This window comes from Shewanella waksmanii (assembly GCF_043643685.1).
Classification (GTDB): Bacteria; Pseudomonadota; Gammaproteobacteria; order Enterobacterales; family Shewanellaceae; genus Shewanella; species Shewanella waksmanii_A.
This window is the reverse complement of record NZ_JBHZSN010000006.1, coordinates 1-57,671: the sequence shown is the minus strand read 5'-3', so window position 1 is coordinate 57,671 and position 57,671 is coordinate 1. Positions and strand designations below refer to the sequence as shown.

Here is a 57,671-nt window from a genome sequence, read left to right as displayed (position 1 = left end):
ACCGTCGATATACTGCAAAAAAATATGATCCCAGCAAACGTGTTTCGGCTGAAGATATGGCGGTATTGCAGGAGGCGATGCGTTTATCGGCATCTTCAATCAATTCACAGCCATGGAAGTTCGTGGTGCTAGAAAGTGATGCAGCGAAACAACGTTTCCATAACACTTTTGCCAATATGCACCAGTTTAATCAGCCTCACGCAAAAGAAGCATCACACATTATTTTGTTTGCCCATAATCCTTATTTCACTAAAGAGGATTATCGTAAGCGAGTTGATGTTGAGGTGAGCTCAGGCCATCTTCCAGCAGATATGTATGACAATATGCTTAATGGCGGTTTTACCTTTGCAGAGTCTAATACTGATGAATCGGGCTTTAATGGCAATTGGACCAAAGCGCAAACCTATATCGCCTTAGGTAATACTTTGCATGTACTTGCCAGACTAGGTATAGATTCAACACCGATGGAAGGTGTTGACCCAGCGCTAATTGGTGAGCAATTTAAAGACGAGCTCAATGGTTACCAGTGTGAGTTTGCCTTAGCGATAGGCTATCATTTGGCAGGCGATGACTATAACCATGGACTACCCAAAGCGAGATTAGCCGCTGAGGACGTGTTTGCCGTTTTATAAGTAATCAATCTTGCCGTCTGCGTCAGACTAGCGCTTAGCGTCTGACGCAGCAGGGTTATTAGGTATTAATCGGCAAAACGGCTGTTACGGGCAAACTCTATGGCTTGTTCACAAATCTGGCTGCGCTGCTCTTTACTTGAACCTTTAAAGTTATCCATATATGCGGCAAGTTTATCGCTAACTTCTTCACTGACGATCATCTCATCAATACCCGCTTTCATATGTGCTGTGGCTGCACTTCCAACAATCGTGCCTTCGACTTGCATATTGTTTTCACTGTAGAAAGTGCTGCATACCATTAAGCTTGCCATGCCCACAGCGGTATCGGCGTCGAGATATTCGGTCGCTGCGACTGAGCCTGTTAGTAAGCAGGCGCTTAATCCTAAGTAGAATGCTTTTTTCATTGAGGTGACCTTTGTTCTTTAAAACCTATCTATTTTGATATGGCCCATAAAGTGTACCTAGGCACACCTTGGACGCTTGTTATCACCATATCACAGGCTAAATTTTAGAAGCTGTTAACCGCAGCACACTAAAATAGTGGTCGATGATAACTGTGGTTTTAATCACCTTTTAGCCTGATATATCAGGGGTTTTTGATAGTTTTTTATATCTAAAAGTATAAAAATAAGGCACTGAGGTGGGTAAATAAATCTGCTAACAAAGCTGTGAAGGCTAGCGTTGAATAGCTAGCCTTATTTTTGGTAACGAACTTATTGGCTTGTTAACAGATAAAGTTAGCAATCATCGGTGTATAGCTCGGTTTTCGCAGGGTAAGTATTGCCTCGAAAGTCAGACCATTGATGACTGTATTGCACAAAGCAATTACCTGCACCTGCGCCTATCGTGCTGTGTCCTGCTGGGTGAATGCGCATGTTGATAGTACCGTTGGGTTCAAGTGTCCAAGCGCTGCTGTCTTCCAGCCCGTCGACGAACATCTTTAATGTTGTTTCATCGGCTTGCATTTTGCCAAACACTAAAGTTGCACCAGCGTACTCATCACCAATACTCGATGCATCAATGGATTCAACTTGTTCAACGCCATTGATTGCTGCCTTGGAGTAAACCAAATTGTTGGCGCTTAACAGAGCACCGGACATTCCCTCAAGGCTCGACTCATAGGCATCACTTTGGGTATTGATGAATTTAGGCGCGGCAGTGACCGCCAAGATGCCAAGAACGATAATAACAACGACTAACTCGATTAAGGTGAAGCCTTGATTTTGCTTCATAACATGACCTCCTAATGTAAATTAGCAGGCATTATCTTTGCCAAGCGGGGATTTTTGTTACCTTTTCACGCCGCTTTAGTCATTTTTAGTATTCAGGGCTATTTCTGGGTTTTGGCCATCAGATAGGCTAGCTCAGCAATATTACTGACCTGCATTTTTTGCATCACTTTTTGACGGTGTAACTCTATTGTTCGCTGAGCAATATCCAGTTCGTGGGCAATGACCTTATTCATTTTTCCTTCTAGCACTAATGCCATTACCTGTTGCTCTCGGCGCGTTAACGTGTCTAAACGTTGCCCAATTGTGGCTTGTTCTTTGTGCTGGTGGAAACATTGTAGACTGGCGGTTTGCGCCTGATGGATAAGCGTAATGAGCTTGTCACCGTCGACCGGCTTTTCTAAAAAATCGATGGCACCTTGTTGAATCGATTGCACGGCCATTGAGATGGTACCGTGGCCGGTAAGCATGATCACGCTGATAGGACTTTGACAGGTTTTAATGTGTTTAAGCAAGGCCATTCCGTCCATCTCTGGCATTTGGATATCCAGTATGGCGACACCTGGCTGGCTAAGGTCTACCGCATCAATAAATGCGCTCGCACTCAAATAGCTATCGGCTTGTTTTCCTTGGCCATCAAGCATCCAACACAATGAATCCAGTACATCTTGATCATCATCTACTAAATAAAGATTAGCCATGGGCAGCGACCTTAATGGGTAAAGTAACGGTGATAATTAACCCAGTGTCATGATTTTGCATTGGGTTAGCTTGATGGGTATCTTGCGGACGCGATAAAGGCTTGTTATGGGCGGTTATTTGTCCACCATGCTCTTCAACAATACGTTTACAGACGACCATGCCCAAACCAAGTCCGTTTTCTTTGGAGGTCTCAAAGGGGAAGAAAAGCCGTTTTAATGCTTGGTCAGTTAATCCGCTACCCGAGTCAATGATCCTAATGCATGCTTGGCTGTCTTGGGCTGACAATTCTATGGTTAGTTGTTTTTGTGGCATAGGTTCCATTGCATCTAATGCGTTGCGAAGTAGATTGACTAACACCTGCTGCATTAAGCTCGCATCACAACTTACATCGACAGTTTGTAACTTAAGTTCTGGGCTGACACCCGCTCGTTTAAAGTCTGGTTGCATCAGCTTTAAGGTTTCTGAGATGAGTTGACTGAGTTCGACGTCGTCATAAACGCTGGGCTGCTGACAAAAGTGACGTAAACGCTTGATAGTGCTTTGGGCTCGATCGACTTGTTCTATGGTTTTATTCAATGCCTGACTGATTTCAGTTTGACTGTCATCTAGCCGATACAGGCAGCCTTGAGTGAGGTAGCGGATACCCGCTAATGGTTGGTTAAGTTCGTGGGCAATACCTGAAGCCATTTCCCCGGTCAGCAGTACTCGCTGGGCTTTATAAAACTGTTTTTGTTGCTCAAATAGCGCCTTTTGAGTCGTTTGATGTTGTTTCATTTCCTGGCTCAAGGCATGGGTACGCTTGATAACTAAACGCTTCACACGTAGATGGTGCAGGTAACCTAGAAATAATACGATAGCGATGGCAATCGCCCAAGGTGTGGCATCTTGCAGCAATCGTTGCCAGTTGGTGACAAATGGCCAGTGTTTTAGCTGTTTCAACAGCGCATAAACGTGATTGTCTTTTACTGGCACGGACCAATTTTGGTAACGACCGATAACGGCCTCGGGGTCGGTTGCGTTAATCGATAACATTGCCAAGGTTATTGCCGTCGCAACTTGGTGGTCTGTATGGCCAAGTTTAGAGAAGGCATAGGAAGGATATAGCTGTGATGAGGTTTGGCATATAAAGTCAGTTTGTTTAGCAAGCAATACATGCAGTTCACCAACGGGCACATCGCCTTTTTCGATGGCGTTTTCCAATACGCAAGTCGGTAGAATTGCAACATCAGCTTGCTGTGCGAGTAGGTCATCTAACAGTTTGTCTTGAGGGAAGCCGACGAACTTGAGTTGCTCAAGGTCGCTAAGGGGGTTGATTCCCTGTTCAATCAGCTCTCCGGCTAGGATTTGAAACCCGCCAAATGCATTGGGATCTGCTGAAATGACCCGTAATGAGCGAAGTTCTTTTAGGTTGGTAATATTCAGCTGGCTTCGAGCAATCAGAGCTGAGCCAACAGCATGTTCTGGTTCTGTTCTACCATTTGGTACAAGGTTAAGTAAGTGGCTCACACCATAATCTTTTTTTAAGGCCACAGTGATCAGCGCGTTGCCCAAAATGAAGTCGAGTTTGTTATTGGCGACTTGTTCGACTAACTCATCCGGTGTCAGCGTTACTAACTTTAACGGGATCCCTGTTTGGTTACTCACATGTGCTAGGGTCGGTGCCCATCGGTTGTAAACCCGGTCTGTAGAAGTGAAGGCCAAGGCGCCAACAGTATAATAGGGTTGGGGCTCAAGATGGCGTGCTGGTGTTTGAGCCAATACCGCAGTCAGGCTACTGCTCAACAATATGATAAGCAGTAAGTTCAGACGAAGTTGATAACGGCGGCAAAGGTCAATAACGTGCATAAAAAATACCTAATCTTGGGCTATTCATTGTGCTCAAGTACACTATAACGCTTAAAGTGTTTCGATGCCTTTTTGTGACCTTGCTCATCAAGATACCAAACTGCTTCAATACCATCATGACGTTCAACATAATCTAATGCTTCGTCCACTGGCATCAGGAACAACATAGTCGATAGCACATCTGCCATTATTTGGTTGTCGTTCATAATAACCGTTGTTGCTACACCTGTTGGTTTTGGTGCTAAGGTGTGGGGGTCAATCAGGTGATGATATTGCTTGCCGTCAACTTCGAAATAGCGCAAATAATTGCCACTCGATACGATGGTTAAATCTTCTCCTTGAATCACTTCGTGGTACTGACCGTCAAAGCCATTGCACTTGGGTAATTGGAAGTCATGTTTTTTGCAAATAGGATCTTCGATTGCGGTGGTGAATAATCGACCTTGAGGATGCAAACCATAATGGCGAATATTACCGCCTGCGTTGATCATAAATTGGCTGACACCATCATGTTTAAGCTGCTGATATACTTTTTCGGCCATCCAACCTTTGGCAATACCTCCTAAATCAATACTCATGCCTTTAGCCAATTGAATTTCATTGTCCTCGATATTCAGTTGTATCTGGCTGATGTCTGTGTGCTTTGCAGCTTGGGTAAGTGCTTGACTATCTGGAATGCTACAGTCCTTAGCATTACGCATACACGCAAAACGGTGTTGACGCCAAAGATCAATCACTGGTGAAAGTGCGATATTAAAGTAGCCATGACTTATATCATGCCAGCGAATACTCTCAGATATTAATTCAGTCAGCTTAGGATCGATTGGGTGTTTTTTACTCGGCTCATTATTAATAGATTTTATATTGGTGACGTGTGGGTAGGTAGAATAGTTTGATGCTAGGTAATGATATTCCTGAATAACATTGAGTGCCTTGCAAAGTATATTTTTGCTTTGTTCATTTGGTGTGTTGAATATATCTATGCTTATCGTAGTACCAAAATATTTCAGGGTGCTAAGTGTCGCTTTTCCATCCGATAACTCGATAACACTATTTGGCGAGCATTGATAGTAGCTATTAATGGTTGCTGGTGAATACTTGCTCACTAGCTCTTTGCTTATATCATCGGCTAGTCCAGGTTTGCACATAAAAATCAATGTTATAACCAGTGTCTTTAACATGGTGATGTTAATAGTGTTAATCGGTTTACGCTTACTTGCCATGTTTTCTATCCGCTAAGAAGTACTCTTTTTATCATTAGCACAGCCTAATTATCGGCGAACATATTACTCTTCCAAAATTGTTAACTGGCTCAAACTTTGATCATTAACATTAAAAACCTGCGGTTTTCCGCAATTGTTGCTACCAGCGAGTGACAATTATCCTGATGGTTAATAACTCAATGAAAACGGGTAATACCATTATGGTTTTAGCATCTAAATTTAAAAAAAGTTTGATTTTCACCGCATTAAGCGTGGCGGTTATTGCGGGTTCAGGTTGTGCGACGAGTACGAGTACAGGAAAATATGTGGATGGTGTACATCAAGTCGAAGCCAAGGGCAAAAAAGGCCCAATTGTGCTGACTGTCACCGTGCAAGATGGCGACATTGTTGATATTAAAACCCACTCCCATAAAGAAACTGAGTCGCTGTATTTAAATGCCGAACGGTTATTGCCGAAAATTGTGAGCAACAATGGCCATGAGGGTATAGATGCGGTTTCAGGTGCGACATACTCATCAAATGGCATCCTTAGAGCTATCAATAGCCTGCCGCGTGTTGATGGCAGTAAACCTGAATACCAAGCCGTCGCCGCAAAAGCTGAGTCAGGTGCTGATGACTTTAAATTAAAGTGGTCTATTCAACCTAAACTAGGCCTAATCAGCGGTGATTATTACTATCAAGAAGCGCGCTTTCGTCAAGGTCATATGGGCAGTATGGCCGTAGTAACGGCAAAGGATAATAAGCAAGAGGTATTGCTTGCCGAATTTAACGAAAGTGGTCGCCCCAATTATTACACGCGTTTATATCAGAATGTGCCTAAACGTATGTCTGAATACAACTTCTCTATGGGTAAGAAAAAAGGCACTGCTTGGGTTCAATCAGCGCTGACGATGGAAAAGTTAATGGTTGAGCAGAACAAGCTGACCTTTGAAGAAAATCCCAATTATGACCCTAAACTTGCGAATAAATTATCTGAGCCCAACCGCTTAAAGTATGTCGATATCGACATTGTTGCCGGGGCCTCTAACAGTATCCAACAATCGATGATCCCGCTAACGGCCAAAATTCATGAGCAAATCCAAACTAATGGCAGCGATCTTCTGTTCTATCAGCATGCTGAGAAAATCAATGATAGCAAAGGCAAATGGACCGGCCTGACAAGCATGTTAAGGCTGGTGGTCGATAAGCAATCTCAGCAAATCGTTAAAGCCCATTATGATGAGATTTTTGCTGATGAACAAAAGCAAATTGCTGATGCATCGCTGAAAAAGTTCTATCGCCAATCTAAGTATGACTCTATCAATTATGTAGAGCCGTCGCGCATTGGTTTCAATGTGATGGTTGATGCACTTAACACGCACCTTCAACAAGGTGGTTCACTGTTTGATATCAATGATCTACCTGCCACCGGAGACACAGGAAGCTATGCGGCTACTGGGTTCACTAAGCGCTCAGATGCTTGGGATCGTTACTTAAAACAAGCCGAAATCCTGTACCAGCAAATGCGACATGACCAGGTCATTGTCACTCATGACATGCCGCGCAGCTAATAGTCGATAATTTGGAATAGATGTAGAGATGATGAACATGAATAAAACCCATTTAGCAGTATTGTTAGGTGCAGCTATTGCTGCGCCACAAGTGATGGCTGACGATTTAGTTAAGGTATATGGCCGTATTGACTACTCAATCACCCACTCTGATAGTGGCTCGGCGACCCATAATGGCAAGAGTGGTACGGTTTTGGAGAATAACTGGAGTCGATTAGGCGTCAAAGGAAGTAGTGCACTGAATAAAGACTGGCAGGTCTTCTATCAAATAGAAGTCGGCGTCAATGGCGGCTCTCAAGATAAAGGCAATAATCCATTTTCTGCACGTCCCACCTTTTTAGGGGTTAAGCACTCAAGCTTTGGTCAGTTGGCTGCGGGCAGGATCGACCCTGTGTTTAAGATGGCGAAGGGTAGCGCTGATGCGATGGATATGTACTCGATGAAGCATGACCGTTTGTTTGCGGGTGATAAACGTTGGGGTGATTCTATCGAGTATAAAACTGCCAAGTGGCATAACCTGCAATTAGGGGCGAGCTATATTTTAGAAGATAACTATTACGGCGATGATGATTTACGTCGTGATAATGGCAATTATCAACTCGCGTTGACCTATGGTGATAAACACTTCAGAAGCGGTAATGTATATCTAGCGGCAGCCTATACCGATGGCGTGGAAGATATTAAAGGTTTTCGCGGTGTTGCTCAGTACAAGTACGGCAATCTGATGTTAGGGACTATTTATCAGACTTCAGAGTTAGTCAATCCGTATAAAACTAATTGGCAGCAGCGTGATGGCTCAGGCTTTATCGTCAGTGCTAAGTACCAAATCGATAAGCTGTTGCTTAAAGCACAATACGGTCAAGATGATTCTGGAACCGGTCGTATTGCAGCTAAAGTTTATGATAAATATGGGGAGTCAGTCAATCAGGCTCCCGAGGTGTCTCAATGGGCGATAGGGGCAGAGTATCGGTTATCAAAGTCGACGCGCTTACACAGTGAAATTGGTCAGTTTGATGTGGAAAGCTATGATGATTTTGACGATACCATAGTGAGTGTTGGGGTGCGTTACGACTTTTAATCTAGGACATAATTAAATCAAAAACGCCAGTCAAAGACTGGCGTTTTTTTCATATCGTGCTGTTACCAGATGCGAACACGCTCATCTTCTGGTAAGTAAAGCTTATCACCTGGTTGGACATCAAATGCTTTATACCAAGCATCATGGTTACGCGGTGCTAATGCACGGTAACGACCAGGAGCATGGGTACCCGCTCGAAGCTGGTTAAGCATGCTTTGTTCAGTGCGTTTTTCTTTCCAAACTTGTGCCCATGCTAAGAAGAAGCGTTGATCACCAGTAACACCGTCAATCACTGGGGCTTCTTTACCATTGAGGCTAAGTTTGTAAGCATGATAGGCCATTGCTAGGCCACCCACGTCACCGATATTTTCGCCTAAGCTATTGCGACCATTGACAAAGTTATCAGGGATTGGCTCATATTGACTGTATTGAGCTGCAAGTTTATCAGCTTTAGCTTCAAACGCTGCGCGGTCTGCATCAGTCCACCAGTTACGTTGGATACCATTAGCATCAGACTTTGAGCCTTGGTCATCAAACCCGTGTCCCATTTCGTGGCCAATCACTGCACCAATACCGCCGTAGTTGACGGCAGGATCTGCGTTAGGGTCAAAAAACGGTGGTTGCAAAATAGCAGCAGGGAAAACAATCTCATTGAATGAACTATTGTAATAGGCGTTAACACGCTGTGGCGTCATACCCCAGCGATTACGATCGGTTTTCTTGAGCTCTTTAGCTACGCTATCTTCACGGAAGAATTGACGTAGATTTTTCACGTTACTGACTAAGTTGTCACTGGTTAAGGTCAGTCCATCAAACTCTTGCCAAACATCTGGGTAACCAATTTTAGGGTTGAATGCGGCAAGTTTGGCATGGGCGTTAACCTTAGTTTCGTCGCTCATCCAATCTAGATTATCAATACGCTGACCCATTGCTGTACGTAGGTTTTCTACCAGCTCTGCCATCTGTTTTTTCGATGACTCAGGGAAGTAGCGCGCGACGTAGACTTTACCAATGGCAAAACCAAGTGATTGGGTACCAGACATTTCAGAAACTGCGCGTTTCCAACGTGGACGCGGTTCTTCCTGACCACTTAGAATTTTGCCGTAAAACGCGAAGTTGGTGTTGTAGATATCCTCTGCAAGCAGATCGGCATTGTTACTTAATGTATGGAAAGTGAGATAATCTTGCCAAACATTCAATGATTGCTCATTGATCAATGTGATCATGTTATTGACAGGCTCAGGTTGAGCAATATTGAGTTGAGGAACTTGGTAGCCTGTTTGCTTGAAGTAAAGATCCCAATCAAAGCCAGGGTAAGTTTTGGCTAAATCGGCACGTTTAATCTGGTTTAGGGTTAAGTCACGATTACGACGCTTTTCACGTGGCCATTGACCTTCTGCCATTTTAGTTTCTAAAGCTAGGATAGCTTCGGCTCTGCTTTTACCATCTTTGATACCGGCAAACGCTAACATTTGTGCGATGTGGTCGACATAAGCTGTACGAATCTTAGCAAAGCGCTCACTTTCTTCTAGGTAGTAAGAACGGTCTGGCAAGCCGAGGCCGCTGGCACCAATCGACATTTCATATTGGTTAGGGTCAAGGCGGTTAAACCACATGCCGCCGGCAATAGGGGAGCTTGCGCCTGTTAACCATGCTTGGCCGAACACTTTAGTGAGATCTGCAGTAGATTTTATCGCATCAATTTGTTCAAGGGTTGGCTTGATTGGGGTAATGCCCTGTTTATTGATGGTTTCGGTATCCATATAGGCATGGTAGAAGTCGGCGATGAGTTGCTCTTCTTCATTCAGATCTTGTCTGCTAGCGATATCATCAATAATTTCTTTAACTTGCTTTTCACTGCGCTCAGCAAGGCCGGTAAATGCACCAAAGCGGGTTTTGTCTGCTGGCATGACATAGTTGTCATACCAAGTACCACTGGCGTACATAAAGAAGTCATCACCAGGCTTGATTGATTCATTTCGCGCGCTTAAATCGACACCAAAACTACCTAATTCGGCTTTGCCTGCTGGCGCGGTAACAGCAGCATTGCTGCTGTTGTTGACATCTGAAGTGCCGCAAGCTGTTAAAAAGCTCGCTGCTAATGCGATTGCAACTAAGGACTTTTTCATTGTTATCTCTATTCCTTGATAAAAACGGTTGGGCTGTCAATTTTATTGTTATTAAACCGTACTATCTTTACCTAATGACGCCAGAAGTCAACGGATTAAATGTTAGCAAACTTGATCGTCATAGCTTTACCGTGAGAGTTAGCCTGCAATTGGCAATGTGATCATGATGGGAAAATTAAGATACGCCTAAGTCATAATGTCAATATGACTAGTCATATGTGTACTTTGGCCATAAAATAATGCGCAGACAGGGTTTAGTTATGCTCATCCTGTTTAGCTTAGATAGTATGTTGAGTCCATGTTTGAGAGCCATGGATTTGATGATATCGGCGTTACTTTCTACCTTCAGGTAGATTATTAACCTTGTTGTGTTATGGATAACTCTAGCTATTTGATTCATGCCGAGGGTGTAATAAGCACCTTTACAGCTTTGTGAATTAGGTCATGGATGACCGCCTATTTTACAGGAAATTGTCCTAAACTTAGATGGGCAGTGAGCCTACGCTATATCTAACAAAGTTTAATCATCAATTAACACCGCATCATTTTAAAAGCGCTGAGTTACATCAAATTAATATTGGCCATTGCTTTGGTTAACTCAGTTTGCAGCTTGTGACATTAATGTCGCGATATGGCGTGAAATGATAATTTTTGTTCAGCACTCTCCGCTAATATATCTCGCAATATCATAGTTCATTGATGGGCATGTGCCTGTTTTTGCGAGGTAGTGTTAACGTGACAAACAAACGAGTTCAGCAGATATCTCAACCTGAGCAGATTAATCATACTTTGGGGTTACTAAAAGCAGATAGCCAGATTGATATCGAATTTGCTTTTTTCAGCAATGAACGCCTTAAAGGGCGAGTTGTCGGCAGTCAGCCAGGGAAGTATTTTTTACTTGCGTTGCCTAAAGCGGCATTTTCAGGCCATGAAAATATGCTTGTTGAAGGGCAAACTGTAGTTATTAGAGCGATTATTGAAGGTGATACTGGCGCCTGTATTGCGTTTAAAGTGCAGATCCAATCTGTCAGTTTGGCACCTTACTATTTGCTTTTTCTGCAATACCCTAAAAAGTTGGAAATGATTCATCTTCGCCAGCAAACACGCCTAAGTACCTTAATACCGGCAAGTTTGACATTGCAACAACGGGGCGAAGAGGGCCATACGCAAGTGCTAACAGGTATGATCCATGATATTTCAACCACAGGCTGCCGCTTTAAAGCTGATAATCAAACCTCGATGTTGAATCACTTAGACCGCACGGTAGAAATAGACATCAGTGTCGATAGTCAAAGTGTACCGCTTAAACTACCAGCAAAAATCACCAATAGTAACGGTGTACGTTCAGGCACCTTATCGTTAGGAATTGAGTTTGCTCAAGCGCAGATGGCGCAAGAAAACCAACAAATCATCGCACGAATTGTGCAAAACCGGGTACTTTCTCAGGCCAGTTAACGGCAAATTTTTGCTGGTATGTCAGCCCAGGAATTCGGCCATGGATTGCTGATGAATTCCTGTTTTTTTATTGTTTATTTCAGCCGATTTCCAATAAGTGTTAATTGACCTGTTGGCTGTGTAACTGTTGTTCAATCTGGCTAATACAAACTTGAATCGCTGTCGGTACCGAATCTCCATAGGGGTGAATCACATAGATAGGGTTACTGGCTAATTTGTGTTGCTCAAATACTGCTTGTAGTGTCTGCTTTTCTAGGCTGGGATGAAAGTCTGGGATGAGTCCAATTCCAACGCCTGATTCGATAAGTGCTAAGCAGCTGTAAAAGGAGTTGGCAACACAATGGGCATCGGCAGAAAAATCAAAGTCAGTGACTTGCTGTGAGATGTTATTTGAGTGTGGGGTGAAATGATGCACAATGTGCTCACCTTGCCATAAATTAGCGATATATTGGCGATCTGCGCTTGCGGTGGCACTCAAGTAATTGATATGGCCACAAAGTACATCTCTAAATTGACCGATGCGCCGTTGTTTAAAGGCACTATTTGGCGAGTTGCCAATCCTTATCGCGAGGTCGATATTTTCAGCAGCAATATCTAATTGGTTATCACTGCTGATTAACTCAATTCGCAGTAGCGGGTAACGTTTTAACAAAATTGCGATTGCGGGGGTGACTAAGGTTTCCATGATAGCGTTCGCAGCTGTGATACGTACCTTTCCTTGGGGTATGGCTATATTGGATTGCGCGTGATTCCAGGCAAAATCAGCGACTTGGTTTATGGCTTTACACTGTTGATAAAACTGCTCCCCCGCTGATGTTAGCCACTGTTTTCGCGTCGTCCGCTTTAATAGCGTAACCCCGAGTTCAGTCTCCAATGATTTAAGGTGCTGACTCACGACTGACTTTGATAGATCCAGCTTATCTGCTGCCGCGGTGATAGAGCCACAATCTACGATATGGGCAAACACTGACATATAACGGAGACGTTGCATATTATTGTTCGGTTTTATTAAACAGTAGGTTTTAATATATCTGTTTTTCTTGTTAATAGGTAGCGATAGACTGCCAGCATATTGATAAAACGATTAGGAAATCATCATGTCATCTGAGCAGCAACAATTAACCCCAGAGCAGCAACTATTAGCCTGTCAACAGGCGATTGCAGCTTGGCAGCAGGCTTTTAATAACCAAGATGCAGCAGGTTGTGCTAAGCAATACCATAGTAACGCTGTCATGGAGGCCAAGCCATTTGGTCGTTTTGAAGGCCGCGCCGCGATTGAACAATTTTGGCAAGGTATCATTGACCAAGGGTTTTGCGATGTAGACTATACCGATGTGACATGGACTAAGCATGAAACTGAAGGCTACTTGCTAACCTCAAAGTGGACCATGAATAAGGCGTATGGCGTGGTACACCGTGAACACTGGACCTTAGGTGAAGATGGTAAAGCACGCTTAATTAGTGATGAGTTTGAAGTACTAGGCGAGCGTTAATTAGCAATAAAATGGGTAAACCTGCGGTACCGCGCAGTGTTTACCCACATAAAGCCTGTTACGCTTTTGCTGGTGTTAGGCTAATTGCTTTGGTGTTTGCGTTTTAGTCAGTTTGCCTGCTAATGCCCTGCGATAGAAAGTCAGGGCGGTAAATAGCAGTATGATACAACCGAGCGCCGATACGCTGGTGATAAATAGCACATAGCTAAAAGGCATATTTAGCGCATCATGTAGTGGCCTGACAAAGCTTGCTATTTTCCCAGATAGTGGTCTATCACTATGTTTTAAAACAGAAATCATGGTGCCAGTTTCATAGCTGATGGTAATACTATCTGCTTGGCGCAACCACACATCGCTATGCTCATCAAAGCGAATACTATAGTCGAGGGTCGTGGCTGGCTTTGCGCCTTTGCGTTGTCTTGGTTTACTGACCGCGACAAGATTCGATTCAGGCCACATCGCCTGTGCCGTTGCCAATTGATCATGCCAGCTACTCGCTTGGCTTTGGGGTAATTGAATTTGTGGATCTGGACTATGTTTAAGTGCGCCCAGCCAAAGGCCTTTATAAGTGATTAAGAAACCAGATAAACACAGAATAAATAGCGGAATTGAAATGAATAAGCCTAATTGAATATGGCTTTTTAATAGGCTGCTAGATTTAGTATCGGTTGGAATACTTTGCTTGAGTCTAAATCCTTTACGAACTCGCCACCAAAGATAGATACCGATGACTGTTACAATGCCACCAATTAGCGAGGCCCATGCATTTAAGTATTTACCAAAATCGCCCATCAGGAAGTTACGATGCAGCCAAAAGATGGTGCTATACATCGGCATTTCAGAAAATAGTCGTGTATCAATCTCGTTGAGTTGCTGATCGAAGGCGATGGTTTTTCCCCGTGCGCTGGCATGAATATAAGGGGTGTACTCGGTGGGGAAGCGCACAGAGCTCATTTCCGGGTAGCGTTCAAAAATGGTTTCAGTAATTTCTGCTTTGCGCTCCGTCGACAACGCCACATATTGCTGGCCTTTATTATCTGCCCGCTTGAGCATGTCCATCGTGCCCAAATATACGCCCGTACTTAATACCACTAACATAGTGATACTAATGAAAAATCCAACCCAGTTGTGGAACCATTTTAACGCCGGCACTAGTTTCATTTACCCATTCTCGCATTAACTCTTTGCTACCGTTTTAAACAGATAGCAAAGCTTGTGATTTGATTTGTTGTTATTGTTGTTTACGGCTGCGAATGGTAATTAATCTCAGTTCCGCCTTCAATTACAAGCGAATGAAAGTGGCGAACATTTATGAGGATTTGCTATAGGGGTCACACAGGTTGCGATACAGACTTAATCGGAAAATTAATACAGCGATTTTTGTTTACAAAGGTATCTGTCTGTATCGATTTTAAGGGAGAGTGGTTACTAATTTCTGGTTGAAGGCAGATATCTCAAGTCAGTAGCTAATAAAATAAAAGGCACTAAATATATAAAGCAGGCTAATACATAAAGCAGATTAATACATAAAATGCATAAAGCCATAAAGCCATAAAGCGGAGACACTGTCGCAGTGCGCCTTAAAAGTAGAATTGTAGGGGTAATATGTGCGTAAAAACGCCGTTAAATCATAAACGTGAAAAGCCCACAATAGCGATTAACAGTAAAGAAAAAGCGAAAACCAAAAGCGTATTTATCATCATGCCAGCCATCATCTCACCTCGCGTATTGGAATAGCGGAATAGGAACTTTTTCAACACCATGAGTGTACCATTTTCATCTTAACTAAGGCTGAATTACCGGCATTTTAATGCTTTTTTAAACGGTATTTTTAGTGGTTAACAATTTGCTTGGCAAATTCAGAAAACTCGTACAGTAATGAGTAGCTCTCACCTAATACCAATCGGCATAAAGATGTGATCGCTCAGCGAGCGTTTAGCGCTTCTGAGACAAGGTCATTAAATGCTCCTCGGTAACAGCTGCTGCGTTACTCTACCTCCTATATCCCTATAGTCGTGCATTAATGACATTCACCACATCCATGTGGCTTGCAACGAATGAAGGGCATAGTTACTTTACGTTCAAGTTCGTTTACACAGGATCAGAAGCGCTAAAACTCGCCCTTTGGGCGCTTTTGGGGCTGCCTACTTCTTCGTTGAATAACTTCCCAATAGCACCACTATTACTTAAGTTATTCGTCTCGAACTCGTTTGCCAAAAATAGCTCTGAGTAGATCACTTTCTAATGCCGATTGGTATAACATATTGGCTCCTTGGGTTAATCAAAAAAGACTAAAACAGATAGTGTTTACTTAAGCGAGGCGATGGTTTTGCTGTCGTCAAATACCAAGGCGGCCTTTGCACTGGGCCAATGCTTAGTTGATGCTAGCGAGACCACTTAGTATGTTTTCAATAGCCTCGACCAACTGCTTGGTTTTGTTGGCATCCATTGCATCAGGGTGAGGCGCTCGAAACTGACCTACGTCATTATCAAAATATTTACCTGAAGCATCGGCAAACTTTTCTGACAGTGCGGCACTGACTAGAATATCGGCACCAATTGATAAATCGCCACCGCTTACGCCATAAGCTTGTTTGACCATTTTACTGCCCAGCATCGATGCTGGATTGACGGCAATAATCAATGGTGCTTTAGGCCCTAAAGTTTTGGCTAACTCATGGGACCACATGGTGATAGCCAGTTTACTATGAGCATAAACTGCACTGTCTGATAATGGACTAGGACTTGATAAGCTGTTGATATCGTAGCTTGCTTGGGCTGCTGAAGAGAGGTTCACCACGCGGCCATCGCTGGGCATAATCGCTAACAGCAACTTAGTTAATAGGTAAGGGGCGATGGTGTTGACGGCAAAACGCACATCAAAGCCATCGATAGAAACTTGGTTTTGAGTGACATAAATCCCAGCATTGTTGATCAACACATCTAGGCTGTCATGGCGTGAGCTTACTGATTCTGCTAAGGCTTTAACATCGGCCATTTGGGATAAATCAGCCACGTAGGTTTCGAGCTCAATATCCGGGTTGATTGGTGCCAGTTGCTCAGCCACTTTTGCGAGTTTGTCATTGCTACGTCCGTGTAGTAGCACGTTATGACCTTGTGCTAACAATATTTTTGCGGTTTCTAGGCCGATTCCGTCGGTCGCACCGGTGAGTAAAATGGTTTTTCCCATCGCGCATTTTCCTTAATTACTGAATGCAAATAACAGCGAACCTCATATACGCTGTATAAGAAGCTTAGCACTTCCCTGCTAGCAGGATAATAAACTTGTAACTACATTCAGTTTATTGATCGCGTTGATAATATCTTTAGAGGATACTTGAGTTGTATTGTTGTAAGCCTACTTTATCACCCGATTGACTGATGACTAATCGCGCCATGGTTGGCTAATGCCTTTAGCACGGTATGGGTTTTTTGCCGCAATAAATCACGCAGTAAACGCATCGCTGGGGTGATTGATTGTTTACTCGGGCAAACTAGCCATAACTCAGTGGCAATTGCTGGAAAGTCGGGCAATAACGTCACCACTTTGCCAGATAAAATATCATCAGCCATATCCAGGCTCGATTTTAACGCAATACCTTGGCCGGATAAGCACCAGCGCCTAACTAGGTCACCATCATTGCTGGCGCGATTGGCGGGCATCTTAATGGTGATTTGCTCATCTTGGCCGTTAAATTGCCATTCGTTATATAGCACATCATAGAGTTGATACAATAAACCGTTATGCTGAGTTAACTCAGTAGGGTGCGTTGGTGACTGATGTTTTGCTAAATAGTCTGGCGCTGCGCAAAGCACTCGCGGTACGTTACAAATCTTAAAACCATATAAACTGGCGTCGTTGGGTGAACCATACCTGAGTGCGATGTCGACAGCGTCGCGGTAAAAATCAATATTACTGTCGCTGATACTGCAACGTAAATTTAGCTTGGGGTGTTGCGCCATAAATTCATCAAGCCAAGTCCTGCCGCAATTTCTACCTAGATCAGAGGGGAGAGCAATTCTTAGGTCGCCATCGATAATCGCCATGTCTGCTTTCAAATTCTGTTTTGCTTGGTCAAGCATCGCCATGGCTTGCTGGCATTGTGGCAAGTAACGTTCGCCAGCAGGAGACAGTTTTAGTTGCCTTGTCGTGCGCAGAAATAGTTCAGTGCCTAAGGTTTTTTCGACTCTTTTTATTGCTGCACTCGCCGTGGCGGTACGCATATCTAGATGCGTTGCTGCCGCGGTAATACTGCGAAACTCTGCGACTTTGAGAATAACCTGGAGATCTTGGAGTAGCATAAGTCGACTTCTCTAATGGAGCTAGATTAAATGGCTGTGTAGGTTTGGTTATAGCGAGTAGCTGGCTAATTATCAAATTATATTTGTTAATCTTTATGATTTTACCCTGTTTATATGCAGATAATGCACAGCTACTATAAGGGCTCGAAGTTTAAGCTTATTGTTAATCAAGGATTACTTATGTCTCAACTGACGATTGTTGCCAATATTATTGCCCACGACGACCACATTGAGCTTGTAAAGGCGGAGCTCATTAAACTGATCAAACCCACACGAACTGAAGAGGGATGTATTAACTACGACCTTCATCAAGATGAGCAAAATCCAGCTCACTTTGTGTTTTATGAAAATTGGCAAAGCCGAGCGTTATGGCGCCAACATATGGAAAACGATCATTTAAAAGCCTATTTACAGGCTACAGAAGGTGCTGTGGCCAGTTTTACCGTAAATGAAATGACCGTGATTGGTTAACCGTTATCACTGCGCAAGGCCGGCTGCACCAGTCCTTGGCGCTCGTAATAAAGCACTGTGGTTCGAGAGGTATTGCATTTTTTTGCAAGCTGACTAACGGTATACATAAGGCCTCTTGTTGCTGTATCGACACATGGAGTATCAAGCCTTCACCTTTAGACAGGTCAAGTGGTTGAAGAATGAATTAACGTCATAAACAGTTTGGCAGACTTTGTCACCTGGGGGCTAATTTGTATACTTAATTTAAGGCAGATCCAATACTGGCCATGTAGGGAGGCGCAATTGAGACCATGATGAGCTTTATGCAAGATCGTTGGCAAACCATTGATTGGTCGCTGGGGCTTGGCCAGATAATAGCGCTGGTTTTGTTGCTCTTTTGGTTATGGATGGCCTGGCCAAAAGAAGAGCTTTTGCAACTTAAGCGAGATAAATCATTGCAGACTCGCTTGTTTATCACGGCTTTCGCTATCAATGGGCTTTGGCTGTTAAATGCCAGTATAACTGCCGGAATTCATGTGCATTTTCTTGGCATTGTGGTGTTTATGCTGATGTTTGGTTGGCGCTTGGCAACACTGGCTATTTTATTACCGGTGGCGTTTTTTAGTACCTTCGTTATGCAGAAGCCGTTTGATGCTGCACTGTATGGATTATTAGGGTTCGCGATACCTATTTTCATTGCCTACCTGTTTTACTGTAAGGTTTATCAATCGCTGCCGCACCATGTGTTTGTGTATATTTTCGGTGCATTTATCAATGCCGGGCTCTCTATTGTGGTACATATTTTAGTCTGGGCCACTTGGTTGTGGCTCAGTGGTGAGTATGCTTGGGGTTATTTAGTTGATAACTACCTACTATTAATGCCGCTGCTTGGCTTTCCCGAAGCGTTACTTAACGGTATGGCTGTTACCTTCATGGTGGTCTACCGACCTTACTGGCTGTTTGATTATTCAGATAAGCAGTATTTTTAATGGCCGCTTATTGCCAACCGACACGCCAAAGTTGCGGATCTTTTAGTTCTCGCCAGTGAATGTCGTATTGGTTTTGGTTGTATACCGCTTCAATAATGCAGTGCAGCACATTACCTTGCTCATCAAATTCAACTTCAATGATGCAAAAATGCTTTTCTTTGTTTCGCGGTGTTGCTGCTGTCCATTTACTGTGCAGTAGCTTCTTGGGGGATATTTTGTTCATGACTATGTTACGTATCGCGGCGAGTTTGCGATCAATTGTGCTATGTAAGTGTGGTTTTTGCTAATAAGGTGTGCGCAATGCCCACTTTGCGTAATGTTGATGTGGTCGAGTTCAACTTTTAGTGGTAGCTTGAGGCATCGGTAACGATTGTTGCCGATATAAAACAATAGTGTTGTTACTCTAGTTTAGCAGGTGCCGATCAATGTAATGCAAAGCAACGTTTGTTTGGTCTACAGCGTTGTGGTTAACGATTGGTGCTGGAGCTTTATAGGGTTAGGTGATAAATTTTTAGCCATTTATTTCGATATCTTCTGATTATATCGACTGGAGTGGTATAACATTTTGTTACTTGACCTAGTTGAGTAACTCAAAGACACTCAATCGCTACCTCGTTCGCTAAAACGTATGGATGATCAAATAAAATGCTTATTTTCTTTCTCTGTCTTGGATTGTTAATCCTTGCTTATAAGTTCTACAGCCCGTTTGTAGAACGCCAAGCAGGTATCGATCCCAATGCGAAAACCCCACAACAACGTTTTGAAGATGGCGTCGATTATGTCGAAGTCCATCCAGTCAAAGCTTATCTTATTCAATTTCTCAATGTTGCCGGTGTAGGACCGATTTTTGGCCCGATATTGGGTGCGCTTTATGGCCCAATAGCCCTAGTATGGATTGTACTGGGTAACATCATTGGTGGCGCTGTGCATGATTACTTCTCTGGTGTGCTTAGTATCAAAGAAGACGGTAAAAGTTTACCGGAAATTGCAGGTCACTATTTTAATGTTTACTTTAAAGGGGTGATGCTGATATTCACCGCCATGCTACTGTTTTTCGTTGGTGTGGTATTTATTATGAGCCCCGCAGGGCTATTGAGTAATCTGGATTACTTCGAAAACACCATCTTTGCTAATAATGTATTTTGGGTGTTAGTGATTCTAGGCTATTACTTCTTAGCCACTTTGCTACCAATCGATAAGATCATTACTAAGCTATACCCGCTATTTGGTTTGCTAATGATTGTGATGACAACTTCTATCGCAGTCGCACTATTAATTAGCGCCCCTCAGCTACCTGAAATGGGCGATATCTTTGCTTATTTTGATCACAGCCACTATAACAATGATCTGCTTGAGCCAAATCCTGATGGCTTACCCGTTTGGCCACTGCTATTTATCACAATCACTTGTGGTGCAATCAGTGGATTCCACTCGACGCAAGCCCCTATTATGGCGCGCTGTTTAACTAACGAAAAATATGTCCGCCCAGTTTATTATGGCGCGATGATGTCTGAAGGTATCGTTGCTTGCGTATGGGCTACAGCAGGTATTGCAGCTTTCCCAGGTGGTTACGCTGAGCTTAAGAGTATTTTGGACGCTGGTGGTCCAGGTCTTGTGGTTAACCAAGTAGCAAGCACATATCTTGGTGTTGCAGGTGGTATTATGGCGATTATTGCCGTGGCCATTTTCCCAATCACCTCGGGTGATACCGCGTTCCGTTCTTTGCGTTTGACCATCATCGATGCGTTTAAAATTCCGCAAAGCATTCGCAATCGTTTATTAGTCGCCGCGCCGATTTTGGTGATTGCGTACTTTATGACTAAGATTGATTTCTCGTTAATTTGGCGCTATTTCGCGTTCTCAAATATGCTGCTATCAACCAGTGTATTGTGGCTTGCGACTAAGTACCTATTTGATAGAGGCACCTTCCATTGGATTGTGAGTCTACCGGCCATTATTGGCACTTGTGTTACCGTGTCTTATATCATGACTGCAGGTATTGGCTTCGGCCTACCGCAATCAATGAGTCAGCCTGTGGGTATCGCTACAGGTCTAGTGTGTTTGATTGGGCTTATCATTGCTCATAATAAGCGCAAGGTGGCAGAGCAAGTCTAGTGGCTAGCGCATCATGGTTTAAAGGGCATCGTTGATGCCCTTTTTTGTAGCCATATCACAGTGAACGTGTCACCGCCTTAAACATCGCATATAGCATAATCCCTACCGCAGCCGCGATGGCTAGGTGGGAAATCAAAGTTTGCCAAAGCACGCTATAAAAGCCGCTTGCGCTGGCACTGAAGTAGCGGTAAATGAACGCGGTAAAATGATGCAGGATGGCAAAAACCAGTGCGTTAGTGGTAATGAAAGCGGTAACAGCAATTAATTTTAACGTGCGCATCTTAATTATCCGGTGGTTGACGATGGCGTCATTATTCCGTGTTTTTACGGATAGATTAAGTTAGCTATTATTCGCTTTTTATATACGTTGATTGGTGAGGCATAAAAAAACGAAGCCAGCTGGCTTCGTTTTTTCAATGCGATAAAGCGGGATTATTCGCCTTGCTCAACGCCTGCACGGTTAATCAGGAATTGAGTCAATAACGGTACTGGACGTCCAGTAGAACCTTTTTTAGCGCCACTGTTCCATGCGGTACCAGCAACATCAAGGTGGGCCCAGTTATACTTCTTAGCAAAGCGAGATAAGAAGCATGCTGCGGTAATCGAACCAGCAGGACGGCCGCCAAGGTTGGTCATATCCGCGAACGGGCTTTCCAAGTGCTCTTGGTACTCATCCCACAATGGCATGCGCCAAGCGCGGTCACCACTTTGCTCACCTGCATTGAGTAGTTCATGTGCAAGTGGGTTGTGAGAAGAGAATAGGCCTGAAGCGTGTTTACCTAAAGCAATGACACAAGCACCGGTTAGCGTTGCTGTATCAACCACAAGCTCTGGGTCAAAGCGCTCTACATAAGTCAGTGCATCACATAATACCAAGCGGCCTTCAGCGTCAGTATTAAGCACTTCGACAGTTTGACCAGACATGGTGGTTAAAATGTCGCCAGGACGGTATGCGTTGCTTGAAGGCATGTTTTCACAGCCAGCAAGTACACCAACAACGTTGATAGGTAGCTTCATTTCACATAGTGCTTTCATGGTGCCAATAACACCCGCAGCGCCACCCATGTCATATTTCATTTCATCCATGCCTTCGCCTGGTTTTAATGAAATACCGCCTGAATCGAAGGTCAGCCCTTTACCAACTAAAACGATAGGTTTTTCAGTACTATCAACAGCACCTTTATATTCCATTACCGTCATGATGGATTCGTTGTCACTGCCGCGACCAACTGCTAGGTATGAGTTCATACCAAGTTTGGCCATTTGCTCCTCACCCACGGTGGTCACAGTCAGCTCTTCGCTGGTTTCAGCAATTTGGCGAGCTTGAGAAGCTAAGTAAGCAGGATTACAAATGTTTGGCGGCATATTGGCCACATCACGGCATAACTTCATACCAGAAGATACTGCGTTACCATGATCAATAGCGCGCTCACCGACAGTCAGCTCACGACGAGTTGGTACATTGAATACCAATTTACGCAGTGGGCGACGGGTTTCACCTTTATGGGTTTTTAACGCATCAAAGCTATATAAACTGCTTTGGGTGGTTTCTACCGCTTCACGTACCTTCCAATAAGTGTCACGGCCCTTAACATGCAGTTCAGTTAGGAAGCAGACGGCTTCCATTGAACCCGTTTCATTCAAGGTGTTGATGGTTTTGGTGATGATTTGCTTATATTGGCGCTCATCTAGCTCGCGCTCTTTTCCGCATCCAACAAGTAGTACGCGCTCACTGAGAACGTTAGGCACATGATGCAGTAATAGCATCTGCCCTGGTTTACCCTCTAAATCCCCGCGGCGTAATAAGTTGCTGATATAGCCTTCACTGATCTTATCCAGCTGCTCAGCAATACCAGAGAGGCGTCTAGGTTCATAGACACCAACGACAATACAGGCCGAACGTTGCTTTTCCGGGCTGCCGCTCTTTACGCTAAACTCCATGAGCTCTCCTAGATTCTTAAAGACAAATTTTATTATTTATTAGATAATGTCTGCTTGTGCCCAAAAAGGGGCCTAAATTTGGTACACCATAGTGTAATTTTTTCAGGTGTTTTTTTGCCATTTTTAGTTATAGGCTGGTTACAAAACTACCAAAAGTAGACAGTCTACATGAAAGTTGGGCTGATACCAGCATAAATGTAAGTTTTAGATACCGGATCCAACCTGTGATTGTATTTAGATACCTGATTCGAGAAGTTTTTAAGGCACAAATAGCCGTGCTTTTAGTCTTGTTAGCTATTTTTATTAGCCAACACTTTGTGCGAGTACTCGCAGATGCGTCTGATGGCGAGTTTCCTGCCTCCCTAGTTATGACCCTCCTTGGTCTGAATTTACCCTACTTGGCCGTATTGGTGGTCCCCCTAAGTTTATTTTTAGGTATTTTGATGGCCCATGGCCGGATGTATGCCGAAAGTGAAATGGTGGTTTTTCATGGTGTTGGGGTAAGCGAGTGGTATATCACTCGGGTGACTTTATTGCTGGCGATAGCCAATATGCTGTTTACCGGTTATCTGTCATTGTTTGTGGCACCCTGGGCGGAAGAGAAACAAAATCAGGTGCTTGAACATGCACAGTCGGAAGCAGGGCTGGCCGCGCTTACCCAAGGACGTTTTCAAACCAGTCCCAATGGTCGCGCGGTATTGTTTGTTGAGCGAATAGGCCGTGATAACCAACTCGATAAAGTATTTGTAGCTCAGCTACCGGATCCAGAAGATGAATCTGGTGAAGTGAATATTGTCATGTCTAAAGGTGGCAGTGTGGTGGAAGATGATACCGGTGGGCAACGATTGAAGTTAACCGACGGCACCCAGTATCAAGGTAAGCCACAGCAGTTAGACTTCCAGATTGTTGAATTTGGTGGCTACCAAATGCAGATTAAAGATCAGGAAGTTGATGAGCGTAATCGTAAGATGTCTGCATTACCATTGAGCCAACTCATGGCCACAGAGGGGCCTGAGGCGACGGCAGAGTTTCATTGGCGCTTGGCAATCCCGCTAGCGATTCCATTTATGACATTAATTGCTGTGCCCATGGCGCGGGTTAATGTACGCCAAGGCAAGTTTGCTAAGATGTTCCCGGCAATTTTACTGTATTTGGGGTATTTTGGTTTGATGGTAGCTGGCCGTAAAGCCCTTGAAGATGAGGTGATTCCGGCTTACTTAGGCATGTGGTGGATCCATGCTTCAGCGCTATTCCTAGGGATATTGCTACTGGGTAAGGAGCGGCCTACTGGCGCTAAGATCTCTGGTTTGTTTAAACGAAAGAAGGCTAACGCATGCGAATCTTAGACTTCTATATTGCCCGTACATTAGTCAGCACTTCAGCGCTGTGTTTGCTTATTTTAACCGGCCTATCCGGCATTATTAAATGGGTTGACCAGCTCCGGGTTGTTGGCCGAGGCACCTATTCGCTCATGGATGCGGGTATCTATGTGCTGTTTCTGATCCCCCGCGATATTGAGATGTTTTTCCCGATGGCGGTATTGCTTGGGGCATTGATCGGCATGGGTATGCTGGCATCTAATTCGGAATTGGTGGTGATGCAATCAGCGGGATTATCACGCTTGCAGATCACCATGTCAGCGATGAAGACCGCAATACCTTTGATGTTTATGGTAATGATTTTAGGCGAATACGGCGCCCCAGTGGCAGAGCGCCATGCCAATGAGCTTCGGGCGGTGAAGACCTCTGGTGGTAGTCTGTTTAAGTCTAATCGCGGTATTTGGGCTAGAGATGGCGATCTATTTGTTCATATCAGCGAAGTAGAAAATATTAATACCTTGCATCGCGTTACCCTGTATGAGTTTGACGATAACCTCAATCTTGTCAGTACCGTGCATGCCGATAGAGGGGTATATGCTAAAGATCACTGGCGACTATTAAATGTGCGCCATACTCAGTTAGTAAACGAGCGTATTTCGCTTACCGAGCAAACCTTATACCGCTGGGAGTCGACATTGACCCCAGATAAACTCAGCGTGGTGTCGGTCAAGCCTGAAGCCTTATCGATTCAAGGTTTGCTGGGTTACCTCGACTACTTAGCGTTAAATAACCAAGATTCTGGTCGTTATGAGTTGGCGTTATGGCGCAAAGTCATGCAACCAGTGACGGTTGCGGTCATGATGTTAGTGGCGTTGTCTTTTGTGTTTGGTCCGCTGCGTACAGTGACCATGGGGGCGAGGGTATTGCTCGGGGTTGTAGCAGGGTTCAGTTTCTATATCTGCAACGAGATCTTTGGCCCAATGACCTTAGTTTATGGCTTGCCGCCTATGATTGGTGCGATGATGCCACCACTGATATTTAGTGCAGCGGCGATTTATTATATTCGGCGTTAATCAACATGTTAGATGGCGGGAGGAGTCTCCCGCCTCAATACTATTCTTGTATGCTAAAGTCACCTTGCATAATTGCCCAATGGCCTGGGAATGAGCAGAAGAACTTATAGCTATTACCTGCTGTTAACCCTTCAGTACTAAAACTAATACTGGTGCTTTCACCGCCGCCTATAACCTCAGTATGGGCGATCACTCGTTTATCATCGGGTTTGACATAATGGTTGCTTGCGCCCGCAGCCATCCCATCATTGGCTACAGCTTGCATGTCAGCGGCTTGAGTGAGCACCCAGTTATGGCCCATGGCGGTTTTAGGTAAGGTTCCATCGTGCGTTAGGGCGAGTGTAACCTGTTCGCAGCTAGCAGGTACGGTTAAGGTTTTTTCGCTAAATTGCATTGCGTCATTAGCGGTTAAGCTAATATTGCACTCGTTGGCGTAAGCATGGCCGCTAATGAGCAATAAGCTTAGGCTGAGTTTGATCCACTGCGATAAGGTGTTAATGATTTTTGATGACATTTTCTGCCCCTTTTATTGTTGTTGGCAATCATAGGCCAAGTTCAAGGGCAGCATAGGTTAAATTTATTTAAATGAAAATCATTCTCAATTGTAAAGATTGGAAATTTACATTCACTTTCAGGCCTAACTTATTAACTTAGGGTTATCTACTAAGCTGTGGTTCATTAAAGTTAAGGCGGACCGCGTTTTGCTAGTTGGTGGGTTATAGCTTAACGGTAAAGTATGAACAGGCTTAGGTGATCAAGCTAAACCTAATCAATGTAATCCGCTAACGCTTAGTGATTACTGACTTTAATGCGCTCAACGTTGGCTTCAGGCTCGTGCATAACAAAGTCAAGTTGCACTTGGCTGCCTTGAGCGCCGTTGGCTGAACTCTGATATACCCACTGCTGCAAAGCGTCGATAGCAGACTGATCGAATACACCACGTGGCGATGAATTGATCACACTAACATTCTCAACCTTACCTTTAGGGGAGATATCAAATTGCAACTGCACATATCCATTTAGGTTTTGCTCAACCGCCTTTGCCGGGTAGTGAGGCTCGATACGTGTTACCGGGTAAATTACATTTTGTTTAGTTTTTGCGGTTTCACCACTGTTGCCAGCTACTGCTTGCTGATTAATCGCAACACTTGTTAACCCCATGGCTAGGGTTAAGCCAAGTATTGCCAGTGGGTTTTTTCCATGTACTTTTTTCATCTGTAGAATCCTCTCTTTTAAGATGTTTTTGTCTCCATAGTGGGTGTGTAACATGCTAATAGGAGCATGCTGTGAATAGGCCAATAACGCATGGCTATAGGCAATTTTTTGTGGTTCATCCATAGCGTCTGTAATGTAAGCATCGCAAGCAAGTTCTTGGTCATGACGAAAACGCTGATAGGCAAGCCAACTTAACGGGTTGAACCAAAACAGCACCGTAATCGCGAAAGCAATTGGGTTGGCTATATGGTCGCCGCGGCGATAGTGATATATCTCGTGGGCTAAAATGGCATGCTGCTGCTTTGATGTTAGGGTTTTAAAGTCTAATGGCACCAAGATTTGTGGTCGAATAAAGCCAACCAGCATTGGTGAGTGAATGCCACTGACCTCGGCAACGCCAATGGGCGATAACGGTATTGCTAGCTTATGGGCTTGTTTTGACAATGTGCGTACCTGAATTTGTTGAATGATTAACTGCACAGCAAAATAGGCGATGCCGAGTAGATAAAGGTACTTAAGGTATAAATTTGCCAGTAATCCGCTAGATAGTTCAACGGTCTCAGAGGCTATTATTCGGTAATGTTGAATGCTTGCCAATGAGGTTGTTGTCCATAGCGCTGGCAAGTAGTTTTGTAATGTGGACCCTAATAGTACCATAGGGATCATAGCCCACAGCATGTATGTGTAGTGGGCACCTAAATGTTTAAGAAACCGGGTATGGCAACTCAGCAAAATGAGGGCAAAAAATGATGTAATAACCGTCTGTTCCATCAGCCAAGTGCTCATCACTTTTGCTCCTTTTCCCAATCTTTAATCACCGCTTTTAACTCTTCAATGTCATCGGCGCTCAATTTATTATTTTTGGCAAATCCAGCGACCAGTGGTGAAAGGTTGCCGCCAAAAACACGCTCAATAAACGATTTACTCTCTTTCAGTTGGTACTCATTTTGATTAATCAATGGGCGGTATAGGTAGGCACGACCTTGCTTTTCGAACCCAATGGCTTGTTTTCTGACTAAGCGGTTGAGCAAGGTTTTTACTGTTTTCTCGTGCATTTTCTGCTGTGCTAACGCGGTGATGACCTCATTGGCGCTTAACGGTGACTGCTGCCAAAGTACATTGAGTACAGCCAATTCTGTATTACTAATTTCTTGCATTTTCAACCTTTGATTACAGTTGTAATTTTTAGTAAGATTACACTTGTAATCTTAAAGTGCAACCATTTTGTTAAAAAATTTTTATCAAGGTGTAGGCATCTGACTGTGGTTCTGTAGTAAACTAGCTGATAACACCCTCGAAGTAGCTGATTAACGGAATTAAACAACAGGGCGCTCGTTTGTCGTATTAATAGCGGAGCTATTACCGGATGAGCTTGAGTGATAACTTGTGTATAAACAAGGACGAATGATATGAGCTTGGGTGTAAAAACCACAGTTAACTTAGTTGTAATTTTTGCCTTTTCAAACACGCTGATGAGCTTTTCTTCTCATGGCGAGCCGCTTGAGAGCGGTGATAAAAGCATGCGGGTTCACCAATTGTCAGTGTTTGACAGTCCTGTCAGTTTTCGTTTTCAGCCTAATTGGCGCCTAGCCTTCAGTGAGCAGCGAGGCGAGATGTTCTCTGCTGAATTTGTGCCTAATGATGAGTACTTAAATAAATGGTCGTCTTTGTATTGTGTGCAGAGCTTTAAAAACAAAGCCAGTACTATCAATGCTGAAATGTTTCTCGATACCTTTGCCGATAGTTATCGGGAAACCTGTGTGGGTGAAGTGAATTATCAGAAACTTGGCGAACAAACCATAAATCAGCGCCCCGCCTTTAGTGCCTTGTTATCTTGTAGTGAAATGCCGTTAAGCCATAGTACAGACGGTAGTTTTGGCCAAGATAGCCTCAGTGAGATAGGTCATTACACTGTGATACTAGGAGAGCAGCATATGTACCTAATGCACCATAGCGCCAGAGGTGTGGGCAGTGTATCGGTTGATATTGCCAAAGCTATCCAACCGCCATTAAAAGCCATTGAAACTGGCACGATATTTAAGTAATTGTTATATCTAAGTTGAATCAATAATAGACTTTTATACGTATAGACATCTATAATTGCGCCGAAATTAGCGCCTAGCAATAAGCATGCAAATAGGCTGACTAGTTGAACAACAAAATAATGATTTAAGTCAATCTTTTGTGGTGCTTTCGCTTCATGCTATTGAAGCAAAGATAATCGGGAAGCCAGTGGGAATCTGGCACTGCCCCCGCAACGGTAAAGTAAGCCCTAGTTTGAGCATACTAGGGGTTACCAAGTCCGGAGACCGGCCCTTAAGATGATTTTGAGATTTCGGCGGGCAGATCTCAAAATGCGATTAACTAGCAAAAGCATTATGATAGGTTTGCGTTAGTTCGTGACAATTTTTGCCCCGTTTTCCTTTCAGGAGTCAAAGGTAAAATGGGTATTAAACCAACTAAAATAGCCGTGTTATTAACCGGTATTCTGGCATCTTCTGCCACTTTCTCTATGTCTACGCTTGCGGCTGAAGCCGACACTGTAACTGTTGATGAAACCATCACTGTGATCGGTCGCAGTGAAAATAGCCCAATGAATATTGCGGCCAATGTCAATGTGATTGATGCCGCTGCCATCGAGATGAGTGGCGCGACTAATCTGACCGAAGTGCTGCGCGGTCAAAGTGGCATTCAGATCAGTGATTCAAACTCTGGTGCAGTGTTTTCCATGCGCGGATTTAGCGCATCTCAAGCTGCCAACAACACCTTGATTTTGGTTGATGGTCGTCGCTTAAACAATATTGATATTGCTGCGCCAAGCATTAATGCCATTCCATTGCATCAAATTGAGCGAGTAGAGCTACTTTCTGGTAGTGCTGGTGTGCTGTATGGTGATCAAGCAGTGGGTGGCGTGATTAATATCATTACTAAAACGCCTAATGCAACTGGCGGTACGCTTCAACTATCTGGTGGCAGTTTTAATACCTACGAAGCAAAAGCTGATGTGGCGGGTGCCATCAATGACAATTGGCGCTACTACGCTGCGGCGAGTTATAACCAAGGTGACAATTACCGCGATCATAACGCCAATGAAACCGCATCTGTACTGGGCCGTTTGCAGTACCAAGGTGAGCAGGATGACTTCTTTGTTGAGACGAGCTATTACGACAATGACCGTGAACTTGCTGGCTCTTTGACATTAGAACAGATTGAAGATGACCCCCGTCAAGCCAACCCATTTAATAAAGATGATTACCAGCATGAAATGACCACAGCGGTTCGCTCTGGTTACCACTACCAAGTCAGTGATGCATGGAAATTGGGTGTTGATGCCAACTATACAGACAGCAAGGTCACTTCTGTCAGCTGGGGAAGTCCAGGCAAGAATAATCGTTCTATGCTAGAGGTGTTACCCAAAGCGGTGGCAAACTACCAAACCGCAAAAGGCGATCTGAATATTGTTACCGGTGTGGATTTAAGCCGCGGTGAGTCAGAATTTAGCTGGGGTCGCAGTAATGTACAAAAAGTGGCCAGTGCTTATGTGCAAGCGACTGTGCCCTTAACAACTAGCGTTAGTTATGTTGTGGGTGGCCGCTATGCGGAAGTGAGTGATGAACTCGTTGATGGTGATGTGTACCCACAAGGCATCGATCTTGATCAAGATGCCCATGCGTTTGAGCTAGGTCTTAACTATCGCCCGAGTAGCAACCACCGTTTATATGTGCGAGCGGATGATAACTTCCGTTTTGCTAAGGTGGATGAGCAAGCTTACACCTCACCAGGTGTTGTTGGGCTGAAGCCACAAACAGGTCGCTCCTATGAAGCGGGGTGGGACTGGACCCCAGCCCAACATACCCTACGCGTTAGTGCATACCAGCTTGATTTAGAAGATGAGATTGTATTCGACCCTAGTGCTGAACCCCCTGAAGAAGGTGACTTCCCCGGTGCTAACGTCAATGCTGATGCCTCAAAACGCTTTGGTGCAAGTATTGATTGGGATTGGCAACTGACTAGCCAAATCTTACTGGGTGTGGAATATAACTATATTGACGCTGAATTTACTGAAGGCGTGAATAAAGGCAACAAGCTGTCTTGGGTGGCAGAACATTCAGGCCGCGGCTTCTTTAGTATTGATGCTAACGAAAACTGGCAGGTATTTACTGAGCTTGTTTATACCGGTGAGCGCTTTATAGAAGGTGATAATGGCAATGTTGATCCTAAGTTAGATGCTTACTACCTTACTAACATAGCGATTAATTACACTAACAATGATTGGTTAGCTAGCCTACGTGTCGACAACTTGTTTGATGAGCAATATGTCAGTGCAGGTTATTACAGCAGCTGGGGTAATGGCTATTACGCGGGGACAGGACGTGCTCTGCGCCTGACAGCGAGTTACCGTTTCTAATCTTATGTCATTGATGAAAGCCAGACCTTGTGTCTGGCTTTTTTTTGCGTCAAGGTAATACCAATCGGGATAAGAAAGTGATCTACTCAGAGCTGTTTTTTGGCAAACTAGTTCGAGACAAATAACTTAAGTAATAGTGGTTCTATTGGGAAGTTATTCAACGAAGAAATAGGCAGCCAAAAAAGCGCCCAAAGGGCGAGTTTTAGCACTTCTGATACTGTGTAAACGAACTTGAACGTAGAGTCACTATGCCCTTCATTCGTTGCCTTGTCTCAGAAGCGCTAAACTCTCGCTGAGCGATCACATCTTTATACCGATTGGTATATGAGCGCAAATTGATTGGTTAAGGTTAACGTAGGATGCATATTTGGAACAAAAGTCGCCAAGGGTTAATGGTATTGCTAATGGTGTTTTTGAGCGCCTGTTCAGGACCCACTTTGTCACCTTTGACCCAAGACAGCGTGATTCTCGCATTTGGCGATAGCTTAACTTATGGCAAAGGGGCAGAGCCTGGGCAAGATTACCCCAGCCAGCTTGCATTGTTGTCAGGACTTAAGGTGATAAATGCGGGGATTTCAGGTGAAACGACCGCAGAAGGAGTGCAGCGATTTGAACAGTTACTCACTGAGACCTTACCGAGCTTAGTGGTCTTACTTGAAGGCGGAAATGATTTTTTACGTAATCAAGATTCAGTTAATACCCAAGCTAATCTACAATCTATGATAGACATCGCCAAAAGTCGTGGTGTGGATGTGGTGTTAGTTGCGGTGCCGAGCAAACAATTATTTCTCAGCCCAGCTTCATTTTACGCCGATCTTGCCGATATTAATCAATTAGTACTGGTTGAAGAGGCAGTGACCAACTTGCTTAAAGATGGGTCAATGAAGTCTGATACAGTACATTTAAATGCGGCAGGTTACCGAGTTTTAGCTGAGCAGATATTTGCTCATATTCAAGATGCTGGAGCGCTGTAGAGTTAGGGGATTTATCGATAGATCAAAGGCTAAGCGAAATAGGGAAGTCATTGGTGAATGTTGATTAACTGTGAGTTTATCATCTTAAGCTTGTGCACTGAGGTCGATAATTCGTATTAATCTTGCCAATTGAAACAATTCAGCTTGACCCTGATAGGGTTTTTATGGGTAAATTCGCTGATAACAAATGGTTTCAACCATATAGAATAAAGCAGGTTTAAAACTTCTCATGACAGATCTTGAGCATCAGGTATTCACTCAAGTACGTGCAATTATCAGTAATGAAGAGCAAGTTATTGGTCGTCGTGGCATTTTGGTGCCGTTGAAAAAAGCCATTATTGCAGATGGTGATATCCGTAACGTAATTGATATTGTTTCGTCTGACCCAGCCTTAGCTGCCCATATGCTTTGGCGCAGTAATACTGCAAGTAACGCATCGAGTGTAAATAGAAGCAAAAATCGTTCACTGAAGGATGCATTAGTGCGTCTTGGACAAGTGAACATCTATCGTTATGCGTTTACGTTTTATCTTAAAGAGCGTCTGGACGAATTACCTCAACCTTATAAGAAGCTGATTCAGGGCTATTGGGCATTGACTGAAGCGATTGCCGTTGATGCCGTTGACAGTTTGCATGCTATGGATGGGGTGGATATTAACCCTGATGAAGTGCAAACGCTGGCGTTATTTAGTGTCTTTGGTGAGATTATTGCGTTAACTGCATTTGCTTACCTCAATGCTGAGGCCGAAGAGTCTTTCCCACTGAGTATTATCAAGTCAATCATTGATAATCAAAAACAGACGTTGACGCTCGAAGCATTTGAATCGTTGGGGCTTGATGAAGAGCTACGTGATGAGTTTATGGTGGCCCACAATTTACGCCAAACACGTAATCCTAACTCACCCGGTCTAGTGTTGCGCCGCGTCTTATCAATGCGCAAGCAGCTGCTAAATCCGCTGTAAAAATCGCCGAGAAGATTGTTACAATAAAAGCCTGCTAGTCGCAGGCTTTTTGTTTATAAGTGACTGTCATTTAGGCTGAGTTTTAATGTGTTGAGCTGGGCAAAAATCGGTGTGGTTTGGATTGATTATCCAATGCAGAAAGTAACCTAGGCCGATTTGAGTACGGATATACTCCGCCCAAAAACCACCAACCCCTAAGCCTACGAATGCCCCCATTGTGGTTGCAAACAGGGAGAATTCTGCCACTTCGATACTCAAAAACGCACCAGTTAAGCCAAGTACGATTGCTGGTGATAGCGTGAGTATTAACCAAAAACAGGCTTGAGTGACAAATCTAATAACTGACATTTTCCCTGCTCTTAGCGCTGATGGCATGGTAGTGGGTATTTTAACGTTGTAAATTTGTTAAGTAAATGAAAGTAAAGGAGTATGTGTGGTTGTGCTATTATTGTTCATCTCATTAGGCAGCCGTACTGTGAGTGGGGAGTTTTTTAGATTTTATATCGATTAAATGCTGTAAAACGAGAGATGGTACTAGGCTCCATATCTGAAGCCTAGCTGCTGTCGTTTAGTTAATTTTGTGCTGTTTGGCTAAAGCTTCTTTAGCCACAAGTTCTAACCATTGCTGTGCCAGTCTGGCGTGGTTACTGCTGCTGCGATAAGCCCCAAATAGTGGCCGTTTTAGCCCGTCAGGGCCTAGTTTTACCGCTTTAAGCGATAAGCCATGGGCTTCATTAATCGACCAAGTGGGTAGTGCGGCAATACCGTCTTTACAGGCGATACGTTGCAGTAGCATTAAGGTGAGATCGCAGCTGATTTGCTTGCCTAGTTGCTGGCCTGCTGGTTCCATGAAGTGCCGGTGAATATCGAGTCGCTGCAAGGGAACCGGGTAGCTTAAAATGGATTGTCCTTGTAGCTGCTGCGGTGTGACAAATTCACATTCTGCTAGCGGGTGGTCAGCGGCAACGACCAACTTCACTTCAAAATCAAAAAGGTGTTGGTAAGCCAGCGTGCTTCCAGGAACAGGATCTGAGGTGAGCACAACATCAAGTGCACCTTGTTCCAGCGCATTTAACGAATCGAATAAGTGACGACTGGAAAGATCGAGGTTGACGTTAGGGTGGAGCTGTCGAAAGGACTCCATCACTGGCATGAGCCAACGAAAACAGCTATGACACTCAATCCCGACGCCAAGATTATTAAGCTCTTCCTCTAGACCATTACGCAAATCGCTTTCCGTCTCAATCACTTTAGGCAGTATTTCTTCTGCTAAATTAAGCAGTCGTGTGCCTTCTTGGGTAAAAGACAGCGGTTTGCTTTTGCGCACAAAGATACTGGAGTTGATACGCGTTTCGAGTTCTTTAATCTGGTGCGATAGCGCTGACTGAGTCACAAAACGTTTTTTTGCAGCACCAGCAAGGCTACCACTTTCTTTGAGGGCAACTAATGTTCTTAAGTGTCTGAGCTCTATCATAATAATCTATTTCCATCTCTACATGAATTTGATTCATGTTGTCGTTGAAATCGTTTCCGTTGCGAAGCAGTAGCCTACCACAATAAACTTCTAGACGTCCAGATGTCCATTTGTTTGAATGTGAAACCGTCGGGCTAAATGTCATTAACTTTGAATTCTGCTCATATTAAAGCAAAAAGGTATACAATATGCAAACTGTAAAATTGGCTAGTTTAGGATTCCCCCGCATAGGTCGACAACGTGAATTGAAGTTTGCTTTAGAGCAATATTGGCGTGGTGAGATCCCCAAACATGAACTGCAACAACGAGCAAAGGCATTGCGAGCATGCCATTGGGCTTGGCAGTCGGAAACGGGGATAGAACTGCTTCCTGTGGGAGATTTTGCTTATTATGATCAGGTGCTTACATTAAGCGCTACCATTAATGCTATTCCTGAGCGTCACCGTGATGGTGGCCAGATTGACTTGGATACTCTGTTTCGGGTTGCCCGGGGTCGGGCACCAACTGGGCAGGCAACAACTGCTGCTCAAATGAAGAAGTACTTTAATAGTAATTATCACTATATTGTTCCAGAACTTGAAAAAGACCAAGGTTTTAGCCTTGCTTATGAGCAGCTATTTGAAGAGGTTGAAGAGGCAAAAGCTTTAGGTTACCAAGTGAAACCTGTGTTACTTGGCCCACTGTCGTTTCTGTATTTGGCCAAATGTGCGGGTGATGAATTTGATAAGCTCAGTTTACTGGCGAAGTTAATTGCAGTGTATCAGCAAATTTTACAGCGTTTTGCTGAGCAAGGTGTGCAATGGGTGCAGATTGATGAGCCTATTTTAGCGCTAGAGTTGCCAAACGAGTGGTTGGCGGCATTTAGTTCGACCTATGATGCGTTGTCTCAAGCACAGGTAAAATTGATGCTCGCCAGTTATTATGGTGGGGTTGAACATCACCAAAGTACAATTTCAGCCCTCAAGGTGGCGGGTATCCATCTTGATCTAGTGACTTGTCCTAGCCAACTTAACCGTTTTGCCGCAGAGCTTAAACCACAGCAAGTATTAAGTTTGGGGGTGATTAATGGCAGAAATGTATGGGCTGCAGATACCGATCGTATTGCTGCCGCCATTGCACCAGTGGTGAAAGATCTTGGTCAGCGAGTTTGGTTGGCGCCGTCATGCTCGTTGTTACATACGCCAGTAGATCTCGATAGTGAGACCGAGCTTAGCGCCGATTTACGCCAGCAACTGGCGTTTGCTAAGCAAAAACTCACTGAACTTGGCCAATTGCGTCAACTTATTCAGTCGCCACAAAGCGCTGAAGCGCAAGCGATAGCCGAGGCTTGCCAAGCACGCCGCGCCGCTAAAGCGCGTGCAGCCGATAGGGTGGTGAATCAAAGAGTGAATGAGTTAACCTCAAAAGACTATCAACGTGAGAATGAATTTTCTGTTCGCCAGGTACGACAGCGGCAACAGCTCAAGCTACCTATTTTACCAACCACCACCATAGGCTCTTTTCCGCAAACGCCTGCAATTAGAGGGCTGCGCAGTCGCTGGCGTAAAGGCCAGATAGGCGAACAGGCTTATATCGAGCAACTACAAGCGGTGACACATGACACCATATCTCGGCAGCTTAAACTAGGTATAGATGTGTTAGTTCATGGCGAAGCCGAGCGTAATGATATGGTGGAGTATTTTGGTGAACAGTTACAAGGCGTTGGTTTCACTCAGTTTGGTTGGGTACAGAGTTATGGCTCCCGTTGTGTAAAGCCTCCGCTGATTTATGGCGATGTGTCACGTCCCAGTCCCATGACTGTTGATTGGGCACGCTTTGCCCAAAGTCTCACAGATAAACCAGTAAAAGGCATGCTGACTGGACCTGTGACGATTTTACATTGGTCCTTTGCGCGAGAAGACATTGCCCCTGAACAAATCGCCGCGCAAATTGCCTTGGCGATTAGAGATGAGGTGGTTGATTTACAAAATGCAGGTATTGGCATTATTCAGATTGATGAGCCCGCGTTTAGAGAAGGCTTGCCGTTAAAACAATCGGACTGGCAACCATACTTAGACTGGGCGGTCGCCTCCTTTAAATTAAGCGCCGCAGGGGGCAGGGATGAGACCCAGATCCATACGCACATGTGTTACAGCGAATTTAATGAAACGATTGCTGCGATTGCGGCAATGGATGCTGATGTGATCACCATTGAGACCTCAAGGTCGCAAATGGCATTACTTAATGCGTTTGAAGCTTTTGCTTACCCGAATGAAATTGGCCCCGGAGTGTATGATATCCATAGCCCTAATATACCTGAGCAGGCGGACATGGAGGCATTAATCAGCAAAGCAGCTGAGAAAATTCCATTGCAGCAATTGTGGGTCAACCCTGATTGTGGCTTAAAAACGCGGACTTGGGATGAAGTTGAACCCGCATTAGCCAATATGGTTGCTGCTGCTAAAGCATTGAGAAGGACACTAAAGCATTAAGAAGGAAGCGATAGCATTGATCAACACAGAGCCATTATTGCTGATTGTTTGGTCAACCCTGTCGATACAAATGCGGTTGTTGGTCACAATTTCACTGTTTAGCTAAAAATCGGTGAACTAATTTCTGACTTGTCCGGTCTTATGGGTTAACGATAATAAACCTTGGGCACAATCAGTGTGATTGTGCCTATGATTGTGAGCTATAAATACTTTGATAAAACCTAGGGTTATGCGAAAGCCAAACGCGATTTCAGCCAGTTTATTCGTGCTGTTGACGGTTTGGTGCCTGATGCAAAATGCTGGATTATCACCGTTAATAAAAGCGGTTAATCAAAATGTATTTTTGGCCACGGGCTACACCGCTTATGATAGCAACATTGTGAGCGCAAGCAGCAATGATGTTGGCAGCTGTGAACTGTCCGAAAAGTCAGTGCGAGTGTGTAGCGAAAACACCAGTGTGATAGCGCTATTTTGGATAGTGTTACTGTTACCTTTACTGCGTTTAAGTCGTAAGAATTACCATCAATTAAGCAGGGGTGAGGCCAGGGCGCCGCCGCGGCGAGTACATCTGACCTTATGTCGTTTTCAAGAATAGATCATCACTGTTTAGGTAGAGATAAACAGCAAATCGTTGGCAGTAAACTACTGCTAATTATCCTGAGTCATACTCGGAGACAGTAATGAGATATTTCTTTGCTCTATGGATGATGGTGATTGCCATCATCCCCCATAGTGTAAACGCCCAATCAACACCATGGTTGACCAACCCTAATCACCCGCCTGTCACGGCGAGGTTAATGTTGACCGGTGAGGTTGATGAGGCAAACAAGCGCGTACCTGCAGTGTTAGAAGTTCAGTTAGCTGATGACTGGAAAACCTATTGGCGTAGTCCGGGCGAAGGTGGTATTGCGCCTAAAATTACCTGGTCAAATTCCCATAATATCACTGATATTGATTGGCAATGGCCAACCCCAGAGGCCTTTTCTTTATTGGGGTTAGAAACCTTTGGTTATCGGGAAAAGGTGGCTTTTCCGTTGATGATCAGCACCGAAGATCTTGATGAGCCCACTAACCTCAATGCCACGTTAACTTTATCTTCATGCACCACCGTTTGTGTGTTGACCGATTACGAGATTGACATGGACTTTGTGCCTGAGCAATTGAGCTCGGACTCCCAAGCGATGTTTAGCTTTAACAAGGCGTTGGCAAACGTTCCGCAAGTTCAAACGCCAGGTGCTGATGCAACGCAATTGCTGTGGGATAACGTGCAGCAAATTTTGCAGGTGCGCGTGCAGGATACTGGGTGGCGCAACCCAACTGTCATCGTTGATGGCGAGCCAGATAGCACATTTAAATTACTTAATGTTGAGCAAATTGTTGATGAGCAACAGCAGGGCTGGCTACAGGCGCAATTTCATGTCAGTAACTGGCTTGGCGAAGCCAATCTTGTCGATGTGCCATTAAATGTAACTGTCTTTGATAGTGATAAAGCGTTGGAGTATCAAGCCAGTGCCTCAGGAGGCTTGGTACAGGTGCCTTCAGTCACCCAAGGTTTATTGACCATGATACTGTTTGCCATTATCGGTGGCTTGGTACTTAACGTGATGCCCTGTGTGTTACCGGTATTAGGCATGAAACTCAGTGCGGTGATTAGTGCCCCTTCAATCGCACAGCAGCAAATCCGCCGCCAATTTGTGGCATCCGCACTGGGTATTTTAGTGTCATTTTGGTTGCTGGCCACCTTTGTGATGGTACTCAAAGTTAGTGGTCAAGCCGTTGGCTGGGGCGTACAGTTCCAAAGCCCTTGGTTTATCGGCTTTATGGTATTGGTTACAGCAGTGTTTGCCTTTAATATGCTTGGGGCTTTTGAAATCAATCTGCCGTCGAGTTTGCAAACTAAGTTGGCGACTTCAGGTGGTAATGATACCAAAGGCCATTTCCTTCAGGGTATGTTTGCCACCTTGTTAGCTACGCCATGCAGTGCACCTTTCTTAGGTACTGCGGTTGCGTTTGCCTTTGGCGCCGATATGATCACGCTTTGGGTGATTTTCACCGCGCTTGCCTTTGGTATGGCATTACCTTGGCTGCTGATTGCGGCCTTGCCACAACTTGCCCGTTATTTCCCTAAGCCGGGTGCTTGGATGAACCACTTGAAACTGGTTTTCTCCGGCATGTTACTGCTCACTAGTTTATGGTTAATCAGTCTGCTTGGTAGCTTTATTGCTAGCGTCTACCTTTGGGGGGTGGCAGCGATATTGGCCATCGCATTTGTGGTGATGGTTGGTAAACGTCTAGGCGTCGCAGCCGCAGTAGCCAGTATCAGTATTGCAGTGGCTATGATCAGCATAGTGGCGTTTATGACTTCCGATCGTTGGGCACAAGCCCTACCGACCGATCTTGAATGGCAACCCCTTGATGAGCAGGTGATAGCCAATCATGTCGCAAATGGCAAAACCGTATTTGTTGATGTGACAGCGGATTGGTGTATTACCTGTAAGGCCAACAAGGTCGGCGTGATATTGCAAGACCCTGTTTATAGCCGATTAAAGCAGCCTGATATGGTGACCATGATAGGTGATTGGACGACGCCGTCGGAGCATATTACCGGATATTTACAAAGCCATGGTCGCTTTGGGGTACCGTTTAATATTGTTTATGGGCCTGGTGCTCCCCAAGGTATACCTTTGCCAGTTATCTTGACCAGTGAGCAGGTACTTACCGCCATAGCCCAAGCATCAGCGCAGTAAAGGCGCGACATTTAGGGCGTAGCACGCTGGTGCTACGCAGTCGAATTATTGGCAACCTGAATGTCTAGGACGTGTTGATCTTTCACGCTGATTTTTGCCGCAGCTTGTGGGCGCTTTATATTGCGAAACAACATGGCCTAATGAGTGATGACTTTGGGTTGCCCTGTCGTACGCCGCTGGCGTACCGATAAGGTGTATTTATGACAAGCAAAACGTTAATTTCAACATTAGATGAAAAAACAACAGGATTGAGTAAGCACCCAGTAAGGGTACGACTCCTTTTGGGTACAGTATTGCTACTAGGATTAAGCTTAAGTGTGTTGTTAACACAGGGGTTATTGGCACCGAGCGTTAACGCGCAGCAAGCGCCGCTGACCGATGCACAACAACAGTCGGTAAGAGAGATTGTTGAACAGATGCTGGTTGAAGATCCGCAGTTATTGAAGCGGGCGATTATTGCCCTACAACAGCGAGAGAATCAAACGGCTCAGCAGGCACAGCAACAGGCATTAAACCAGCAGCATCAGGCCTTGTTTGATTCAAAGTTAGACCCTTGGAAGGGAGCTGAAAATCCTGAAGTGACTATTGCCTATTTTACTGATTTTAACTGTCCGTACTGTAAGAAGTTGGAGCCTGAGCTAAACCGCTTGGTTGAGGATTATCCTCAGTTAAAAGTGATAGTGAAAATGGTGCCATTACAAGGTGAGGGCTCGGAAAAAGCAGTAGACCTTGCGCAAACTGTGTGGTTAAACGAACCGGAGAAGTATTTGGCAGTGAAAGATACCTTGATGGCGAGCCCAAGACGCCTTGATGATTCATCTATTGCCAAGGTGGCTGACTTAACTCAGACCAATCAATGGTTAGCACAGACGGATCCGCAAGTTAATCAGATTGTCGCGAACAATTTACAGTTAATGCGTGAGTTGGGGATTGGTGGTACACCGGCAATTATTATTGGCGATAATATCATTCCCGGCTTGGTCTCTTATGAGGTACTTAAGCAACATTTGGATCAATACATAGAGGCAAATGATTGATGACATCTCAAGCTGATGAAACCACAGCGCTAACTTGGCGACAGCGAATGCTGTCATGGACAAAACAGTTAGTCAGCTTCCTTATCTTGGCGGTAGTCATTAGTGCTGCAGTCGATTGGTGGCGCGCGAGGGATTTTCCTCGCGAGCAACTGCCGAGTATGGCTGCGATGAGTCTGCAAGGCGAGTATGTTGATGTCAACGCGTTGAGTTTCGAAAAGCCTGTGCTGGTGTATTTTTGGGGAACTTGGTGCCCAATTTGCAGCTTTGTCAGCCCTGCAGTGAACTGGATGGCCGATGACTATGCGGTGGTATCGATTGCCATGGCATCGGGTCATGATGCTAAGTTAACGGCTTACTTGCAGCAGCAAGGATACCGGTTTACTACCATCAATGACAACCAAAATCAGATTGCGCAGCAATGGTCAGTGCAGCTCACGCCAACGCTAATGGTAATAAAGGATGGTGAGCTAAAACATGTGACAACCGGGTTTACCAGCTTACCAGGCATGTTGTGGCGCATGCTGCTAAATTAGCGGCAGTCACTACCAAGTTAACTGTGACTCTGGTTGTTGAACCAAGTGGGCGGTGCTACTGAAATGGCTAGTACCGCCGTTATTGCATTGATATTAATAGATGATTGGCGAGCGTTAATAGCCGTTATTGGGGCCGAAATTACTGTTAAGGCTGACGCGATACTGCTCATCGATGGTTAAGGTTAATCGGCTACCTAATTGGCCGAAAGCATCATCGGTATTGTGGTAGGTTATCTGACCTTGAGCAATTTTTTGGCCATTATCAGCGACTAATTCATAGGTGATAGTGCCTTCCGATTGGCTTGGTTTTACGTAAATGGTCTGGCGGCTATGGGCATGAACTGGGGCAAAGCTGACGTTACTGCTGGGGAGGGTAAAGTTAATCTGTTGGTAGTTCCTGTCAGATAAGTTATTGACCTGCACCTGTGGTGCCATAAAGTGATAACCCACCGCAGCAAACATGATGATGACACAAAACCATAAACCTAATTTTTTATTCATAGTGTAAACAACTCAATTAGCCTATAGCTTTCGACTCAACAAGCCTAGATTAGTTCCTTTGCTCAGTAAAGCCAACGCTTATCGCAGTGCCATGCTCGCTGAATACCTGAAGTTGCCAGCCTTGGTGTTCACAAAGCCGTTTTACTATGGCCAGTCCAAAGCCGTAACCCGTACTTTGGTCGCCTTTAACAGCGGCATTGGTCACATCTGCAGAAATAGCAGGATCAATACCTGGCCCAGTGTCGGCCACCGTCAAGGTGTTATCCCTAAAGTGCAGAGATACTTGCCCTTGATCTGTATATTGAAAAGCATTGCTGATGAGATTATCTAACAAGACTTTGAGCATACCGGGCTGACTAAAAATGGTGACATTGCAGTTGTCATCAACCTCTACATCAATGTTTTTGTGAGCAACAATATAGTGATTATCTATGATGGAACGCTCGATAATCGGCAGGAGCTTGTATGCTTGCTGTGGCGCGTTGACGTGCTCTTGGCGGGCTAAGGTGAGTAGGGTGGTGACGGTCTGCTCCATCTGGGTGGTTGCTTCTGCGATTCGGCCTATGACGGGATCGTTATCATGGTTGTTTGATTGCTGCCGATGCACTTCCAGGGCATTTTTTATCACCGCGACTGGGGTGCGAAGTTCATGGCTAACATCCCGAGTAAAGTTCTTTTCGCGCTCCATCGCTTGATTAATTTGCAACAAGGTGCGCTCTAACGTGTGCGCTAACATACCGATTTCATTGTTGGGAAATTGGTGGGCGAACCTTTGCGGGATCTGCTTGGGCTGGGTGCCGTCGACTAAGTTTGCCAAGGCTTTGAGTGGTTTAGCGGTTTTCCTGCCTAAAAACCAAGCAATGAGGCAAGCTATCAAAGTCAGGAGTATGCCGCCTGAAGCAAGAAATTTAATGACCCCCTCTCTAATAGGCCTAACGAGTAGTTGCTCACTCACTTCATAGAGTAGATAAACATTGGGATATTGCGTGAATGAATGCAAATGATAGTGACGGTTTTGTTGGCCATAAAACTCGTGCCTGTGTGGTTCGTCTATGAACTGTTGGCGCATATCTTCAGGGAAACTATTAGGAGAGAAATGCAGTGTCATAGGTATCGAACGCGGACTGGGCCACTGTCCGGTCAAATCAAACTGTTGCTCAAGGTAGCTGGCTTCTTGCTGAACCTCACGCTCAATGAATCGGTCCTCTAAACTATAAAGTAACATGAAACTCATCAATGCGTAGATGGCCGCCATAAACAGGCTGAACAAACAAAATTGCGCCATTATCCGTCGGCTTAAGCTATGAAATTTAACCTGGTTATCAGTCATTTTTTATATCCAAAGTGAAGCCGATACCGTGCACGGTTTTTAGCAGTGGTTGGTCAAAGGGTTTGTCTAGCACGGTTCTTAATTGGTAGATATGCGAGCGCATCGCATCGGACTCAGTGGGATCATCACCCCATAACTTTTGCGACAACTCTGAGCGACTTACCACTTGCGGGTAGGCCTGTGCCAGTTCCAGCAAAATACGAAACCCCATACTGTGCAGGGCTAACTTTTTTCCATCGCGCATGGCTACGTGTGTTTTACGGTCAACCGTTAACGGGCCGATAGTGAGCAGCTCATCGGTATGCAGCAAATGGCGGCGTGATAGGGCTAAACAGCGCACTTCTAGCTCTTGTAACGAGAAAGGCTTGGTGAGGTAGTCGTCAGCCCCAACACTAAAGCCGTTGACCTTATCTTCTATGCTATCGCGAGCCGTCAGCATTAAAATTGGAATGTGCCTGTTTGCAGCTTGGCGGATTTCACGGCATACAGTGAGACCATCCATGACGGGTAAGTTTAGATCCAAAATCACGACATCATAGTATTCGGACAACGCCAGCGACAGGCCTTGCTGGCCTTGTGATGCGTAGTCAAACACATGGCCTTTTTGCTCCATGTAATCAGCAATATTACTGGCAACACTGTGTTGATCTTCAACCAGTAAAATCTTTAATGATGTGACGCTGTTTCCCATAACCGCTACCTTAATCCGTTAATCACGCTCTTTGCTGTTTATTACCTTGGCGTCTATGGCTGGCGACATTGATGATGCAGTTAAGCAGGCTTTGAAGGAGCACTGATGACGATCAGTTGCTAACCGCCCGTAAGCCTACTTAATGCATCGACGCTGTGCTTAATAGTGTTTTTGTAACATATCTAACGCAGGTTGATAATCAGGTTTTGCACTAAGTAGCTGTGTTAGCGTCGACTTGGCTTCATCTTTCAACCCGAGTTGATGTTGTGTCTGGGCAATTTGCATATCCAGTACAGGGTTGTTGATTGCTTGCTGTGCCAGCGTCATTAACGCCAGAGCATGTTGTTGCTCTGCGGCACTGCTGGCGATTTTTTGATAGTAAAAACCGTACATCCCCACTAGCGGTAACTGTGATGTCTGCTGTGATAGCGCGGACAGTTGCTGCTCATCGCCTGCTAGGTACTGCGCGATAGTTACCAAGGTAATGTCTTCGTCATAGCTTCTTGGCTTTGCAGGCTTGATGCCTAACTGCTTGACCAATTGTGTCGCTACACCAGTTGTCGATGTGGGGTTTTGTCCGGTAATTAAGCGCTCATCAACAGCGACATGGCTTAACATCAGTGGGCTAGATTGAAATTTGCCACCTCGCTCGCTGAGTTTATCTTGCAACATAAACTCAAACTCCTTAAGCCACTTTTTACCAAACAATTGCTCTTCTTGATTGGTAAAGCCATTAATCGCTTTGCCCGCAATCAAATAGTCGCCATTATCGAGCTTTACATCAACCAAGGCGGCAGGGCCATGGCAAACCGCTGCGACACTGCCTTGTTGTTGATAGATGTCTTTTATCAGGGTTTGTAAGGCTTTATCTTTGGGAAGGTCGAACATCGCGCCTTTACCGCCAACAATGAATACGCCGTCATATTCACTTGCTTTTAGCGACCCTGTCGCTAAGGTGTTGTTTAACTGTTTCATCGCTACCGCGTCGGCGAGCACTTCGGCGTTATAAGGCTTGTTTGGATCATATTCATCGGCTGAGACTTTGCCGCCTTGTGGGCTGGCAATATCAATGAGTAGCTGATTGTCTTTAAAGATAAGGTACGCTTTAGCAAACTCATCAAATTCATAACCCGGTGTCAGTTTTCCTTGTTGTTGGCCGTAGCCGCTGAGCACCATCAACACGCGTTTGGTGTCATTACCAGCGTATGCTTGCGGGGTGAAGCTCAGTAAAGTCAGCAATAGGCAGATGAGCTTAGTTATTTGGTGATATAGATTCATAACGGTCTCCTTGTTAGTTAATGCCAGTGTGTCGTTGCCGATGTGAAACAGATGTGAAACTGAGCTAAAACGATAAATCTCAGCTGATATCTGTTGTTTAACCTGCTTGCCTGCGAGCAAACGCCGGCCTGCCTTGTCATAATACATAGCGCTTTTGCATAGCTTTTCGGCATAGCCTCTTGGCAGCAATCGCTTTTCGGCATAGCCTCTTGGCAGCAATCGTGTAGTCAGCAAGCTCCGTGATAAAGGGTTCGAATATCAGCACTTAGGCTGCGTTTACTGGCGTGTAGGCCAATTAAGGTTACAAGGGTGATAATCACGCTGATGGTAGATAGCAACCACCACCAATTGGGTTGATAGTGCAGTGAAAACTGAGATTGATAGATAAGTTGCCCTGCGATACTCGTGCCAGCAATGGCACCCAAAGCGGCGATGATAGCAGTCACCAGCCACTCAATCAGTGTTAAACGCTGACAGGTTTTTCGGTCAAAACCAAAGCTGAGGATCAGGCTATTTTTGCGGTTTTCTTTACTTTGTAGTGCCTGTACTGAGGCCAAAATCACCACCACAGCCAACAAAATAATCATCAATGAAAAGCCAGTAATGACTTTGGTTATCATGGCTAAGATCCGATCGAAATTGGCGGTCATCTCTTGCAGTGACACCATTCGCAAGCTTGGGTGGCGCTGCCAAAGTGTCGGTAACATGGTCCAGTCCTTAGCTTGTAGCTCCAAACTGGCCATTGCGTATTGCGGCGCATCGACATGCTCAATCAGTGCTATCGGCGCTTGCATCCAAAAAGTGATGGAGCCTTGCCCGGGTTTGAAAACATGACTGGCGCTTATGGTAAAATCAATCGGGTTGTTAGCAATGTTTAGGGTCAGTACATCACCAATTGCTAGGTTGAGATCGGTCATAACCTCTTGCTCAACGGACAGTTGCTGCCAGTTTTGGCTGTCTTTGGGCCACCAATGACCCTCCACAACACGATTATTACTGGGTACGGCCTGCTGCCAGTGCAGTCGGATTGGCCGTGTGAGGGTTGCAAGGGTTTCGCTTGGGGAAAGCTCGGCGCTAGCGATAGCGGTTTGATTGATAGCGGTCACACTGGCATACAGGTACGGCTTATGCTGCCTAACGGGGACTTGGTGTTGCTGGGCCCAAGTTTCAACATCTGCCATTTGTGATGACGTTGCCTGAGAAATCAGTAAATTACCGTCATGCTGACGTTGATACGCCTGCATGGTTTCACCTAAGTCTCTCATGAGCATTAAGGTAAATAATAGTAAGAAGGCGCACAGTCCCACACCAATGATTTGGGTACTTTTGCTAACGATTCGCTGTTTCATCATGAATAAGGCAAACGGTACCAGTCCAGATAAAGGCGCAGTGATACGCTCACCTAAGGTCAGTACAACCCAGCTGGCCAACATCATAATGGCGATGCAGCTGCTTATCGTAACAACCATCATGCTGGTGAGTAAGCCATTATCTGAATAGAGATAAGCAATCATGGCTAACACCAGTACCGCACTGATTTTACTGATGAGCTGAGATTGATTGCTGCTTGATTGCTTGAACAATACGCTAATCGATGTACGCCACAGCGCAACCCAGATAGGCGCCTGAAATACGGCAAAAATGCACCATACCATGGCGATCGATTGCAGCATTGGCAAGGGTTGCCACAGCCATTGAAGCTCGGTAAACGTGGCACTTAACTGAGCAATAATAAAATAAGATAGCCCTGTCGCGCACACAATGACGAGCGGTAGGTGACTGACTAGCTCTAGCAGCCATTTTACTATGGCAACAACGAACCCCATGGTGCGAGATGCGCCTAAGCTCAAACAAATCGCCGAGAAATACTGCTCTTGCTTGATGCGGATTTGGGTGAGTAGATCGATAGCGATGGCCGCCATAAAAAACAGCACCATTGAAGCAAGTCCGAGTACGTTCTCTGTGCGTTGCCAAAACAAAGATAGTGGGTGATTGCCTTGTTTGTGATAGAGCTGCGCTGCGGGGAGATACTGGCGTTGCCATTGAATGATGGCGTCGGTTTGTTGAGAGTTGGCCTGCAGTAAATAGCGATAGAGTACGTGATCGTCGGTTTGCATAATCGCTTGCAAATCAGCGTGATTGACCAGTGCTCGCATGGTGACATTATGCCCCTCCATTAGCCTGTCAGGCTCGTGAAGTAGCGCTCGGGTTAGGGTCAGTTGATGGTCGCCTAAGCTTATGTTTTGGCCTATATCTATGCCTAAACCCGTGATAAGACGTGGCTCTAGCCATATCTCCCCAAGCTTGGGGCCATGCTGGCTGCTGAGCGCCGGCGCACCAAGGGTATTGCTGGTCTTAAGTTGGCCTTGTAAGGGATAGTGTTGGTCCACGCCTTTGATACTGGCTCGCTGCCACTGCTGGCCGAAGGTGATTGTGAAGTTGAGCTGCCTAGTCAGCGTCATTTGTTCACTGAGTTTTGATAGTGCTTGGCGCTGTTCAGCGTTAAGTGGGTGTTGCTGGCTAATCACCACATCAGCACCCAATAGGCTATTTAAATTGTGATTGAGATAGTGCTGGATATTACTGGCCACCAGACTGAGCGTGACAATAAATACCATCAAAATCGTTTGTGTAAATTGGTACAGGCGGTATTGGGGCTGATGGCGCTGTTGTTGCCATATTGGATAGGCAAATTGGATAGTTTGCTTAAGCACTTTTCACACTCCTCATGCGGTTAGCGCAGCGTAATTGTCCGCCATCGAGGGCGTAGTGGTAGTCAGTGCGGCGAGCGAGTAAATCACTATGAGTGACTATCACCAGTCCTGCCTGCTGGCTTTGACAACAAGCGAATAGCAACTCAGTCACTTGCTCTGCATTGTGCTTATCTAAGTTACCGGTGGGCTCATCGGCAAAAATAAACTTAGGGTTGAATACTAAGGCTCTGGCAATCGCAACCCGTTGTTGTTCACCACCACTTAGCTCACTGGGTTTATGCTGGCCGCGCTGGCCCAAACCAACCTTGTGCAACCAATGAGCAGCTTTCTCCAGGGCATCTTTATCGCCTCGCAGTTTCATCGGCAGGGCAATATTATTAAGCGCATCAAGCTCTGGTAGTAAGTGGAATTGCTGAAACACAAAGCCAATATCCATTTTCATGGCACTTAAAGGCTGCGATTGTGCGCCAGTCAGATAAGTGCCTTCCCCCGTACTGGGTGGCGTGAGCCCCGCCAATATCATCAATAAACTGGATTTTCCCGCCCCAGATGGGCCCGTGATAGCGTAGGAGTGGCCCTGCTTAATCACTAAGTTGAGGTGTTCAAACAAGGTGACGTTGCCTGTTTGGGATGAAAACGACTGACTGACATTTTCTAGCTGAATTTGGCTTGGCATGGTAATGGCTCATTAATGACGGATGATTCACGCTAGCCAAGTCGATGTGAAATGAATGTGAAGTGGCAGCTCGCCTTACTTGCCTGATTGATATGGCAGTGGCTGGACGTCATTGTCGCTGCGTAGGAAATACCAAGCCTTTTTAATCTCAGTGATTTATATCTTTAGCTAGGGGATTTACCAAGGCCAGTGCAGGGCTTTATAGAATGACAGCAAAGGATCAACATGGATGAGGATATAAAAGATTATTTAGGCCGCATAAAGCAGCAGTCTTTTTTTGGTGATGCCAGCACCGCGGGGAGTTTAAAGAGTAATATCCGCTGGTATCAAAACTGCGCTCGGACCTCCCACCATTGGTTTCGTGTCGTGGGGTTTACCACGGTATTTTTGAGTGTGTCGCTGCCCTTTATGGCGGCCATCTATCCCAATGAAGTGCAGCCTACGGTGATCATGTCATGGTTAATTGCGCTGGCAGGTGGTGCTAATGGCTTTTTCCAATGGGGAAGGGCCTGGCAGTCTCGTACCGAAGCGTATATCCGACTCGAACGACTTATGATGCAATGGGAAGTTGCGGTGCATGACCCTAATGCCGAAATCAGTGCCATTATCACCGCGACAAATAAGCTGGTTACCGATGCTAGGGAGACCATTAAAAATGAGACCGGTACCTTTTTTGAAGAGGTACAGTTTCCTGAAGTCGAGTCCAGTAAGAGCAGTCATCAATAGTCTATAGGCAACATTTTTTAACGCTAGCAGCGCTCAGGCTAATAGCTTGCGGCGCCCGATGCACGCTAGCGTTGGTTTAGTTTAAGGGGTGACGACATTAAACCAGAAGTTGAACTCATCCAGCATCGCCATCAGTAGCCGATTCTCTTCAGCTTCACTCCGTTGTGGTAATAGATTTTGCCTATAGCGCTTTTGTTAAAACTGCATCTCTGGCACATGGTCTGGGACAACCAGCTCACCAGCCGTAAGACGAATGATGGTCTCAACGCTGACACCTGGCGCTCGCTCAAGCAGATGGAACCGACCTGCTTTTATTTCGATAAAGGCAAGATCGGTTAGTACTCGTTTGATGCAGCCCTTACCGGTTAAGGGCAGTTGGCATTGGTTAAGCAGCTTTGATTCGCCCGATTTAGATGCATGGGTCATGGTGACAATGATGTTGTCAGCACCGGCGACTAAATCCATGGCGCCACCCATGCCTTTGATGAGTTTTCCAGGGATCATGTAAGAGGCAATATTCCCCTGACAGTCCACTTCAAAAGCGCCCAGCACGGTAAGGTCAACATGACCGCCTCGGATCATGGCAAAGGATTCTGCTGAGTCAAATACCGCAGCGCCAGTAGCCATGGTCACGGTTTGTTTACCAGCATTGATAAGATCAGCATCAATTTGTGCTTCATCAGGAAACTGGCCCATTCCTAATAATCCATTTTCTGATTGTAGTAAAACTTCCATATTATCAGGAATATAATTGGCAACTAAGGTGGGAATACCTATACCTAAATTGACGTAGAAGCCGTCCTGCAGTTCTTGCGCCACACGTTGGGCGATTTGTTGTCTACTTAACGCCATGGTTAGGCTCCTTGATGATGAGTGGCGGGGCGCACAGTGCGCTGCTCAATGTGCTTACTAAATGTGCCTTGGATGACACGGTCAACATAGATCCCAGGGGTGTGGATCTCATCGGGGTTGAGTTCACCTACTGCAACAATTTCCTCAACTTCAACCACAGTGATTCGGCCTGCGGTTGCCGCTAATGGGTTAAAGTTTCTAGCAGTTTTTCGGTAAATCAAATTGCCGTACTCGTCTGCTTTCCATGCTTTAACAATGGCAAAATCCCCGCCAATTGCGTGCTCTAACACATATTCTCGGCCATTGATTTGACGCACCTCTTTACCTTTAGCGACCTCAGTGCCAACTCCAGTTGCGGTAAAAAATGCGGGTATGCCTGCACCAGCTGCACGCATCTTTTCGGCGAGCGTCCCTTGGGGGGTGAGTTCAACCTCAAGTTCGCCCGATAACATTTGTGATTCAAAGTGTTGGTTTTCGCCGACGTAGGAAGCGATCATTTTGCGGATCTGTTTACTGGGAAGCAGCACCCCCAGCCCATGTTCAGTGGTGCCACAGTTGTTAGAGACCATGGTTAAGTTCTGCGTGCCTTTACGTTTGATTTCATTGATTAGGTTTTCTGGTATGCCACATAACCCAAACCCGCCAGCAATGACGGTCATGCCATCTTCAAGGCCCTGCATCGCATCTTGATAGCTGCTGACCACCTTATTTAATCCGGACATAAGACTCTCTCCTGTACTATCCCGTGTTGGATGTATCTGTCGGCTCACAGGCTTTTACTCGCCTTGCCGTTGGTCTTTTTCACTATTACCCAAATCGCCGTGGGCTCCTATGGTACTAAGGTGCCAAATAAATCTTGCGTCAGTTGCAGTAGTCTCAAAGGGTGATCAAAGGGCGGATGCTGAGGTCTCGGCTTATCAAATTTCGAAGGCGATGCCACTTTGATCCTTTCTTTGGTAGTGATTGAGGAGTGGATATGTTGCATGGGAAGGTGGCGTTAATTACCGGGTCAACCAGTGGAATAGGCTTAGCAACGGCTCATGTGCTGGCTGAGCAGGGAGTAGACTTAGTGCTTCACGGTTTGCTCGAGCAAACCCAAGGGGAGGAGCTTGCTCAGCAGTTTGCCGAAAAGTATCAAATTAACACCTATTTCAGTAATGCTGATTTACGTATGAGTAGCGAGATCAGTGCATTTATGCAGGCTGCGCAGGAGGCCTTAGGTGGCATCGATATTTTGATTAATAATGCCGGCATTCAACATACAGAGACGGTTGTGGATTTCCCCGAGAACAAATGGAATGACATTATTGCGATTAATCTGTCATCGGCATTTCACACTAGCCAGCAGGCACTGGTGCATATGCAATCTAAACGTTGGGGACGAATCATCAATATTGCCTCTGTTCATGGGCTGGTGGCCTCGCTGAATAAGTCAGCATATTGCGCTGCCAAGCATGGCATTGTCGGGCTGACCAAAGTGATTGCACTGGAAAATGCCGAACTGAATATCACTGCTAATACCATTTGCCCCGGTTGGGTCGACACTCCGCTTATTAAACAGCAAATTACCGATATTGCTGAACAAAACTCACTGACCTTTGAGCAAGCGAGTTATCAGCTCGTCACCGCAAAACAACCATTACCAGAAATGTTAGCGCCAAGAAAAATTGGTGAGTTTGTGTTGTTTTTATGCAGTGATGCCGCCAGTGGGATCACCGGTGCTTCATTGCCGATGGACGGTGGTTGGACCGCGCAATAGCTCACAAACATAACAAAGCAAACAGAGAAGCACTTTGAACCAGAGATATTTTATGAATCAAGCAGATGATGTGGTGATTGTTGCCGCTAAACGCACCCCCATGGGGAGCTTTTTAGGTGAGCTAGCCCCGCTAAGTGCGGTTGAATTAGGAGCGATGGCGCTGCAGGCGCTAGCAGTACCAAAACAGATGGTGATTGATGAAGTTATCATGGGCTGCGTGCTCGGCGCAGCCTTAGGCCAAGCGCCAGCTCGCCAAGTTGCACTGGCTGCGGGGCTTGGGCATTCAGTGGGGGCTACCACGGTCAACAAAGTGTGCGGCTCAGGCATTAAAGCCATGATGATGGCCGCTGATAGTATTACTGCAGGCCAGATGGATAGCGTGATAGCTGGCGGCATGGAAAGTATGTCCAATACTCCATACATGCTAGAAAAGGCACGCAGTGGCTACCGCATGGGGCATCAACAAGTGTGCGACCATATGATGTTGGATGGCTTAGAAGATGCCTATCAGCAACAATCAATGGGACTACTGGCACAGGCAACAGCAGACAAGTATCAGTTAACCCGTCAGCAGATGGATGCCTATGCAGCCCAGTCTATCGAGCGGGCGCAGGATGCGGCAACCCAAGGAAGGTTTGCCGCCGAAATAACTGAGATAACCATAGCCAAGCGCAAGCAAGTTACCCGCATCAACAGTGATGAAGGATTAAAGCGCAGTCAGATGGATAAATTGCCGCAGTTGCGCCCCGCTTTTAGTCAGCGGGGGACGATTACCGCCGGTAATGCTTCCTCGATTGCAGATGGCGCCGCCGCAGTGTTAATGACTCGCGCCTCTTTGGCTACCGCTATGGACGTAACACCGCTGGGCAAAGTTGTGGCCTACGCAAGCCATGCTCAGGCACCTGAAGAGTTTACCTTGGCGCCGATTGGCGCGATAAACAAGTTATTACATCGGTGTGGTTGGCAAGCTGATGAGGTTGATCTCTGGGAGATCAATGAAGCGTTCGCCATGGTGGCAATACTCGCGATAGAGCAGCTTGGGCTGGATAGTAGCAAGGTGAATGTTAATGGTGGTGCCTGTGTACTAGGTCACCCGCTTGGTGCAAGCGGCACACGTATAGTGGTCAGCCTTATTCATGGGCTACGTCAACGGGGGCTGAGTAAAGGCGTTGCCAGCTTATGTATTGGCGGTGGCGAAGCGGTGGCCATTGCGATTGAAATAGTGTGATGAATCGTTGCTACGATAAGGAGAGCATATGCATAAAGGGGAGCGAATTCGCCGTCAGGTGATGGGGAATGAATTTGTCGATCGCGCCTTAGATGCTGAGTCAGACTTTGCCATGCCACTGCAAAGCTATATTAATCAGCATTGTTGGGGCGCCACCTGGCAGCGTCCAGAATTAGATCTAAAAACCCGCAGCTTAGTGACATTAGCCATGTTGGCGGCATTGAAAGCCCCGCAAGAACTAAAAGGCCATGTGCGCGGTGCCATTAGAAACGGTGCGACTGTGGTTGAGATTCAAGAAGTGTTGCTGCACAGCGCACTGTATTGTGGTGCGCCCGCCAGTCGACAAGCTTTTGCCGCAGCTGTAGAGGTGTTAACTGAGATGGGTAAGTTAGATTAAACGCCAGTATAAAAGGCCTTGATGCATGCGCAGCAAGGCCTGATTTATGGGCTACTTATCGATGTGGTAGGTCATCAACCAATGGCTGAGTAAACGTACGCCATGGCCCGTACCGCCAGCTGGTGTGATCCCCTTATCTTTTGCCGCTAATGCACTACCAGCAATATCTAAATGGGCCCATTTAGTCTCACCGGTAAATTGCTGTAAAAAGGTCGCTGCGGTGGTTGCACCTGGGCCACCATAGCCAGCGTTCTTTAGATCCGCAATTGGGCTAGTGAGTAGATCTTCATAGGCTAAAGGTAAGCGCCAGAGCTTTTCTTCAACATGCTCACCCGATGCGGTTAAGCTGGTAACCAAGTCGTCATGGTCGCTAAATAGCGCAGTATAACGGCGGCCTAAAGCGCGCACTTTAGAACCCGTTAGCGTTGCGACATCAACCATCACTTGTGGCTCATAAAACTCGCGCGCATACCAAAGGCCGTCAGCCAGAATCAAGCGACCTTCAGCATCGGTATTAAGAACTTCAACCGTTAAGCCTTCAGCGGTCATCACCACATCGCCAGGGGCGAACGCCGTATGCGATACCATGTTGGCAGCCATTGGCATAATCGCCACAACGTTGACCTCGGCTTTTTGCATCGCCAGCGCTTTCACTGTACCCAATACTGCTGCAGCGCCAGCCATATCTGACTTCATGCGCGAAATTGAGTCGCCAGTGGCTTTAATATTGTAACCGCCCGAGTCAAAGGTGATGCCCTTTCCGACTAGCGCGATTGGCGCATCTTTGCTGCCTTGCCAGTGAGCCACAACCAAACGTGCGCCTTCATCAGAGCCGCGGCCTACAGCATGCAGCGCGCCCATACCCAGTTGCTTAATTTTCTTTGGGTTTAGTACCGAGACTTTCACACCATGTTGTTTCAGCGACTGTGCAGCCGCGGCAAACTCAACTGGAGTCAGGGCGCTGGGGACTTCTGAAGTTAAGTCACGGGCTAAGAATACTCCCGCCTCAACGGCTGCGAGCTGCTTGTACTTGTCCTCGGCACGGCTAGATGAACTTGTTTGAATGGTGAAGTGTTTTTCGGCAGGTTTTTTCTCTGCCAAATACTTATCAAATTGGTAAGCGCGCAGGTTAATACCGTGAGCTAATTCAGCGGCAAACGTGGCGTTACTGCCAGCAGCATCAATGCCTGCAGTGATGATATCGACCTGATTGGCATCCGGGCTTTTGTCTTGGCGTAGTTTTGCGGTTAGCTGCGCCCCTAATTTGTTGATATTGCCCGCACTTAAGCTTGTTGTATCACCCACTCCAATGATCAATAAGCGACTTGCCGCTAATCCGTTCGGCAACAGCATATCCACCACTTGGTCTTGCTCACCGGTAAATTGCTGTCTGGTTAATGCGCGGCTAATTTGATTATTACTTTGCTTATCAAGCGCCTTAAGCTCTGAAGATAATGCGTCGCCGGCTTGGTAAACCACCAAGGTGTCTGCAGTTACCTTGTGCTCACTGACAAATGAAAAGGTTTCGGCAAAGCTTAATGGGCTAGCAAATAAACTAAGGCATAGAGAGGTTCTGAGAAGGTTCTTTTTAGTTAGCATAATTTCCTCAAATAGGGTGCGTTCAATGTGGTGAACACCAGAGACTAAAATGACATTTTATGTCAAAAGCGCGCCATCATACTAAAGTATGCAAAGCTGATGCAAGTCACTAACAATTACTTAATGTTTGCTCTCGGCTTGTCACGCCATTAACGAGTTTATAAAACCGGCATTAGTTGAAACTTAACTACTGCTAAAGACCCATATTAATGTCGCTATCAATTCCCTAGGTTGGTTGGATTGTTGGTTTTTTATACACAACTATAAAAGGGAATAAACTATGACATTGTTCACCCTGAGTCGGCGTAAACGGTGGCGAGATCTGCTGCTTATCATCTGTTTTTTAGCGCCAATGAGTTACGCGGGCAGTTGGCAGCAAAATGTTGCCATAGGCGGTTTTAACCAAGTACATATCTACACCCCAGATTCCAATTCAACGGTTGGTCAAGGTAAAGCCTTGATGTTGGTGCTGCATGGTTGTGTGCAGCCGATTAACAACTACCTGACTGCCAATTTAGAACAGGCTGCAGAAGCCCATGGCATGGTGATCGCGGTGCCTGATGCGATGAGTAAAGCTGGCTACAGTTGCTGGTCGTATTGGCAAGGTAGTATCAGTCGTAATGCGGGTGACTATAAAAACCTGATTAATTTGGCCAATACCTTGGTGGCAGATAGCAGCCGTAATATTGATGCTGACCAAGTTTATATTGCAGGTTTATCCTCGGGCGCCGCGATGGCAGCGCAAACCGCGTGTGTAGCCCCAGATATCTTTGCAGGCGTTGCCCCGAGCGCTGGACCGACGATTGGGACAAGTTCAAGCGGAGCCATCAGCACCTGTGAGTCGGTTGCTGCCAGTACGTTCAAATCACGATGTAATAGCTATGCAGGCAGCTACCAATCCCATTTGGCAACTCAAATTGCGGCAGTGGCCCATGGTGATGCCGATACGACGGTCAATACCTGTTATAACCAGCAAAATGCCAATGGTTATGCTGCCGTTTATGGGGTCAATGCGTTAAGTGGCACGGCAACAATTAGCGAGGCGGGAGGGCGCAGTGCGACCGAGTCGCTATGGTCTAATGGCCGAGTTTCCATGTTGTGGCTACATAACCTTGATCACTCATGGTCGGGCGGCGCCGGCGCCAGTGGCGATTATGTGGCTGATGATAGTATCAATTTTGCTGACTATTTGGGGCGATTCTTTGCTACGAATAACCAACGTGTTAACCGTAATTCAGGTCCTGAGTTATCGCAACTGAGCGCAGTTGAGCTAAGTAACAGCATCAGTATTAGCGGGGTAGCGCTTGATGCTGAAGGCAGTGTAAGTCATGTGACACTATCGATTTACGCCGTCGCAAGTACGGACACTGCTGCGCTTGAAACCTTAAGTGTGAGTGTTGATAGCCAAGGTCAATTTAGCGCTATATCATCTCCACTTGCTGACGGCTTATATGCCGTAGAGCTGGTGGCAACAGATAATGAAGGCAAGCAAGGTGACAGTGTGAATGTCAGTGTGCGTCTTGGACCTGAGCCTGCGCCAAGCGCGCCGCAACTGAGTCAACTTCAGGCTCTGGTAGCGGGTCAATGTGTGACAATTACCGGCACAGTGGCTGATATTAATCTTGATGTCAGTCGGGTGACAATTAGCATAGATAATGGCCCAGCACTTGAGGCGAATTTAACTGGCGATCAAGCGATGCAGACACTGAGCCGCGAAGTGTGTCAATTGGCGGGAGGCCCCCATAGCGCGCAAGTTGAGGCTATAGATGATAGCGGTCTAACAACTAGCCAATCACTCAGTTTTACTATCGATGCAGGGGTTAGTGGCGATTATAATCTGCATATTAGTCAGGGACATATTACTTGGGGAGTCGGTTACTCAGCATGTTATCTCGCATTTGGTAGTGCCAGTTTCACCATGCGCGAATACCCTAGTGGTGATGGCCAATGTCAATGGGTGGCCGATGGTGACAGTAGCTGCAGTGGTCCACTGCAAGCCTGCTCTGCTGGCCAACCTGTGACTGATAGCGATGGCGACGGTATTAATGATGACATTGATAACTGTGTGGATATCGCCAATAGCGATCAGGCCGATAATGATGCTGATGGCATTGGTAATTTATGTGATAGCACGCCCAATGGCGGCGTGGTTGATAGCGATAATGATGGTATTGCGGATGTGGATGACAACTGCCCTGCAATCGCCAATAGTGATCAAGCTGATAACGATGCTGATGGTATCGGCAACGTGTGTGATAGTACGCCGGATGGTGACAGTTTTAGTTGCACTGAAACCACTGCTTCAAATTACGCCCATGTGCTGGCTGGCCGCGCGACGACCAATGGTATCTATGCTTTTGCGATAGGCTCAAATGCCAATATGGGGCTGTACAACACCTTTTATACTACGACGTTGGCGCAAACGGCTGCGAGCTACTATCAGATTGGTAGTTGTCCTTAAGTCGCGTTATCGATAGCTTGTCATTTGCACTGCTAGCGATATCAACCAGTATTTAGGTTTTGCTAGCAAAAAAGCCTTGTGCAGCAACAGTGCACAGGGCTTTTGTTTGAATTT

52 protein-coding genes and 1 riboswitch (1 of these 53 running past the window's edge) are annotated in these 57,671 nt (G+C 45.5%); of the genes, 24 read left to right on the top strand and 28 right to left on the bottom strand.

Annotation, left to right across the window (positions count from 1 at the left end; genetic code table 11):
• Positions 1–632: the 3' portion of an NAD(P)H-dependent oxidoreductase gene (locus tag ACHUFW_RS10870; RefSeq protein WP_394202986.1), read on the top strand. It extends 28 nt beyond the left edge of the window; 632 of the gene's 660 nt are visible here — the last part of the coding sequence; its start codon lies beyond the left edge, outside the window; the stop codon is at positions 630–632.
• Positions 633–697: 65 nt separating this feature from the next.
• On the opposite strand, the gene ACHUFW_RS10865 is transcribed toward ACHUFW_RS10870, so the two are convergent.
• From ACHUFW_RS10865 to ACHUFW_RS10845, 5 genes are all read right to left on the bottom strand, one after another.
• Positions 698–1,036, bottom strand: coding sequence for a hypothetical protein (locus ACHUFW_RS10865; RefSeq protein ID WP_394202984.1), 339 nt, complete (start codon positions 1,034–1,036; stop codon positions 698–700).
• A 333-nt stretch (positions 1,037–1,369) separates the two neighbouring features.
• Positions 1,370–1,864 (bottom strand): type II secretion system protein, encoded by a 495-nt coding sequence (locus tag ACHUFW_RS10860; protein ID WP_394202983.1) that lies wholly within the window; start codon positions 1,862–1,864, stop codon positions 1,370–1,372.
• Between the two features lie 98 nt (positions 1,865–1,962).
• Positions 1,963–2,562 carry a response regulator transcription factor gene (locus ACHUFW_RS10855; RefSeq protein WP_394202981.1) on the bottom strand — a complete coding sequence of 200 codons (600 nt, stop codon included), beginning with the start codon at positions 2,560–2,562 and terminating at the stop codon, positions 1,963–1,965.
• Entirely contained in the window at positions 2,555–4,408 is a 1,854-nt protein-coding gene (locus ACHUFW_RS10850; protein WP_394202979.1) for a sensor histidine kinase, read from the bottom strand. The genes ACHUFW_RS10855 and ACHUFW_RS10850 overlap by 8 nt, the downstream gene beginning before the upstream one ends.
• A gap of 20 nt (positions 4,409–4,428) precedes the next feature.
• Positions 4,429–5,514 (bottom strand): FAD:protein FMN transferase, encoded by a 1,086-nt coding sequence (locus ACHUFW_RS10845; protein WP_394202977.1) that lies wholly within the window; start codon positions 5,512–5,514, stop codon positions 4,429–4,431.
• Between the two features lie 296 nt (positions 5,515–5,810).
• On the opposite strand from ACHUFW_RS10845, the gene ACHUFW_RS10840 reads away from it, so the two are divergent.
• Both ACHUFW_RS10840 and ACHUFW_RS10835 read left to right on the top strand, forming a co-directional pair.
• Complete coding sequence (locus tag ACHUFW_RS10840; protein WP_394202975.1) at positions 5,811–7,181, top strand: FMN-binding protein; 1,371 nt, start codon at positions 5,811–5,813, stop codon at positions 7,179–7,181.
• Between the two features lie 37 nt (positions 7,182–7,218).
• Positions 7,219–8,259, top strand: coding sequence for a porin (locus ACHUFW_RS10835; RefSeq protein ID WP_394202974.1), 1,041 nt, complete (start codon positions 7,219–7,221; stop codon positions 8,257–8,259).
• A gap of 62 nt (positions 8,260–8,321) precedes the next feature.
• On the opposite strand, the gene ACHUFW_RS10830 is transcribed toward ACHUFW_RS10835, so the two are convergent.
• On the bottom strand, positions 8,322–10,388 hold the full coding sequence (locus ACHUFW_RS10830; RefSeq protein ID WP_394202972.1) for a M13 family metallopeptidase: 2,067 nt from the start codon (positions 10,386–10,388) through the stop codon (positions 8,322–8,324).
• Positions 10,389–11,123: 735 nt separating this feature from the next.
• Here ACHUFW_RS10830 and ACHUFW_RS10825 point away from each other — a divergent pair.
• Positions 11,124–11,843, top strand: coding sequence for a PilZ domain-containing protein (locus ACHUFW_RS10825; protein ID WP_394202970.1), 720 nt, complete (start codon positions 11,124–11,126; stop codon positions 11,841–11,843).
• A 100-nt stretch (positions 11,844–11,943) separates the two neighbouring features.
• Here the strand turns inward: ACHUFW_RS10825 and ACHUFW_RS10820 are convergent, their stop codons facing one another.
• A complete protein-coding gene (locus ACHUFW_RS10820; protein ID WP_394202968.1) occupies positions 11,944–12,834 on the bottom strand; it encodes a LysR family transcriptional regulator in 891 nt (296 codons plus the stop codon).
• A gap of 106 nt (positions 12,835–12,940) precedes the next feature.
• On the opposite strand from ACHUFW_RS10820, the gene ACHUFW_RS10815 reads away from it, so the two are divergent.
• Positions 12,941–13,336: a nuclear transport factor 2 family protein gene (locus tag ACHUFW_RS10815; protein WP_394202966.1), complete on the top strand. Its 396-nt coding sequence runs from the start codon at positions 12,941–12,943 to the stop codon at positions 13,334–13,336.
• Positions 13,337–13,411: 75 nt separating this feature from the next.
• Here ACHUFW_RS10815 and ACHUFW_RS10810 read toward each other — a convergent pair whose 3' ends face one another.
• From ACHUFW_RS10810 to ACHUFW_RS10800, 3 genes are all read right to left on the bottom strand, one after another.
• Positions 13,412–14,497 (bottom strand): PepSY-associated TM helix domain-containing protein, encoded by a 1,086-nt coding sequence (locus ACHUFW_RS10810; RefSeq protein ID WP_394202965.1) that lies wholly within the window; start codon positions 14,495–14,497, stop codon positions 13,412–13,414.
• 1,213 nt (positions 14,498–15,710) lie between these two features.
• Entirely contained in the window at positions 15,711–16,526 is an 816-nt protein-coding gene (locus ACHUFW_RS10805) for an SDR family NAD(P)-dependent oxidoreductase (protein ID WP_394202963.1), read from the bottom strand.
• Between the two features lie 176 nt (positions 16,527–16,702).
• On the bottom strand, positions 16,703–17,638 hold the full coding sequence (locus ACHUFW_RS10800) for a LysR family transcriptional regulator (protein ID WP_394202962.1): 936 nt from the start codon (positions 17,636–17,638) through the stop codon (positions 16,703–16,705).
• A gap of 180 nt (positions 17,639–17,818) precedes the next feature.
• Between ACHUFW_RS10800 and ACHUFW_RS10795 the strand changes: the two genes are divergently transcribed.
• The gene (locus ACHUFW_RS10795; RefSeq protein ID WP_394202960.1) at positions 17,819–18,109 is read left to right on the top strand and encodes a putative quinol monooxygenase; all 291 of its coding nucleotides are present in this window, start codon (positions 17,819–17,821) and stop codon (positions 18,107–18,109) included.
• Here the strand turns inward: ACHUFW_RS10795 and ACHUFW_RS10790 are convergent.
• A complete protein-coding gene (locus ACHUFW_RS10790; RefSeq protein ID WP_394202958.1) occupies positions 18,106–18,216 on the bottom strand; it encodes a MerR family DNA-binding transcriptional regulator in 111 nt (36 codons plus the stop codon). The two genes, ACHUFW_RS10795 and ACHUFW_RS10790, sit on opposite strands and share 4 nt — an antisense overlap.
• 183 nt (positions 18,217–18,399) lie before the next feature.
• Between ACHUFW_RS10790 and ACHUFW_RS10785 the strand changes: the two genes are divergently transcribed.
• Positions 18,400–19,077, top strand: a complete 678-nt coding sequence (locus ACHUFW_RS10785; RefSeq protein ID WP_394202956.1) for an energy-coupling factor ABC transporter permease — start codon at positions 18,400–18,402, stop codon at positions 19,075–19,077.
• Positions 19,078–19,084: 7 nt separating this feature from the next.
• On the opposite strand, the gene ACHUFW_RS10780 is transcribed toward ACHUFW_RS10785, so the two are convergent.
• Positions 19,085–19,300 carry a TIGR02450 family Trp-rich protein gene (locus tag ACHUFW_RS10780; RefSeq protein ID WP_394202954.1) on the bottom strand — a complete coding sequence of 72 codons (216 nt, stop codon included), beginning with the start codon at positions 19,298–19,300 and terminating at the stop codon, positions 19,085–19,087.
• 422 nt (positions 19,301–19,722) lie between these two features.
• Between ACHUFW_RS10780 and ACHUFW_RS10775 the strand changes: the two genes are divergently transcribed.
• Positions 19,723–21,192: a carbon starvation CstA family protein gene (locus tag ACHUFW_RS10775; RefSeq protein ID WP_394202952.1), complete on the top strand. Its 1,470-nt coding sequence runs from the start codon at positions 19,723–19,725 to the stop codon at positions 21,190–21,192.
• Positions 21,193–21,247: 55 nt separating this feature from the next.
• On the opposite strand, the gene ACHUFW_RS10770 is transcribed toward ACHUFW_RS10775, so the two are convergent.
• Positions 21,248–21,472 carry a hypothetical protein gene (locus ACHUFW_RS10770; RefSeq protein WP_394202950.1) on the bottom strand — a complete coding sequence of 75 codons (225 nt, stop codon included), beginning with the start codon at positions 21,470–21,472 and terminating at the stop codon, positions 21,248–21,250.
• Positions 21,473–21,624: 152 nt separating this feature from the next.
• Positions 21,625–23,133, bottom strand: coding sequence for a leucyl aminopeptidase (gene pepA / locus ACHUFW_RS10765; RefSeq protein WP_394202949.1), 1,509 nt, complete (start codon positions 23,131–23,133; stop codon positions 21,625–21,627).
• 224 nt (positions 23,134–23,357) lie between these two features.
• Here pepA and lptF point away from each other — a divergent pair, with 224 nt between their 5' ends.
• Together lptF and lptG are read left to right on the top strand one after the other, a co-directional pair.
• Positions 23,358–24,479: an LPS export ABC transporter permease LptF gene (lptF, locus tag ACHUFW_RS10760; RefSeq protein ID WP_394202947.1), complete on the top strand. Its 1,122-nt coding sequence runs from the start codon at positions 23,358–23,360 to the stop codon at positions 24,477–24,479.
• A complete protein-coding gene (gene lptG, locus ACHUFW_RS10755; RefSeq protein WP_394202946.1) occupies positions 24,467–25,525 on the top strand; it encodes an LPS export ABC transporter permease LptG in 1,059 nt (352 codons plus the stop codon). The genes lptF and lptG overlap by 13 nt, the downstream gene beginning before the upstream one ends.
• 40 nt (positions 25,526–25,565) lie before the next feature.
• On the opposite strand, the gene azu is transcribed toward lptG, so the two are convergent.
• The 3 genes from azu to ACHUFW_RS10740 form a co-directional block, all read right to left on the bottom strand.
• Positions 25,566–26,039 carry an azurin gene (gene azu, locus ACHUFW_RS10750; RefSeq protein WP_394202945.1) on the bottom strand — a complete coding sequence of 158 codons (474 nt, stop codon included), beginning with the start codon at positions 26,037–26,039 and terminating at the stop codon, positions 25,566–25,568.
• A 275-nt stretch (positions 26,040–26,314) separates the two neighbouring features.
• A complete protein-coding gene (locus ACHUFW_RS10745; RefSeq protein ID WP_394202944.1) occupies positions 26,315–27,526 on the bottom strand; it encodes a TonB family protein in 1,212 nt (403 codons plus the stop codon).
• Entirely contained in the window at positions 27,526–27,897 is a 372-nt protein-coding gene (locus ACHUFW_RS10740; protein WP_394202942.1) for a BlaI/MecI/CopY family transcriptional regulator, read from the bottom strand. The genes ACHUFW_RS10745 and ACHUFW_RS10740 overlap by 1 nt, the downstream gene beginning before the upstream one ends.
• Positions 27,898–28,149: 252 nt before the next feature.
• Between ACHUFW_RS10740 and ACHUFW_RS10735 the strand changes: the two genes are divergently transcribed.
• The 4 genes from ACHUFW_RS10735 to ACHUFW_RS10720 all read left to right on the top strand — a co-directional run bounded on the left by ACHUFW_RS10735 (position 28,150) and on the right by ACHUFW_RS10720 (position 33,083).
• Positions 28,150–28,785 carry a hypothetical protein gene (locus ACHUFW_RS10735; RefSeq protein WP_394202940.1) on the top strand — a complete coding sequence of 212 codons (636 nt, stop codon included), beginning with the start codon at positions 28,150–28,152 and terminating at the stop codon, positions 28,783–28,785.
• A gap of 123 nt (positions 28,786–28,908) precedes the next feature.
• A riboswitch (cobalamin riboswitch) is annotated at positions 28,909–29,074 on the top strand.
• Positions 29,075–29,183: 109 nt separating this feature from the next.
• Entirely contained in the window at positions 29,184–31,148 is a 1,965-nt protein-coding gene (locus ACHUFW_RS10730) for a TonB-dependent receptor (protein ID WP_394202938.1), read from the top strand.
• 359 nt (positions 31,149–31,507) lie between these two features.
• Positions 31,508–32,122, top strand: a complete 615-nt coding sequence (locus tag ACHUFW_RS10725; protein ID WP_394202937.1) for a GDSL-type esterase/lipase family protein — start codon at positions 31,508–31,510, stop codon at positions 32,120–32,122.
• Positions 32,123–32,351: 229 nt separating this feature from the next.
• Positions 32,352–33,083, top strand: coding sequence for an HDOD domain-containing protein (locus tag ACHUFW_RS10720; protein WP_394202935.1), 732 nt, complete (start codon positions 32,352–32,354; stop codon positions 33,081–33,083).
• 66 nt (positions 33,084–33,149) lie between these two features.
• Here the strand turns inward: ACHUFW_RS10720 and ACHUFW_RS10715 are convergent, their stop codons facing one another.
• Together ACHUFW_RS10715 and ACHUFW_RS10710 are read right to left on the bottom strand one after the other, a co-directional pair.
• Positions 33,150–33,431, bottom strand: coding sequence for a hypothetical protein (locus ACHUFW_RS10715; RefSeq protein ID WP_394202934.1), 282 nt, complete (start codon positions 33,429–33,431; stop codon positions 33,150–33,152).
• A 220-nt stretch (positions 33,432–33,651) separates the two neighbouring features.
• Positions 33,652–34,557: a LysR substrate-binding domain-containing protein gene (locus ACHUFW_RS10710; protein WP_394202932.1), complete on the bottom strand. Its 906-nt coding sequence runs from the start codon at positions 34,555–34,557 to the stop codon at positions 33,652–33,654.
• Positions 34,558–34,745: 188 nt separating this feature from the next.
• Between ACHUFW_RS10710 and metE the strand changes: the two genes are divergently transcribed.
• The 5 genes from metE to ACHUFW_RS10685 all read left to right on the top strand — a co-directional run bounded on the left by metE (position 34,746) and on the right by ACHUFW_RS10685 (position 41,345).
• Positions 34,746–37,028 carry a 5-methyltetrahydropteroyltriglutamate--homocysteine S-methyltransferase gene (gene metE / locus ACHUFW_RS10705; RefSeq protein WP_394202930.1) on the top strand — a complete coding sequence of 761 codons (2,283 nt, stop codon included), beginning with the start codon at positions 34,746–34,748 and terminating at the stop codon, positions 37,026–37,028.
• Between the two features lie 229 nt (positions 37,029–37,257).
• Positions 37,258–37,623, top strand: coding sequence for a hypothetical protein (locus tag ACHUFW_RS10700; protein WP_394202929.1), 366 nt, complete (start codon positions 37,258–37,260; stop codon positions 37,621–37,623).
• A gap of 85 nt (positions 37,624–37,708) precedes the next feature.
• On the top strand, positions 37,709–39,775 hold the full coding sequence (locus ACHUFW_RS10695; protein WP_394202927.1) for a protein-disulfide reductase DsbD family protein: 2,067 nt from the start codon (positions 37,709–37,711) through the stop codon (positions 39,773–39,775).
• 200 nt (positions 39,776–39,975) lie between these two features.
• Positions 39,976–40,812 (top strand): DsbA family protein, encoded by an 837-nt coding sequence (locus ACHUFW_RS10690; RefSeq protein ID WP_394202925.1) that lies wholly within the window; start codon positions 39,976–39,978, stop codon positions 40,810–40,812.
• Positions 40,812–41,345, top strand: a complete 534-nt coding sequence (locus tag ACHUFW_RS10685; protein ID WP_394202924.1) for a protein disulfide oxidoreductase — start codon at positions 40,812–40,814, stop codon at positions 41,343–41,345. Before ACHUFW_RS10690 ends, ACHUFW_RS10685 begins: the two co-directional genes overlap by 1 nt.
• A gap of 114 nt (positions 41,346–41,459) precedes the next feature.
• Here ACHUFW_RS10685 and ACHUFW_RS10680 read toward each other — a convergent pair whose 3' ends face one another.
• The 6 genes from ACHUFW_RS10680 to ACHUFW_RS10655 form a co-directional block, all read right to left on the bottom strand.
• Positions 41,460–41,846: a hypothetical protein gene (locus tag ACHUFW_RS10680; RefSeq protein WP_394202923.1), complete on the bottom strand. Its 387-nt coding sequence runs from the start codon at positions 41,844–41,846 to the stop codon at positions 41,460–41,462.
• Between the two features lie 49 nt (positions 41,847–41,895).
• Positions 41,896–43,176, bottom strand: a complete 1,281-nt coding sequence (locus ACHUFW_RS10675) for a sensor histidine kinase (RefSeq protein WP_394202921.1) — start codon at positions 43,174–43,176, stop codon at positions 41,896–41,898.
• Positions 43,169–43,867 (bottom strand): response regulator transcription factor, encoded by a 699-nt coding sequence (locus tag ACHUFW_RS10670; protein ID WP_394202920.1) that lies wholly within the window; start codon positions 43,865–43,867, stop codon positions 43,169–43,171. Before ACHUFW_RS10670 ends, ACHUFW_RS10675 begins: the two co-directional genes overlap by 8 nt.
• Positions 43,868–44,026: 159 nt before the next feature.
• Positions 44,027–45,145, bottom strand: coding sequence for a type 1 glutamine amidotransferase domain-containing protein (locus tag ACHUFW_RS10665; RefSeq protein WP_394202919.1), 1,119 nt, complete (start codon positions 45,143–45,145; stop codon positions 44,027–44,029).
• 227 nt (positions 45,146–45,372) lie between these two features.
• On the bottom strand, positions 45,373–47,859 hold the full coding sequence (locus tag ACHUFW_RS10660; RefSeq protein WP_394202918.1) for an ABC transporter permease: 2,487 nt from the start codon (positions 47,857–47,859) through the stop codon (positions 45,373–45,375).
• Positions 47,852–48,535, bottom strand: a complete 684-nt coding sequence (locus ACHUFW_RS10655) for an ABC transporter ATP-binding protein (RefSeq protein ID WP_394202916.1) — start codon at positions 48,533–48,535, stop codon at positions 47,852–47,854. The genes ACHUFW_RS10660 and ACHUFW_RS10655 overlap by 8 nt, the downstream gene beginning before the upstream one ends.
• 225 nt (positions 48,536–48,760) lie before the next feature.
• Between ACHUFW_RS10655 and ACHUFW_RS10650 the strand changes: the two genes are divergently transcribed.
• Positions 48,761–49,261 carry an SLATT domain-containing protein gene (locus ACHUFW_RS10650; protein ID WP_394202914.1) on the top strand — a complete coding sequence of 167 codons (501 nt, stop codon included), beginning with the start codon at positions 48,761–48,763 and terminating at the stop codon, positions 49,259–49,261.
• A gap of 195 nt (positions 49,262–49,456) precedes the next feature.
• Here ACHUFW_RS10650 and ACHUFW_RS10645 read toward each other — a convergent pair whose 3' ends face one another.
• Together ACHUFW_RS10645 and ACHUFW_RS10640 are read right to left on the bottom strand one after the other, a co-directional pair.
• The gene (locus ACHUFW_RS10645; protein ID WP_394202912.1) at positions 49,457–50,113 is read right to left on the bottom strand and encodes a 3-oxoacid CoA-transferase subunit B; all 657 of its coding nucleotides are present in this window, start codon (positions 50,111–50,113) and stop codon (positions 49,457–49,459) included.
• A 2-nt stretch (positions 50,114–50,115) separates the two neighbouring features.
• Positions 50,116–50,835 carry a CoA transferase subunit A gene (locus ACHUFW_RS10640; RefSeq protein ID WP_394202910.1) on the bottom strand — a complete coding sequence of 240 codons (720 nt, stop codon included), beginning with the start codon at positions 50,833–50,835 and terminating at the stop codon, positions 50,116–50,118.
• A gap of 254 nt (positions 50,836–51,089) precedes the next feature.
• Between ACHUFW_RS10640 and ACHUFW_RS10635 the strand changes: the two genes are divergently transcribed.
• From ACHUFW_RS10635 to ACHUFW_RS10625, 3 genes are read left to right on the top strand one after another with little or no spacing between them, the layout of a single operon-like run.
• On the top strand, positions 51,090–51,872 hold the full coding sequence (locus tag ACHUFW_RS10635) for a 3-hydroxybutyrate dehydrogenase (RefSeq protein ID WP_394202908.1): 783 nt from the start codon (positions 51,090–51,092) through the stop codon (positions 51,870–51,872).
• Positions 51,873–51,924: 52 nt separating this feature from the next.
• The gene (locus ACHUFW_RS10630; RefSeq protein ID WP_394202906.1) at positions 51,925–53,100 is read left to right on the top strand and encodes a thiolase family protein; all 1,176 of its coding nucleotides are present in this window, start codon (positions 51,925–51,927) and stop codon (positions 53,098–53,100) included.
• 28 nt (positions 53,101–53,128) lie between these two features.
• Positions 53,129–53,497 (top strand): carboxymuconolactone decarboxylase family protein, encoded by a 369-nt coding sequence (locus ACHUFW_RS10625; protein WP_394202904.1) that lies wholly within the window; start codon positions 53,129–53,131, stop codon positions 53,495–53,497.
• 51 nt (positions 53,498–53,548) lie between these two features.
• On the opposite strand, the gene ACHUFW_RS10620 is transcribed toward ACHUFW_RS10625, so the two are convergent.
• Positions 53,549–55,096, bottom strand: a complete 1,548-nt coding sequence (locus tag ACHUFW_RS10620; RefSeq protein WP_394202903.1) for a leucyl aminopeptidase — start codon at positions 55,094–55,096, stop codon at positions 53,549–53,551.
• A gap of 280 nt (positions 55,097–55,376) precedes the next feature.
• Between ACHUFW_RS10620 and ACHUFW_RS10615 the strand changes: the two genes are divergently transcribed.
• A complete protein-coding gene (locus ACHUFW_RS10615) occupies positions 55,377–57,557 on the top strand; it encodes an extracellular catalytic domain type 1 short-chain-length polyhydroxyalkanoate depolymerase (RefSeq protein WP_394202901.1) in 2,181 nt (726 codons plus the stop codon).
• Positions 57,558–57,671: the final 114 nt, after the last annotated feature.

Coding starts and splice junctions, on each gene's coding strand:
- ACHUFW_RS10865 (WP_394202984.1), bottom strand. CDS start 1,036: ATGAAAAAAGCATTCTACTTAGGATTAAGCGCCTGCTTACTAACAGGC.
- ACHUFW_RS10860 (WP_394202983.1), bottom strand. CDS start 1,864: ATGAAGCAAAATCAAGGCTTCACCTTAATCGAGTTAGTCGTTGTTATT.
- ACHUFW_RS10855 (WP_394202981.1), bottom strand. CDS start 2,562: ATGGCTAATCTTTATTTAGTAGATGATGATCAAGATGTACTGGATTCA.
- ACHUFW_RS10850 (WP_394202979.1), bottom strand. CDS start 4,408: ATGCACGTTATTGACCTTTGCCGCCGTTATCAACTTCGTCTGAACTTA.
- ACHUFW_RS10840 (WP_394202975.1), top strand. CDS start 5,811: ATGAAAACGGGTAATACCATTATGGTTTTAGCATCTAAATTTAAAAAA.
- ACHUFW_RS10835 (WP_394202974.1), top strand. CDS start 7,219: ATGAATAAAACCCATTTAGCAGTATTGTTAGGTGCAGCTATTGCTGCG.
- ACHUFW_RS10830 (WP_394202972.1), bottom strand. CDS start 10,388: ATGAAAAAGTCCTTAGTTGCAATCGCATTAGCAGCGAGCTTTTTAACA.
- ACHUFW_RS10820 (WP_394202968.1), bottom strand. CDS start 12,834: ATGCAACGTCTCCGTTATATGTCAGTGTTTGCCCATATCGTAGATTGT.
- ACHUFW_RS10815 (WP_394202966.1), top strand. CDS start 12,941: ATGTCATCTGAGCAGCAACAATTAACCCCAGAGCAGCAACTATTAGCC.
- ACHUFW_RS10810 (WP_394202965.1), bottom strand. CDS start 14,497: ATGAAACTAGTGCCGGCGTTAAAATGGTTCCACAACTGGGTTGGATTT.
- ACHUFW_RS10805 (WP_394202963.1), bottom strand. CDS start 16,526: ATGGGAAAAACCATTTTACTCACCGGTGCGACCGACGGAATCGGCCTA.
- ACHUFW_RS10800 (WP_394202962.1), bottom strand. CDS start 17,638: ATGCTACTCCAAGATCTCCAGGTTATTCTCAAAGTCGCAGAGTTTCGC.
- ACHUFW_RS10795 (WP_394202960.1), top strand. CDS start 17,819: ATGTCTCAACTGACGATTGTTGCCAATATTATTGCCCACGACGACCAC.
- ACHUFW_RS10790 (WP_394202958.1), bottom strand. CDS start 18,216: ATGTATACCGTTAGTCAGCTTGCAAAAAAATGCAATACCTCTCGAACC.
- ACHUFW_RS10785 (WP_394202956.1), top strand. CDS start 18,400: ATGATGAGCTTTATGCAAGATCGTTGGCAAACCATTGATTGGTCGCTG.
- ACHUFW_RS10780 (WP_394202954.1), bottom strand. CDS start 19,300: ATGAACAAAATATCCCCCAAGAAGCTACTGCACAGTAAATGGACAGCA.
- ACHUFW_RS10775 (WP_394202952.1), top strand. CDS start 19,723: ATGCTTATTTTCTTTCTCTGTCTTGGATTGTTAATCCTTGCTTATAAG.
- ACHUFW_RS10770 (WP_394202950.1), bottom strand. CDS start 21,472: ATGCGCACGTTAAAATTAATTGCTGTTACCGCTTTCATTACCACTAAC.
- pepA (WP_394202949.1), bottom strand. CDS start 23,133: ATGGAGTTTAGCGTAAAGAGCGGCAGCCCGGAAAAGCAACGTTCGGCC.
- lptG (WP_394202946.1), top strand. CDS start 24,467: ATGCGAATCTTAGACTTCTATATTGCCCGTACATTAGTCAGCACTTCA.
- azu (WP_394202945.1), bottom strand. CDS start 26,039: ATGTCATCAAAAATCATTAACACCTTATCGCAGTGGATCAAACTCAGC.
- ACHUFW_RS10745 (WP_394202944.1), bottom strand. CDS start 27,526: ATGAGCACTTGGCTGATGGAACAGACGGTTATTACATCATTTTTTGCC.
- ACHUFW_RS10740 (WP_394202942.1), bottom strand. CDS start 27,897: ATGCAAGAAATTAGTAATACAGAATTGGCTGTACTCAATGTACTTTGG.
- ACHUFW_RS10735 (WP_394202940.1), top strand. CDS start 28,150: ATGAGCTTGGGTGTAAAAACCACAGTTAACTTAGTTGTAATTTTTGCC.
- ACHUFW_RS10730 (WP_394202938.1), top strand. CDS start 29,184: ATGGGTATTAAACCAACTAAAATAGCCGTGTTATTAACCGGTATTCTG.
- ACHUFW_RS10725 (WP_394202937.1), top strand. CDS start 31,508: ATGCATATTTGGAACAAAAGTCGCCAAGGGTTAATGGTATTGCTAATG.
- ACHUFW_RS10720 (WP_394202935.1), top strand. CDS start 32,352: ATGACAGATCTTGAGCATCAGGTATTCACTCAAGTACGTGCAATTATC.
- ACHUFW_RS10715 (WP_394202934.1), bottom strand. CDS start 33,431: ATGTCAGTTATTAGATTTGTCACTCAAGCCTGTTTTTGGTTAATACTC.
- ACHUFW_RS10710 (WP_394202932.1), bottom strand. CDS start 34,557: ATGATAGAGCTCAGACACTTAAGAACATTAGTTGCCCTCAAAGAAAGT.
- metE (WP_394202930.1), top strand. CDS start 34,746: ATGCAAACTGTAAAATTGGCTAGTTTAGGATTCCCCCGCATAGGTCGA.
- ACHUFW_RS10700 (WP_394202929.1), top strand. CDS start 37,258: ATGCGAAAGCCAAACGCGATTTCAGCCAGTTTATTCGTGCTGTTGACG.
- ACHUFW_RS10695 (WP_394202927.1), top strand. CDS start 37,709: ATGAGATATTTCTTTGCTCTATGGATGATGGTGATTGCCATCATCCCC.
- ACHUFW_RS10690 (WP_394202925.1), top strand. CDS start 39,976: ATGACAAGCAAAACGTTAATTTCAACATTAGATGAAAAAACAACAGGA.
- ACHUFW_RS10685 (WP_394202924.1), top strand. CDS start 40,812: ATGACATCTCAAGCTGATGAAACCACAGCGCTAACTTGGCGACAGCGA.
- ACHUFW_RS10680 (WP_394202923.1), bottom strand. CDS start 41,846: ATGAATAAAAAATTAGGTTTATGGTTTTGTGTCATCATCATGTTTGCT.
- ACHUFW_RS10675 (WP_394202921.1), bottom strand. CDS start 43,176: ATGACTGATAACCAGGTTAAATTTCATAGCTTAAGCCGACGGATAATG.
- ACHUFW_RS10670 (WP_394202920.1), bottom strand. CDS start 43,867: ATGGGAAACAGCGTCACATCATTAAAGATTTTACTGGTTGAAGATCAA.
- ACHUFW_RS10665 (WP_394202919.1), bottom strand. CDS start 45,145: ATGAATCTATATCACCAAATAACTAAGCTCATCTGCCTATTGCTGACT.
- ACHUFW_RS10655 (WP_394202916.1), bottom strand. CDS start 48,535: ATGCCAAGCCAAATTCAGCTAGAAAATGTCAGTCAGTCGTTTTCATCC.
- ACHUFW_RS10650 (WP_394202914.1), top strand. CDS start 48,761: ATGGATGAGGATATAAAAGATTATTTAGGCCGCATAAAGCAGCAGTCT.
- ACHUFW_RS10645 (WP_394202912.1), bottom strand. CDS start 50,113: ATGGCGTTAAGTAGACAACAAATCGCCCAACGTGTGGCGCAAGAACTG.
- ACHUFW_RS10640 (WP_394202910.1), bottom strand. CDS start 50,835: ATGTCCGGATTAAATAAGGTGGTCAGCAGCTATCAAGATGCGATGCAG.
- ACHUFW_RS10635 (WP_394202908.1), top strand. CDS start 51,090: ATGTTGCATGGGAAGGTGGCGTTAATTACCGGGTCAACCAGTGGAATA.
- ACHUFW_RS10630 (WP_394202906.1), top strand. CDS start 51,925: ATGAATCAAGCAGATGATGTGGTGATTGTTGCCGCTAAACGCACCCCC.
- ACHUFW_RS10625 (WP_394202904.1), top strand. CDS start 53,129: ATGCATAAAGGGGAGCGAATTCGCCGTCAGGTGATGGGGAATGAATTT.
- ACHUFW_RS10620 (WP_394202903.1), bottom strand. CDS start 55,096: ATGCTAACTAAAAAGAACCTTCTCAGAACCTCTCTATGCCTTAGTTTA.
- ACHUFW_RS10615 (WP_394202901.1), top strand. CDS start 55,377: ATGACATTGTTCACCCTGAGTCGGCGTAAACGGTGGCGAGATCTGCTG.